This is a genomic window from Telluria sp. Soil_C_11, assembly GCF_057657395.1.
This window is the reverse complement of the sequence record NZ_JBDGIN010000001.1, coordinates 561,140-617,876: the sequence shown is the minus strand read 5'-3', so window position 1 is coordinate 617,876 and position 56,737 is coordinate 561,140. Positions and strand designations below refer to the sequence as shown.

The window sequence follows — 56,737 nt, the reverse complement described above, 5'->3', positions numbered from 1 at the left end:
ACCGCGCGCTGCAGGAATTGCTGGGCGCGGAACGCGTGCATCCGGGCGAGATGCTGGCGCTGGATCCAACCGCGGCCCCGCCGCTGCCGCCCGCCGACGACGAGGCGCCCGACCTGGCGGCCTGCCGCGCGCGCTTCGAGAAGGCGCTGCTGCCGTTCCTGAAGAGCGGCAGCCTGGAGGCCGCCGGCGAACTGCGCGAGGCCCTGGCGCCGATCGCGCGCGCCCAGCGCGACGCTCGTTCCCACGCTTTCTGGCTGGCGATGCAGACCGTCGCCGACCTGGCCGCGCAGGACCTGCTGGCCGGCGACATCTATCTCAAGCAGCTGCTTGGCCAGATCAACCTGCAGCTGCGGCGCCTGGTCCAGGGCCACACCAGCCTGCCCGACACGATGCTGCGCGACGCCCTGTTCTTCGTCGCCCAGGCCGGCCAGGCGAACCCCGGGGCGCTGCCCGCCGATGCGCGTTTGCTGCGCGACGCCTACGGTCTCGAAGGCCAGGTGCCGCGCGACTACCTGGAGCGCCGTTACGGCCGCATCGACCGCGAAGCGCTGAAGGACGCGAAGGAAGCGCTGGCCAGGACCAAGGAAGGCTGGGACCGCATCGCCAGCCAGGGAGCGCCGGAACAGGAAGCCGGCTTCGATGCCTCGCTGGCCAGGCTGGCCGGCGCCAGCGAAAAGCTGGGTGCGCCCCAGCTGGCGCGGCTGCTGCGCGAACTGGGCGAGGCCGCGCGCCATGCCGTGGCCGCCGGACGCAGCGACCGGTTCAGCATGGAGATGGCGGCGGCGATGCTGTTCGTCGAGCATGGACTCGACCAGGTGCGCCAGCTGCCCGAGGATTTCGGCCAGCAAGCCGAAGCCGTGGGCCAGCGCCTGCTGGCACTGGCCCGCGGCGAGACCCCGCCCGAGGCCCCGCTCTGGCAGGGCGAGCTGGCGCGCGAGCTGCAGCAGGGCCAGACCGTGGCCGTGCTGGCGGGCGAGATCCGCACCGGCCTGCGCCAGGTCGAGAAGCTGATCGAGGAATACCACGAGAACCCGGCGCATGCCGAAGCGGGCAAGGCTGCGCTGGAACAGGCCGATCCGCTGCTGCACCAGCTGCAGGGCGCGCTCGCCATCCTCGACCAGGACCAGGCCACGCGCGCCTGCGCGTACGTGCGCGAACGCGTGCGCGAACTGGCTGCCGGCGCAGTGGACGACAGTGCCCGCGCCCCGGCGCTGGAAAACCTGGCCCGGAACATCGGCGCGCTCGGCTTCTTCATCGACGCGCTGGCGCAGAACCCCGAGACCGCGCGCCGGCGCTTCCGCTTCGACGCCGGCGCGCGCCTGTTCCGCGAGCTGCCGTTCGATGCGCCGCTGGAGCAGGACACGCCGCCGGTGGCGGACGCGCCGCAGCCCCAGGCCGAGGCGCCTGCCGCCGCGCCGGCAGCCGGCGACGAGTCGGCGATCGAAGCCGAGCTGCTGGAAATCTTCATTGCCGAAGCCCAGGAAGTGCTGGCGGTGGTGGCCGACACGCTGCCGGCCGCGCACGCCAATCCGGACAGCCAGGAAACCCTGACCCGCCTGCGCCGTTCCTTCCACACGCTGAAAGGCAGCGGCCGCATGGTCGGCCTGGAACAGTTCGCGCACGCCGCCGCCGCCATCGAAAAGGCGATGAACCAGTGGCTGGCCGAGGCGCGCGCCGCCACGCCCGAGCTGCTGGCGCTGCTGGACCGCGCGCATGCCGACCTGTCGGCCTGGGTGGCCGAGCTGGCCGCGGGCCGCAGCCCGGCGCGCACCGGCGACGCGCTGGCCGCCGCCGCGGCGCGGGTGCAGGAGGGCGGGGCGTTCACGATCGAGGGCGACGAACCGGCCGCCGCCGCGCCCGCCGTCGAAGCCGAACCGGAAGCCGCGCCGCAAGCTGAACCTGTGGCGCCGCCGGAACCCGTCGATGCCGGAACGGCAGCCGATGCCGATGCCGATACGGCCGCCCCGGGCGCTGCCGATGCGCCCGCCGAGGCAGCGCTGCCGCCCAACGTGGTCGCCTTCCCGCTGGCCGAAGAGAACATCAAGCGCATCGGCGGGCTCGAGATCCCGCTGCCGCTGTATAACATCTACCTGGGCGAGACCGAGGAACTGGTGGCCGCGCTGGCGCGTGACTTCGCCGGGTGGCGCGAGGAACCGCTGCGCGCGGTGACGGCGCAAGCCCTGAAGGCCGCGCATACGCTGGGCGGCACCTCGGCCACGGTCGGCTTCCATGCGCTGCGCGAGATCGCCTTCGCGCTGGAGGAAGCGCTGCAGGTAGCGATTCCGCCGCTGAGCGAGGACCAGCAGCAGCTGCTCGACGAGACCGTGGAGCGCGTGCGCATCATGCGCCAGGTGTTCTCGCTGGGCGAGCTGGCCCCGGAGCAGCCGGAACTGCTGGCGCGCCTGCACGCGCTGCGCGACGAACTGGGCCGCAAGAAGGCCGACAGCGTGTTCGACGGCGCCGACGAAGAGCTGGCGCAGCGCCTGGACGCGCTGTTCGCCGCCACCTACGACAGCATCCTGGCCGACCCGCCGCTGCCGGCCGCTTCGCTGCCGCCGGGGCTGGAGTCCGGACAGGCAGGCGAGCTGCCCGCGCCCGGCCTGCGGATGGCCGGGCCGCAGCCGGTCGACCCGGCCGTGGCCGCCGTCGACGACCTGTTCGACACCTATTTCGACGACCCGTTCGCGGCGCCGAGCCTGGAGCAGGCCGCGGCGCCGGAAGCGGCGCCTGAGCCGGCGCCGGCGCTGGAAGCCGAACCCAGACCCGTCATCGCCGAGGAATCGGCCGCCGCGGAACGCGAGGAATTCCCCGACGCCGGTCTCGAGGCCGAGATTGCGCCGGAACCGGTGCTGGCCGCCGAGCCGGTCTTCACCGACGAGCTGGACCCGGACCTGCTGCCGGTCTTCATGGAAGAAGCGGCCGACCTGCTGCCGCAGATTGGCAAGGACTTGCGCCAATGGCAGCAGGACCCGGCCGCGAACGCCGTCGCGCACGGGCTGCTGCGCGCCCTGCATACGGTGAAGGGCAGCGCCCGCATGGCCGGCGCGATGCGCCTGGGCCAGCACACGCATGCGCTGGAAACCCAGATCGAGAACATGCTGCACGCCGGCACCACCAGCCCGGCGGCCTTCGACGAACTGCTGGCCAACTATGACCAGGCGCTGCTGCTGTTCGAGCAGCTGCAGCAGCCGGACGGCCGGACCGCAACCGCGCCGGCCGCGGCAGCGCCAGCGCCGGCCGAGGCGCCGCGGCAGGACCGGCGCCAGCAGGACATGCGCGCGCCGCTGGTGCGGGTACGCGCCGACATCCTCGACCGCCTGGTCAACCAGGCCGGCGAAGTGTCGATCACGCGCTCGAAGCTGGAAAACCAGGTCGGCTCGCTGAAGTCGGCGCTGGCCGACTTTTCCGACAACCTGGGGCGCCTGCGCCGCCAGCTGCGCGAGGTCGAGATGCAGGCCGAGTCGCAGATCGCATCCAGCCTGTCGATCGCCGGCGAGCGCGAGTTCGACCCGCTCGAATTCGACCGCTTCACGCGCCTGCAGGAACTGACCCGCATGATGGCCGAGAGCGTGAACGACGTCGGGTCCTTCCACGAAGGCCTGAGCCGCACGGTGGAAGCCGCCGTCGACGAGCTGGGCGCGCAGTCGCGCCTGACGCGCGAGCTGCAGCGCGACCTGATGCGGGTGCGGATGGTGCCTTTTGCGAGTTTGTCCGAGCGCCTGTTCCGGGTCGCGCGCCAGACCGCGAAGGAGACCGACAAGCGGGTCAACCTGGATATCCGCGGCGGCGCGGTCGAGATCGACCGCAGCGTGCTGGAACGCATGGCGGCGCCGTTCGAACACCTGCTGCGCAACGCCATCGTGCACGGCATCGAAACGCGCGCACGCCGCCTCGACGCCGGCAAGGCGGAGACCGGCGAGCTGCTGGTGCAGGTCGGCCAGCAGGGCAACGAAGTGCAGATCCGCTTCGCCGACGACGGCGCCGGCCTGGACCTGGCGCGCATCCGCGCCAAGGGCGAGTCGGCCGGCCTGCTGGATGCCGCCGAACAGGCCTCCGACCACGACGTCGCGGAGCTGATCTTCGAACCGGGCTTCTCGACCGCGGATGCGCTGACCGAACTGGCCGGCCGCGGAGTCGGCATGGACGTGGTGCGCTCCGAGGCGCGCGCGCTGGGCGGGCGCGTCGAGGTGGCCAGCGAGCCGGGCAAGGGCGCCGCCTTCACCATCCACCTGCCGCTGACCCTGGCCGTGAACCAGGTGGTGCTGGTGGCCAGCGGTCCCAAAACCTATGCGCTGCCGGCCAACCTGGTCGGGCTGGTGGCGCAGGTGCGCGAGGCCGAGCTGGCCGGCGCGCACGCGGCCGGCGCCATCCAGCTGCAGGGCGAGACCGTGCCGCTGCGCTACCTGCCCGAACTGCTCAACGAGCCGGGCGGCGCCTCGGTCCAGCGTTCCGCGCCGGTGCTGGTGCTGGGCAGCGGCGCCGGCCGGCTGGCGCTGCAGGTCGACGAGGTGCTGGGCAACCGCGAGGTCGTGGTCAAGAACGTCGGCCCCCAGCTGGCGCGCATGCCGGGCATCGCCGGCGCCACCGTGCTGGGCTCGGGCGAGATCGTGCTGATCCTGAACCCGCTGCTGCTGCCCGACCATGGCCAGGCGTTTGCGCACGCGCAGCCGGAGACGCCGGCCCAGCCGGCGCACCGCGCCACCGTCATGGTGGTCGACGATTCGCTGACCGTGCGCCGCGTGACCCAGCGCCTGCTGGAGCGCGAAGGCTACCGCGTGCTGCTGGCCAAGGACGGCGTCGAGGCGCTCGAGCAGATCCAGGCGCCGGAAACGCGTCCGGACCTGATGCTGGTCGATATCGAGATGCCGCGCATGGACGGCTTCGACCTGACCCGCAACGTGCGCGGCAACGAGGCCACCCGCGGCATCCCGATCATCATGATCACCTCGCGCACGGCGGACAAGCACCGCAACTATGCGCTCGGCCTGGGCGTGGACGCCTACTTCGGCAAGCCGTTCCAGGAAGACGTGCTGCTGGCGGCGATCGAAGGGCTGCTGGCCTAGCCCGGGTCGCTCTTCAGCACGCCGAAGCGCGCCAGCGTGCGCTCGCGCGCCTGCTCGTGGTCGACGATGGGGAGCGGGTAGTCGCGCCCCAGCACCAGCCCGGCGCGCTCCAGCACGGCCGGTTTCGCCAGCCAGGGCGCATGGATCGCCGCGCCTTCGAGCCCGGCCAGCGCCGGCAGCCAGCGGCGGATGAAGGCGCCGTCCGGATCGAATCGTTTCGACTGCGTGACCGGATTGAAGATGCGGAACCAGGGCTGGGCGTCGCAGCCGGTCGAGGCCGCCCACTGCCAGCCGCCGTTGTTGGACGACAGCTCGTAGTCGTTCAGCCGCTGCGCGAAATAACGCTCGCCGCGCAGCCATGAGATGCCCAGGTCCTTGGTCAGGAAGCTGGCCGTCACCATGCGCAGGCGGTTGTGCATGAAGCCGGTGCGGTTCAGTTGCGCCATCGCCGCGTCCACCAGCGGATAGCCGGTCCGGCCCTCGCACCAGGCCGCGAACGCCTGGTCCGCACTGGCGCCTTCTTCCCAGCACACCCTGTCGAACGCCGCCTTGAAGGCGTGCGTCGCCACGCGCGGGTGGCGCTGCAGGATCATCATGTAGAACTCGCGCCAGATCAGTTCCGACAGCCAGGTGCGGGCGCCGTCGCCGCTGCGCCCGACCAGCAGGCGCACCAGGCTGCGGATCGACAGCGTGCCGAAGCGCAGATGCACCGACAGCCGCGAGGTGCTGTCGAGGGCCGGAAAGTCGCGTTCCGCATGGTAGCCGTCGATGCGCTCCAGGAAGGCTTCCAGCATCTGCCGGGCGCCCGTCATGCCGGCCGGGACGATGGGATCCGGATGCGGAACGAAGCCGAGCGCTTCCAGCGTCGGCAGGGCATGCTCCTCAGCTGCGGGCGCCAGCGCGCCGGCCCAGGGCGCGGTCTCGAACGCTTCCAGGGCTTCCGGGTGCGCGGCGAGGCGTTTCAGCCACGCGTTCTTGTAGGGCGTGAACACGGAGAAGGGCCCGCCGGCCTGGGTCAGCACCTCGTCCCGTTCGAAGATCACCTGGTCCTTGAAGGTCTGCAGGCTGCGGCCGGCCTCGCGCAGGCGCTGCTGGACCTCGCGGTCGCGCGCGATGGCGCCGGGTTCATAGTCGTGGTTGGCGAACACCGATTCCGCCTCCAGTTCGGCCGCCAGGCGCACGATCTCGTCTGCGGCGCGCCCATGGCGCACGATCAGGTAAGCTCCCCATGCACGCAGACGGGCGTCGAGTTCCACCAGGCTGGCATGGATGAACTGGACGCGGCGGTCGTCGCGCGGCAGGCCGGCCAGGATGTCGGTGTCGAACACGAACACACAGGCGACCCGGCCGGACGAGCGCAGCGCATGGTGCAATGCAGCGTGGTCGTCGATCCGCAAATCGCGCCGGAACCAGACCAAGGAATTTCTTAACGTCATCTTTTGTGTGCGGAGTCAATGTAACCAAGAATTTTACTGTCTACCATTCTTCGACCAGGCCTCCCGACAGCGTGCCTTCATGGCCGCGTAAGGAAAACGGTGTAAACTAGCGAAAAGCCCAAGCTTATCGTTTGGTCCACCGGCGGTCAGAGAGAGTGAGCCAACAGAGAGTATGAGTATGAAGAAAAGTAAGGTCGGCAAGCCTCTAACCATGCCCGGGATGCCCCACGAGACGCCCGCGAGCCTGATGCAGCCAAGCCCGGTCCAGTCCCAGCTGAACCTGGCCAACCATTTCCTGATCGCCATGCCGTCGATGAATGATCCCATCTTCGGCGGTACGGTCGTGTATATCTGCGAACACAACGACAAGGGTGTCCTCGGCGTCGTCATCAACAAGCCGACCGACATGACCATGGACGTGCTGTTCGACCGCATCGACCTGAAGGTGACCGACAGCCTGCGTCCCAGCGTGGTCGACGAACCCATCATGTTCGGCGGCCCGGTGCAGGACGACCGCGGCTTCGTGCTGCATTCCCCGGGCGGCCGTTACTCGTCCTCGCTCAGCGTCACCGACGATGTCGCCTTCACCACCTCGATCGACGTGCTGGAAGCCGTCGCCAACGGCACCGGCCCGCAGCGCATGCTGGTCTCGATCGGCTATGCCGGCTGGAGCCCTGGCCAGCTGGAAGAGGAAATCGCCCGCAACGGCTGGCTCACCGTGGGCGCCGACGCCCGTGTGCTGTTCGACCTGCCGATCGAGGAGCGCTATAACGCCGCCATCAAGCTGCTGGGGATCGATCCGCTGATGCTAGCCACCGAAGCCGGCCATGCCTGAAAGGCCTTTTTGAATAGGTAATGGTAGAGATCATTTTCGGATTCGATTTCGGCGTGAAGCGCATCGGCATCGCGATGGGCAACACGCTGACCGGGCAGGCACAGCCGCTTTCCGTCATCAAGGCCATCGACAACGCGACCCGCTTCAAGGTCATCGGTGAGCTCATCGAACAATGGCGCCCGGCGCGCCTGGTGGTCGGCGAGCCGCGCCACCCGGACGGCGCCGAGCACGAGATGACCCTGCGCGCGCGCCGCTTCGCCAACCAGTTGACCGGCCGCTTCAACCTCCCCGTCGAGCTGGTCGACGAGCGCTACTCGTCCGCCGTGATCCCCGCCAGGCGCGGCGAGGTCATCGACGCCAAGGCCGCCGCCATCATTTTGCAACAATACTTTGACGACCATGCCAACTCCTAATGACCACGCGGTTTACGACGCCGAGGCCTTGTACCGCACCCTGCTCGAGCAGGTCCGCACCGGGCTTGCCGGCGTGCCCGATGCCGCCATCGTCGGCATCCACTCGGGCGGCGCCTGGCTGGCCGAGCGGCTCGCCGCCGACCTCGGCCTGCAAGGCCGCCTGGGCTTCATCGACGTTTCCTTCTACCGCGACGACTACGCGAAGAAGGGCCTGCACCCGGACGTGAAGCCGACCCGCATCGACTTCAACGCCGACGGCGCCACCATCCTGCTGGTCGACGACGTGCTGTACACGGGCCGCACGGTGCGCGCGGCGATCAACGTGCTGTTCGACTACGGCCGCCCTGAGCGCATCATGCTGGCGGCGCTGCTAGAGCGCGACGGCCGCGAACTGCCGGTCGCCGCCGATTTTGCCGGCGCCCATGCCGACCTCCAGCCGGGACAATCGCTTTCCCTGAGCCGCGACGACGCTGGCCAACTCTCGCTCACGATCGAAGACGACAATGCATAACCCGCAACTCAACAAGAATGGCGAGCTGCAGCACCTTCTCACCATCGAAGGCCTGCCCAAGTCCATCATCAACCACATCCTCGACACCGCCTCGAGCTTCGTGAGCATCTCGGACCGCGAAGTGAAGAAGGTGCCGCTCATGCGCGGCAAGAGCGTGTTCAACCTGTTCTTCGAGAACTCGACGCGCACCCGCACCACCTTCGAGATCGCCTCGAAGCGCCTGTCGGCCGACGTGATCAACCTGAACATCGCGGCGTCCTCGACCTCGAAGGGCGAGTCCCTGCTCGACACGATCGACAACCTGGCGGCCATGCACGCCGACATGTTCGTGGTGCGCCATTCGCAGTCGGGCGCGCCCTACCTGATCGCCAAGCACCTGAACGACACGAAGCAGAACCACGTGCACGTGGTGAACGCCGGCGACGGGCGCCATGCGCACCCGACCCAGGGCCTGCTCGACATGTACACCATCCGTCACTATAAAAAGGACTTCACCAACCTTCGGGTGGCGATCGTCGGCGACATCCTGCACAGCCGCGTGGCGCGTTCGGACATCCACGCGCTGACCACGCTGGGCGTGCCCGAAGTGCGCGCGATCGGCCCGCACACCCTGCTGCCGGGCGGCCTGGAACAGATGGGCGTGCGCGTGTTCACCAGCATGGACGAGGGCCTGAAGGACGTCGACGTGATCATCATGCTGCGCCTGCAGAACGAACGCATGTCGGGCGCGCTGCTGCCCTCGGCCGGCGAGTACTTCAAGAGCTACGGCCTGACGCCGGAACGGCTGGCGCTGGCCAGGCCGGACGCGATCGTGATGCACCCGGGCCCGATCAACCGCGGCGTCGAGATCGATTCAAAGGTGGCGGACGGCGCGCAGGCGGTGATCCTGCCGCAGGTTACCTTCGGCATCGCCACGCGGATGGCGGTGATGAGCATTCTGGCAGGGACGCACGCATGATGAATTTGCATATCAAGAACGGCCGGGTGATCGACCCGGCAAACGGCATCGACGCCGTGCAGGACCTGTACATCGCCGACGGCAAGATCGCCGCCGTGGGCAGCGCGCCGGCCGGCTTCAGCGCCGGGCGCACCATCGACGCTGCCGGCCTGGTGGTGGCGCCGGGCCTGGTCGACCTCTCGGCGCGCCTGCGCGAGCCGGGCTACGAATACAAGGCCACGCTGGAATCGGAGATGCAGGCGGCGGTGCAGGGCGGCGTGACGACCCTGGTGTGCCCGCCGGATACCGACCCGGTGCTCGACGAGCCGGGCCTGGTCGAGATGCTCAAGCACCGCGCCCGCATCCTGAACCAGGCCAATGTGCATCCGCTCGGCGCGCTCACCGTCGGCCTGAAGGGCCAGGCCCTGACCGAAATGGCCGAGCTGACCGAGGCCGGCTGCATCGGCTTCGCCCAGGCCGAAGCGCCGATCACGGACACCACCGTGCTGCTGCGCGCCCTGCAGTATGCGAAGACCTTCGGCTACACCGTCTGGCTGCGGCCGCAGGACCCCTACATCGGTTTCGGCGGCGTCGCCCATGCCGGTCCGCTGGCTTCGCGCCTGGGCCTGTCGGGCGTGCCGGTGATGTCCGAGACCATCGCCCTGCACACCATCTTCGAGCTGATGCGCGCGTCGGGCGCGCGCGTGCACCTGTGCCGCATTTCCTCGGCCGCCGCGCTGGAGCTGATCCGTTCAGCGAAGCAGGAAGGCCTGCCGGTCACCTGCGACGTCGGCGTGCATCACCTGCACATGACCGATGCCGACATCGGCTTCTTCGACCCGAACGCGCGCCTGACGCCGCCGCTGCGCAGCCAGCGCGACCGCGAAGCGATCCGCGCCGCGCTGCTCGACGGCACCATCGACGCCGTGTGTTCGGACCACACCCCGGTCGACGACGACGAAAAGCTGCTGCCTTTCGCCGAAGCCTCGCCCGGCGCCACCGGCCTGGAGCTGCTGCTGTCGCTGATGCTGAAGTGGGCCGAAGACCAGCGCGGCAGCGATGCGCTGGCGCAGGCGATCCGCAAGATCACGGCCGATCCGGCGCGCATGGCGGGCCTGCCGGCGGGCACCCTGTCGGTCGGCGCGAATGCCGACGTGGTCGTGTTCGATCCGCAGGCGCGCTGGCAGGTCGTCCCGGCCGCGCTGGCCAGCCAGGGCAAGCACACGCCGTTCCTCGGCTACGAGCTGTCCGGACAGGTGAAGGCGACCATCGTCGCCGGCCACCTGGCCTGGGAGCGTTGAGCTCCCGGCAGTGAATATCCGGCTTGCGGGGCGCCTCGCGCGCCTCGTCCTCCACCTGCTGCAGGGCCTGGCGACCTGCGCGCTGGTCTTTCCGTGGGCCGGCGCCGCCCTGCGCGAGCGCCTGGTGCGGCGCTGGTCGGCGCGCCTGCTGCGGATCTGCCGGGTCGAGGTCGCGCGCGATGCCGGCGCCGGCCACGCGCCGCTGCAGCACGCGCTGATCGTGTCGAACCATATCTCCTGGCTCGACATCTTCGTCATCAATGCCCTGCATCCTTGCCGCTTCGTGGCCAAGGCCGAGATCCGCGCCTGGCCGGTGCTCGGCTGGCTGGTCGCGCAGGCCGGCACCGTGTTCATCGCGCGCGGCAACCGGCGCGACCTGCGCCACATCTTCAAGGGTCTGGTGGATGCCCTGGCCCAGCGCCAGCGCGTGGCCTTCTTTCCGGAGGGGACCACGGCCACCCAGGGCAGCCTGCTGCCTTTCCACGCCAACCTGTTCGAGGCGGCGATCGACGCGAAGGTCCCGGTGCAGCCGTATGCCCTGTCCTATGTCGACGGCGCGGGCGGCTGGCACCCGGCGGTCGACTACACCGGCGAGACCACCTTCGTGGACAGCATCTTCCGCATCCTCGGCGGCGAGCGCGTGATCGCCCGCCTGGCTTGCCTGGCGCCGATCGATACGCATGGTGCGCACCGGCGCGAGCTGGCGCGGGCGGCGCATGATGCGATTGCCGGGGCGCTTGGCGTGGCTGTGCGCGATCCGGCGCAGTAACGACGTTCGGAAGCTGACGACGGCTATTTTTTACCGCTGTGCGGACGATATTCCGGACAGTCGACCTGCAGCAGCGTCCGGTCGTCCAGGCACACCGCAGTCAGCTTGCCGCCCCACACGCAGCCGCTGTCCAGGCCCACCAGGTTGGGACGCAGCACCAGGCCCATGGCCGACCAGTGTCCGAACACCACGGTGACGCCGGCGGTGCGGCGGCCCGGCACATCGAACCAGGGCAGCAGGCTCGACCCCTCGGGACCCTTGTCGCTTTCCTTGTGCATGAAGTCCATGCGCCCGTCCGGCCAGCACAGGCGCATGCGGGTGAGGGCGTTGACGATGCAGCGCAGGCGCTCGATGCCGGTCAGGGAGTCGTCCCAGCGGTCCGGCTCGTTGCCGTACATTTGGGCCAGGAACTCGACCCAGCCGTCGCCGCGCAGCACCGCCTCGACCTCGGCCGCCAGCTGCATGGTCTGTTCGGCGCTCCACTGCGGCGGCACGCCGGCGTGCACCAGCAGGTGGGCGTCGACGAACATCGCCAGCGGACGCCGGCGCAGCCAGGCGATCAGTTCCTCGCAGTCGGGGGCTTCCAGGATCTCGTCCAGGGTGTCCGAACGGCTCGCCTTCTGGACACCGGCCGCCACCGCCAGCAAATGCAGGTCGTGGTTGCCGAGCAGGGCTTCGACATGCCCGCCGCTGCTTTCGGACAGCGCCTTCATGCGCCGCAGCGCGGCCAGCGATTCCGGTCCGCGGTTGATCAGGTCGCCGACGAACAGGATGCGCGCGTCCTTCATCGCCTGCGCATCGGCGGCAATACGTTCCAGCAGCAGGCCGGCTTCATGGGCGCACCCCTGCAGGTCGCCAATCACATAGGTTTTCATCATATGGCGATACTAATGTATTTGGACGAATTCATGCAGGGGCCCGCTTGTTCATTTCTAAATGTAAAAGCCGACACGCTGCGGGGCCAGGCCGGGGAAAATGCCGATCTTCGTCAATCGTAACAAGTCATGCGCGCGTAAACTCCTGGGTTCCGGGGCAGGTCGTTAATCCAGTACAATGGCATTTTGCCGCAGCGTGCATGAAATAATCGGCTGCCGGTGCATATATCGCCGGCTTGCATACGGATCGCCTCGTCGGCTATTGCGTCTGAAGAATAATAAATGTTTTCATTCCTTGTGAGCTTTGTCTCCTCTGCATTGCTGACCCTGCTGGTCATCAAGCATTCGAAATTGCACGGACCTGCGCTCGACAACAATTTCGGCGGTGTTCAGAAGGTGCATTTGCACGACGTGGCGCGGATCGGCGGGCTGCCGATTTTCCTGGCGGTCGCCATCAGCGCGGGAATTTCGGTATGGCGCGAGCCGTCCCTCGGTTATTGGCTGCTGGCGCTGCTGGTGTGCTCGTCGATCGCCTTTGTCGGCGGAATCCTCGAAGACTATACGGGCAAAGTGCGGCCGTCGCGGCGCCTGGTATTAACCATGGTTGCGGCCCTGCTCGGATATCTGGTGCTGGGCGCGAAAATCGCGCGGCTGGATATGCCGTTCATGAGCTGGAACCTGCTGTCGCCGTGGATCGTGCTGCCGTTGACGGTGCTGGCGGTGGCCGGGATCGCGAATGCGGTGAATATCATCGATGGTTTCAATGGACTGGCCAGCGTGGTCACGATTTTCATGCTGGTATCGCTGGCCTATGTCGCCTGGCAGGTTGGCGACATGTTCGTGCTGGTGTCGGCGCTGACCGTGGCCGGCGCGACCGCCGGCTTCCTCATCTGGAATTACCCGGTCGGGCTGATTTTCCTCGGCGACGGCGGCGCTTACTTCATCGGTTTCATGCTCGGCGAACTGGCTCTGCTGCTGGTGATGCGCAATCCCGCCGTATCGACCTGGTATCCCGCATTACTGTTGATTTATCCGGCTTTCGAAACCCTGTTTTCTGCTTATCGGCGCATGTTTGTGCGCGGAAAATCTCCGGCTATGCCCGATGGTATTCACCTGCATAGCCTGATTTTCCGGCGCATCGTGCAATGGACGGTAGGCCGCAAGGAGGCGCGCGCGCTGATGAAACGGAATGCGCGCACTTCGCCCTACCTGTGGCTGTTTTCTCTCACCGCAGTGATTCCGGCAACCGTGTTCTGGCGATATACGGGACCCCTGATTTTCTTCTGTTTGTTGTTCATTATCAGTTACGTCTGGTTGTACGCGCGTATTGTTCGATTCAAGTCCCCGCGCTGGCTGATTTTGCACAAAAAGGACTAACGGATTATTGCAGATGGTGTATATTGCGACAATTGGTGAGATTTCGATAAAATCTGTTTCAACTTAACACTTAAAAGGAACGATGATGGATCTGTCTAATATGTCCTTGGGCGATTTGCGTAACCTGCAGGAGCAGATCAAGCAGGAGATGAAACAGCGCGAACAGCAGGAAGTGCAAAAAGCCCGCGAACAGATCATGGCGATCGCGCAAAGCGTGGGCGTTCCCCTGAAAGACCTGATCGCTGCCGGCAGCCGCGGCGCCAAGGCCGGCACCAAATCGGGTTCGGTCGCCGTCCGTTATCGTAATCCCGACGATGAATCCCAGCAGTGGACCGGCCGTGGCCGCCAGCCGAAATGGGTGAAGGAATGGGTCGAAGGCGGTAAATCGCTGGACAAGCTGCGCGTCTGAAGACGCCCCGCGCTCGCCGCCGCCTGATCCGCGGCGGCGGATTCCCGCATCGATTCCTCGTTGCCGATCGTTCCCCGCTTTTCCATTTTCCGCATTTCCTCTCCCCGGCCATCCAGCCAACCGAACCGCGCCCTCCGCACGGCAGAGCGCATCGTTCCCAAGCTCCCGCGCTTGCCATTACAATGTCAGCTTCACAAGCTCAAGGTAAACGCAATGGTCCCTCTTTCGAAAACGATCTTCAAGGCATATGACATCCGCGGCGTGCTCGGCAGTACGCTCGACGCAGGCATCGCGAAAAAGATCGGCCAGGCTTTCGGCGCCGCGGCGCTGGCGAAGGGGGAACGCAAGGTCGTGATCGGCCGTGACGGCCGCCTGTCCGGCCCCGAGCTGGCGGCTGCGCTCGCCGAGGGCCTGCGCGAAGCGGGCGTGGACGTGATCGACCTCGGCATGGTCGCGACGCCGATGGTGTATTTCGCCACCAACGTGCTGGACGCGCATAGCGGCATCATGGTCACCGGCAGCCATAACCCGCCCGACTACAACGGCTTCAAGATGGTGCTGGCCGGCGAAGCGATCTACGGCGACGCCATCCAGGCCCTGTACCAGGGGATCGAGAGCGGCAGCTTCACACCTGCGGCACGGCAGGGCGGCTACAGCACCCACGATATCCGCGACGCCTACATCCAGCGCATCGTCGGCGACGTCAAGATCGCCCGCCCGATCAGGATCGCGGTCGATGCCGGCAACGGCGTGGCCGGCGCCTTCGTCGGCCAACTGTACCGCGCCATGGGCTGCGAAGTCACCGAGCTGTTCTGCGAAGTCGACGGCCACTTCCCGAACCACCATCCGGATCCGGCGCACCCTGAAAACCTGCAGGACCTGATCGCGGCCGTGCGCAACGGCGACGCCGAGATCGGCCTGGCCTTCGACGGCGACGGCGACCGCCTCGGCGTCGTGACCAAGGATGGCCAGATCATCTTCCCGGACCGCCAGATGATGCTGTTCGCGGCCGACGTCCTGTCGCGCAACCCGGGCGCCGAGATCCTGTACGACGTCAAGTGCACGCGCCACCTCGGTCCCTGGATCGAACAGCACGGCGGCCGCCCGCTGATGTGGAAGACCGGCCACTCGCTGGTCAAGGCCAAGCTGAAGGAAACCGGCGCCCCGCTGGGCGGCGAGATGAGCGGCCACATCTTCTGGAAGGACCGCTGGTTCGGCTTCGACGACGGCCTGTACACCGGCGCGCGCCTGCTCGAGATCCTGACCAGGAGCGCGGATCCCTCAAGCGTGCTGAACGCGCTGCCGATCGCCAGCAGCACCCCGGAACTGCACCTGCACCTGCAGGAAGGCGAAAACTTCGCGCTGATCGACAAGCTGCGCACCGACGCCGAGTTCCCGGGCGCCGAACGCGTGGTCGACATCGACGGCCTGCGCGTCGAGTACGCCGACGGCTTCGGCCTGGCGCGCGGCTCGAACACCACCCCGGTGGTGGTGCTGCGCTTCGAAGGCGAGACGCCCGAAGCCCTGGCGCGCATCCAGAAGGAATTTGCGCGCGTGATCCTGGCCGCCAAGCCCGACGCCCACCTGCCATTCTGATGAAGATCCTGCTGGTGCGGGTGTCGTCCCTTGGCGACGTCCTGCACAACCTGCCGATGGTGGCCGACATCCTGCGCCACCATCCCGATGCCCAGATCGACTGGGTGGTGGAAGAGGGCTACGTCAGCCTGGTGCGCCTGAACCCGCACGTGCGCAAGGTGATCCCGTTCGCGCTGCGGCGCTGGAAAAAAGGCTTCAAGGACAAGGCCGTGCGTGCCGAAGTGCGCGCCTTCTTCCGCGACCTGCGCGCCGAAGAATACGACTATGTGTTCGACACCCAGGGCCTGATCAAGACCGGCCTCGTGATGGCCGCCGCGCGCGTGCGCAAGGGCGGCCAGAAGATCGGCATGGCGAACGGCACCGAGGATTCCGGCTACGAAGGCGCTTCGCGCATCTTCCACAGCCGCAGCATCCCGGTCGAGCCGCGCACCCATGCGGTGCAGCGCGGCCGCGCCGTCGCCGCCGCGGCGCTCGGCTATGCGCTCGACACGCCGCCCGACTTCGGCCTGCCGGCGCCCGACCCGGCCAAGCGCCCGGCCTGGATGCCGGACGGCGACTACGCCGTGTTCTTCCACGGCACCGCGCGCGACGCCAAGAAGTGGGAGGCCAGGCACTGGATTGCGCTCGGCCATGCGCTGGCGCCGCTGCGCATCCTGCTGCCCTGGGGCTCGCCCACGGAAAAGGAAGAAGCGGAACGCCTGGCCGCCGCGCTGCCGAATGCCACCGTGCTGCCGAAGCTGTCGATGATGGATGCGGTCGAACTGGCCCGCCACGCGGCGCTGGCGGTCGGCGTCGATACCGGCCTGACCCACATCGCCGCCGCCTTCGTGCGGCCCACGGTCGAGATCTACTGCGATTCGCCGCGCTGGAAGACCGAAGGCAACTGGTCGCCGCGCATCGTCAATCTCGGCGATACCGGCAATCCGCCTTCCGTGAACGAGGTCGTGGCCGCCGCGCGCAGCCTGCTGGAGAAGACCTGATGCGGCTGTTCTACTCCCTGATGTGGTGGCTGGCGCTGCCGCTGGTGCTGTGCCGCCTGTGGTGGCGCGGGCGCCAGGAGCCGGGCTACCGCGCGCATCTGGGAGAGCGGCTGGGCTTCTATGGCCGCAAGCCGGGCCCGGACCGGCAACTGCGCCGCACGATCATGGTCCATGCGGTCTCGGTCGGCGAGACCCGCGCCGCCGAGCCGCTGGTCGAAGCCCTGCTGCGCGCCTGGCCCGACTGCCGCATCCTGCTGACCCACATGACGCCGACCGGCCGCGCCACCGGCAAGGCGCTGTTCTCCAGACATGGCGAACGCGTCGTCCAGTCCTTCCTGCCCTACGATACCGGCTTCATGGTCGGGCGCTTCCTGCGCCATTTCGAACCCGCGATCTGCATCCTGATGGAGACCGAGGTGTGGCCGAACCTGATCGCCGGCTGCGCTACGCACGGCGTGCCGGTGGCGCTGGTGAACGCGCGCCTGTCCGAGCGCTCGCTGCGGCGCGGGAAGCGGCTGGGCGGCCTGATGATGGAAGCGGCGCGCGGCATCACCGTGGCCGCGGCCCAGACCGAGGCGGATGCCGCGCGCATCGCGTCGCTGGGTGCGCCGCATGTCGCCGTCACCGGCAACATCAAGTTCGACGTGGTCCCGCCCGAGACGGCGCTGCAGACCGGCGCGATGCTGCGCGCGCGTTTCGCACGGCGTCCAGTGCTGCTGTGCGCATCGACCCGCGAGGGCGAGGAAGCGCTCATCCTCGATGCCTGGCGCGCGCTGGCGGACAAGCCGCCCGGCATGCTGCTGGTGCTGGTGCCGCGCCATCCGCAGCGCTTCGACGAGGTCGCGCGCATGGTCGAGGAACGCGGCTTGAGCATGGCGCGCAGGTCCGCCTTGCCCGAACCGGGCAACCGCGAGGTGGACAGCGAGGTCCTGCTGGGCGATTCGATGGGCGAGCTGTTCGCCTACTATGCGGCCTGCGACTGCGCCTTCATCGGCGGCAGCCTGCTGCCGCTGGGCGGCCAGAACCTGATCGAAGCCTGCGCCGTCGGCAAGCCGGTGCTGGTCGGCGAACATACCTTCAACTTCCTGCAAGCGACCGAGGAAGCCGTCGAGGCCGGCGCAGCCCTGCGCGTGCCGGATGCCGGCGCGCTGCTGGCCGAGGCAGCGCGGCTGCTGGGCGACGCTGCCGCGCGCGCGCGCATGAGCGAACAGGCAATGGCCTTCGCTGGACGCCATCGCGGCGCGACCGTGCGCACTGTTGAACTCTTGCGACAATTTATTCGTTAACTTTTGTTACCATTCCCTGTAGCTTGATAACGAAAGGGGATGCACATGTTGTGGTCTAATCGTGCGCGAGCGGGCGGCAACGTGGATGGCGGCGCCGCGCTCATGGACGCGCCTGAATTAACGGATCTGGGAGCCGATGCGATGCCGCCGGCGCCGATTCCGGTCGTGCATCCTCCGGCAGCGCTGTACAGCCTCCATTTCTGGGTCCGTTATTCGCTCGCCGAATACATCCGCTTCATGTGGGAGCACGGCGGCTACCTGATCCGCCGCCGCCATATCCACTGGCCGATGGGCCTCTACCTGCGCATCAAGAGCACCCTGGCGGCGGCCTTGCACTTCGTCCTGCTGCGCCGCGGGCGCCGCACCTACGAATTCACGATCGACCAGCACGGCATCGTGCGCACCAGCGACACCGGCGTGACGCTGATCGGCTGGGACGACGTGGCGCGCATCCGCACCTACACGAATGGGTTCATGATGGTGCTCAAGCGCGGCACCCTGCCGATCCCGTTCCGCTGCCTGAGCGCGAAAGAGGTCGATGCGATGAAGGGAATCGCCGCGGCGCGCGCGGCGGGGGAATTGCAGCTGCGCGGTTCGGTTTAATCGGGGAACAACACCGGCATCTCGATCGAACGCTTCCTGAGCGCCGCCCTGGCGCCGTCGTAGTCCGGGAAGACTTCGCCCACCACGTCCCAGAAGGCAGGGCTGTGGTTCATCTCGCGCAGGTGGGCCAGTTCGTGCACCACCACGTAATCCAGCAGCGCCAGCGGGTAGTGGATCAGCTTCCAGTTCAGGCGGATGTTGCCGGCCACCGTGCACGAGCCCCAGCGCGTGCCGGCCGAGGACAGCGCGAACGCGTTGTAGCTCACCCCCACGCGCGGCGCGTACAGGTCCAGGCGTTCGCGGAACATGCGCCTGGCTTCGTCCTGGAACCACAGCTTGACCCTCTCGCGGATCTGCCACTCTTCCAGGCCGGGCGTCACGCCCAGGCGCAGTTCGCGCGCCTCCGCATCGAATGTGCAGTGGCTGCGCGCGGCGTCCTGCAGGCGCAGCACGATCTCGCCGCCCAGGTAGGGCAGGCGCGTGCCGTCCACCCATTCCACCGGCGCGCGCTGCTCGCGCATCGTGCGCCGCTCGGCGCGTTCGAACAGCTTGGCCAGGATCCAGCCCTGCTTGGCGCGGATGGCGCGCTCGATGTCGTCCATCGGCGCGCGCCGCGGCGAGGTCACGTGCAGGCCGTCGTCGCTGATCATGAAACCATGGGAGCGCCGCGCCGAGCGGCGCAGCACATAGTGGACGGTGTGCGAACCGAGCTGGATCTTGCGCAGCGGAGGATCGTTCGGGCCGACCGGCGGCACCGGCAGGGTCCGGGTCGGCGTGGGCGGCGCCTTGAACAGCGGGGCCGGCGGCTTCGGCGGCGCAGGCGAAGCGACGGGTTTGAGCGCCGCGAACAGTTCTTGCGCGAACAGCTCGAGCTGTGTCGCGTCGATCTTGGGGGAGGTCATGGTGGGCTGCAGCGATGGTACTCTGGATGGTGCTTTGGTCTGCGCGCCCAACTCGTTCAGGTACCTCAGTAGGCGTGGGGCGAAATGACGCGCATTTCCGATTCTATCCAATTTTCGACCTCTTGCATCAGACTGTCGGGAGTGTGGTTTTCCGGCGATATCGGCTTGCCAATCGAGACGGTGATCAGGCCCGGGCGCTTGATGAACGAGTTCTTGGGCCAGCACTCGCCCGAATTATGCGCGATCGGGACCACCGCGGCGCCGGTCGCCATCGCCAGGCGCGTGCCGCCGCTCTTGTACTGGCCTTTCTGTCCGACCGGGATGCGGGTCCCTTCGGGGAACATGATGATCCACTGGCCGTCGGCCAGGCGGCGCTTGCCGTGCCTGACCACGTCGGCGAAGGCGCGCTTGCCGCGCTTGCGGTCGATCGGGATCATGCGCAGCAGCGCCATGGCCCAGCCGAAGAAGGGGATGTACAGGATTTCCTTCTTGAAGACGAAGACCAGCGGCCGCTTCATGTTCGGCAGCAGGAAGATGGTCTCCCAGGCCGACTGGTGCTTCGACAGCAGCACCACCGGAGCATCCGGCAGGTTCTCGTAGCCGCGGACCTGGTAGCGGATGCCGCAGATGACCTTCGCGCACCAGATGATGAAGACGTTCCAGCGCGAGGTGATCCAGAAGCGCGTGTTGTACGGGAAGGGCGCGGCGAGGAAGCAGACGCAGGCCCAGACGACGGTGGCGACCACCATCACGATCGTGAACAACAGGGAACGCAGGAACAGGGTGGCAGTACGCAAGAACGGTCTCCGGGACGTGGATCGGACAGTGGTGCGGGCTTGATGCTTCGCTAAGATCAGCCTAGCTTAGCAGATCAACCGGCAGGCGGACTAGAGGCTGGTTGCTTGAGGAAGGCAGTCACCATCGCCGCCAGGTCCGGAAAGACCTGGGTCCCGGGCGGCAGGCCGCCGGTGGCGAATGTCTTCTCGCCCTTGCCGGTCAGGACCAGGTAGGGCGCGCAGCCGCTGATGAAGCCGGCCTGCAGGTCGCGCAGCGAATCGCCGACCGTCGGCACGCCCTTCAGGCTGAGCTTGAAGCGCTTGGCGATTTCCTCGTACATGCCGGCCTTCGGCTTGCGGCAGTCGCAGTTGTCGATTGCCGCGTGCGGGCAGAAGAAGATGGCGTCGATGTCGGCGCCGACCTGTTGCGCCGCCGCGTGCATCTTCTGGTGGATCGCGTTCAGCGTGGTGATGTCGAACAGCTCGCGCGCGATGCCCGACTGGTTCGACGCCACCACCACGCGGTAGCCGGCCTGGTTCAGGCGCGCGATCGCCTCGAGCGATCCCGGGATCGGGATCCACTCGGCGGGGGACTTGATGAACTCGGGGGAGTCATGGTTGATGACGCCGTCCCGGTCGAGGATCACGAGCTTCATGGGATAGGCCTAACCTTATGCTGCCAGCTTCGAAATGTCGGCCACGCGGTTCATCATGCGGTGCAGGATGGCGAGCAGGGCCAGGCGGTTGTTGCGCAGCCTGACGTCGTCGGCCATCACCATCACGTCGTTGAAGAAGGCGTCGACGTCGTCGCGCAGCTGGGCCAGGGTCTTGAGCGTGCCGGTGAAGTCGCCGCGCTCGAAGGCGCTGTCGACTTCAGGCTGCACGCGCAGCACGCTGGCGTACAGCGTCTTCTCTGCCTCGTCCTGCAGCACGGCCGGGTCCACGGAGCCGGCCTGGGCCAGCGCTTCCTCGTTCTTCTTGAGGATGTTCGAGATGCGCTTGTTGGCGGCGGCCAGCGAGGCGCTTTCCGGCAACGCGGCGAAGGACTGCACGGCTTCCAGGCGCTGCACCACGTCGTCGACGCGGTCCGGGTTCTGGGCCAGCACCGCTTCCACCTCGTTCGGCGAGAAGCCGCGGTCGCGCAGCATGCCGCGCAGGCGGTCCAGCATGAATGCCGTCACTTCCGCGCGCGGGTCCTTGAAGCTCTCCATGTAGTCGAACACGCCGGCGGCGTCGCCCAGCAGTTCGGACAGGGCCAGCGGCAGGCGCTTTTCGACCAGCATGCGCATCACGCCCAGCGCATGGCGGCGCAGCGCGAACGGGTCTTTCTCGCCGGTCGGCTGCAGGCCGATCGACCAGATGCCGACCAGGGTTTCCAGCTTGTCCGCCAGCGCCACCACCAGGCCGGTGTTGGTCGAGGGCAGGGCGTCGCCGGAGAAGCGCGGCTGGTAGTGTTCGGATGCGGCCAGCGCCACTTCCTCGTTCTCGCCGTCGTTGCGGGCATAGTAGGTGCCCATGATGCCCTGCAGTTCCGGGAACTCGCCGACCATGTCGGTCAGCAGGTCGGCCTTGGCCAGTTGGGCGCCGCGTTCGGCCAGCAGCACGTCGTAGCCGAGGCGGCGGGCGATGGCGCCGGCCAGGCGGGTCACGCGCTGGGTGCGTTCCAGCTGGGTGCCGAGCTTGTTGTGGTAGACCACGTTGGCCAGCAGCGGCAGGCGCGCTTCCAGCGACTTCTTCTTGTCCTGCTCGAAGAAGAACTTGGCGTCCGACAGGCGCGGGCGCACCACGCGCTCGTTGCCGCCGACGATGGCGCTCGGGTCATCGGTCTGCAGGTTCGAGACGATCAGGAAGCGCGAGCGCAGGCGGCCAGCAGCATCGGTCAGCGCGAAGTACTTCTGGTTGGTCTGCATGGTCAGGATCAGGCATTCCTGCGGCACCGACAGGAACACTTCCTCGAACTGGCACTCGTACACCACCGGCCATTCGACCAGGGCGGCGACTTCGTCCAGCAGCGATTCCGGCATCAGGACCTGGTCGGCGCCGGCCTTGGCCAGCAGCTGGCTGCGGATCGCTTCCTTGCGCTCTTCGGAACTGGCGACGACCTTGCCCTGTTCCTTCAGCACGGCGGCGTACTGGTCGGGGTGGAGGATGTCGATGGATTGGCCGTCCGACAGGAAGCGGTGGCCCAGCGTGCTGCGACCGCTCGACAGGCCCAGCAGCGACAGCGGCACGACGGCCTCGCCGTGCAGGGCCAGCAGGGAGTGCACCGGGCGCACGAACTGGACGGTCTCGCCGTCCGGGCGCTGGTAGCTCATGAGCTTCGGGATCGGCAGCTTGGCGACGGCTTCCTCCAGCACCGGCTGCAGGCCGTCGGCGAGCAGCGAGCCCGGCGCGGTATGGCTGTAGAAGAAGCTCTCGGCCTTGCCGTCCGGGGCGCGTTCGAGGTCGCCGATCTTCAAATCGGGGAAGCCCAGCGCGGCCAGCTTCTTGGCCAGCGGCGCGGTCGGGTTGCCGTCCTTGTCCAGGGCCACCGCAACCGGCAGCACCTTTTCGCGGATCGCCTTGTCCGGCGAGGTCGGGCGCACGTTCGTGATCGACACCGCCAGGCGGCGCGGGGTGGAGTAAGCGGTGACGACGCTGTCGGCTTCGAGGAAGTCGCGCGCCTTCAGGCCATTGGCGATGCCGTTCGCAAAAGCGGCGCCCAGTTTGACGAGGGCTTTCGGCGGCAGCTCTTCAGTCTGCAGTTCGACAAGTAAAGTCTGGTTCATGATCGTTCTATTCTTCTGTTCTGGGCTCAGCCGACTTTGACGTCTTCGGCATTCACGTCTGCGCTCTTGGGCAGCATCGGGAAGCCGAGCTTCTCGCGCGAATCGTGATAGGCCTGGGCGACCATGCGCGACAGCGTGCGCACGCGGCCGATGTAGGCGGCGCGCTCGGTGACGGAGATGGCGCCGCGCGCGTCCAGCAGGTTGAAGCTGTGCGACGCCTTCATGATCTGCTCGTAGGCCGGCAGGGTCAGCTCCAGCTCGATCAGGCGCTTGGCTTCGGACTCGTGGTTATTGAAGGCCTGGAACAGCAGTTCGGTGTTCGAATGCTCGAAGTTGTAGGTCGACTGCTCGACCTCGTTCTGGTGGAACACGTCGCCGTAGCTGAGCGTCTTCTTCACGCCGTTCTCTTCCCACTCGGTCCAGACCAGGTCGTACACGTTCTCGACACCCTGCAGGTACATCGCCAGGCGCTCGATGCCGTAGGTGATCTCGCCCAGCACCGGCTTGCAATCCAGGCCGCCGACCTGCTGGAAGTAGGTGAACTGCGTCACCTCCATGCCGTTCAGCCAGACTTCCCAGCCCAGGCCCCAGGCGCCCAGGGTCGGGCTTTCCCAGTCATCCTCGACGAAGCGGACGTCGTTCTTCTTCAGGTCCAGGCCCAGGGCTTCCAGCGAGCCGAGGTAGAGGTCGAGGATGTTTTCCGGGGCCGGCTTGAGCACCACCTGGTACTGGTAATAGTGCTGCAGGCGGTTCGGGTTCTCGCCGTAGCGGCCGTCCTTCGGGCGGCGGGAGGGCTGGACGTAGGCGGCGCGCCACGGCTCGGGGCCGATCGCGCGCAGGAAGGTGCCGGTGTGGAAGGTGCCCGCGCCGACTTCCATGTCGTACGGCTGGAGCAGGGCGCAACCTTGCTTGTCCCAGTAGGTTTGCAAGGTCAGGATGATTTGTTGGAAAGTGAGCATCTTGTAGGCTTCGGGCACGCGGGCCGCGAACACGGTGAGTTTGCTAAAAGGCCAATTTTAGCGGGTTTTGACGGCTGACCCGAAATCGAATTGCGATTCAAGCGGGGCCCGGCTTATTTATCTTCGGCTGAAGCACGTTTGCGCAACGTCCCGCTCAGCCAGGCCCCGCCCAGCATCAGCGCGGCGAGCAGCAGGAAAGCCAGGTTGCCGAAGCGGATATACGGCGTGCTGCCGGCCATGCCCTGCACCTTCGCCGCCAGCACGTCCTGGCGGTAGTAGGGGATGACCTGCTGGACCTGGCCGCGGCCGTCGATGATGGCGGTGGCGCCGTTGTTGGTCGCGCGCAGCATTGGCCGGCCCGTCTCGAGCGAGCGCATGCGCGAGATCTGCAGGTGCTGCGGAATCGCCACCGACTCGCCGTACCAGGCCAGGTTCGACACGTTCAGCAGCAGCGTGGCCGGGTGCGGGGCGTCGCGCAGCTGCTGTGCGATCTCCTCGCCGAACACGTCCTCGTAGCAGACGTTGGGCAGCACCAGCTGGTCCTTCACCGGAAACGGCGCCTGCACCGCCGCGCCGCGGGTGAAGTCGCCCAGCGGGATGTTCATCAGGTTGGTGAACCAGCGGAAGCCGGCCGGGATGAATTCGCCGAACGGCACCAGGTGATGCTTGTCGTAGCGGTAGGACTGGCCCTGCGGGCCGATGCCGGCGACGCTGTTGGCATAGGACTCGGGGCCGTCGGCCAGCGGAATGCCGAACAGGTAGGTGCTGCCGGTGCGCCTGGCGTACTCGTCGAAGCCGGCCAGGTACCCGGGCGGCAGCTGTTGCGGGAACACGGGAATCGCAGTCTCCGGCGCGGCGATCAGGTCGGCCGGCGCGGCGGTCATCATGTCGCGATAGCGCGCCAGGATCTCGCCCAGGTAGCTCGATGCAAACTTCTCGTCCTGGCGGATGTTCCCCTGCAGCAGGCGCACGCTGATCGGCTGGCCGACGGGATGGGTCCATGCGATCTGCGACAGGCCCCAGCCGGCCGCCAGCACGGCGGCCGCCAGGCCGAGCGCCGGCAGCTTGCGGCGCTGGGTCAGCATCACCAGGCTGGAGGCGCACAGGGCCACCAGCACGCCGATGCCGTACACGCCGAGGATGGGCGCGAAGCCGCCAAGGGGCGCGGTGTTGTGCGCATAGCCGGAAGCGGCCCAGGGAAAACCGGTAAAGACCCAGCCGCGCATCCATTCCGACACGCCCCACAGGGCCGGGAATACCAGCAGCAGGAAGGCGGGAACCGGCAGCGACCAGCGTTTCCTCAGCCAGGTGGCGGCTCCGGCCGCGAAGGCGGCGAACAGGCCCATGTACAGGCCGAGCAGGACGATCGCGGCGGCCGACAGCGGCGCGGCCAGCCCGCCAAACCGGGTCAGGGCGATGGTCAGCCAGTGCATGCCGGCCACCGACCAGCCGAAGCCGAAGGCCCAGCCAAGCCAGACCGCGCGGCGGGTCGAGCTGCCCATCCCGACCTGGTAGAAGAAATACGCCAGGCAGATGAACTGCAGCGGCCACCAGCCGAAGGGTTCGAAGGAGAACAGGCTCAAGGCCCCGACGATGGCGGCAAGGGCCAGGCCGGGCAGGGAGGGACGGGTGCCGCGCAGCGCCGGGTCCGGCGCGACGGCCGGGCGGGTACGGCGGCGCAGAATCAATCGAGGTTCCTATTCATTGGCTCATTTGTCGTTCCCGGCATTGCCGGAAACGACTTCCCGCGGAGGCGGGGGCGACGGGGTTTCAATCGTGCTCGTCGTCGCCGTCGCGCGACGGCAGTTTTTCGACCAGCAGCACGTGGATCTGGCGCGCGTCGGCGCGCAGCACTTCGAAGCGCAGGTTGTCGAGGTCGAACACCTCGCCCTTGTGCGGCATGCGGCCCAGGTGGCTCGCCACCAGGCCGCCGATGGTGTCGACGTCGTCCTCGGGCAGGTCGACCCCGATCTCTTCGTTGAACTGCTCGATCTCGGTAAGCGCCTTGACGCGCCAGCGCGGGCCGAACTGGCCTTCCTTGATCGACAGGACGTTGTCCTCTTCCTCGTCGAAGTCGTATTCGTCCTCGATGTCGCCGACGATCTGCTCGAGCACGTCCTCGATGGTGATCAGGCCGGCCACGCCGCTGTACTCGTCGACCACGATGGCCATGTGGTTATGGTTGGCGCGGAAGTCGCGCAGCAGCACGTTCAGGCGCTTCGATTCGGGAATGAAGATGGCCGGGCGCAGCATGTCGCGCACGTCGAAGGATTCCTCGGCGTAGTAGCGCAGCAGGTCCTTCGCCAGCAGGATTCCGACCACCTTGTCGCGTTCGCCCTCGATGGCGGGAAAGCGCGAGTGCGCCGTTTCCAGCACGATCGGCAGCCATTCCTCGATCGGCTTGGTGATGTCGACGACGTCCATCTGCGAACGCGGGACCATGATGTCGCGCACCGACAGGTCGGAAACCTGGAACACGCCCTCGATCATGGAGAGGGCATCGGCGTCGATGAGGTTGCGTTCGTGGGCGTCGTGCAGCACTTCGAGCAGCTCGGCGCGATTTTCGGGCTCGGGGGAGATCAGGGCGGTCAGCCGTTCGAATAGGGACCGGTGGGTTTTGGCGTCCGTGCGGACGTCAGCAGGGTGCTCGGGCATAGTTGGCGTGAAGCCGTTGTTGCGATGGGCATTAGGATACACCAAAAGCCGCCATGCCTGTTTTTTATGCAGCCCGCCTGGCGGAACGGATGTGTGCGCCGTCCCTGCCCGCGCTTGCCATATAGTTGTTCATTCGCTACTGAAGGAGATCGCTCCATGCCCGCCCTGAACATCAACGGCACCACGACCAATCTCGACGTCGCCGACGACATGCCCCTGCTGTGGGCCATCCGCGACGTGCTCGGCCTGACCGGCACCAAGTTCGGCTGCGGCGTCGCCCTGTGCGGCGCCTGCACCGTCCACCTGGACGGCCAGCCGATCCGCTCCTGCATCACCCCGGTGTCGGCGGCGGCGGGCAAGAAGATCACGACCATCGAGGCGATCGGCAACGACCCGGTCGGCGCCAGGGTGCAGGAGGCGTGGCGCCAGGTCGACGTGGTGCAGTGCGGGTATTGCCAGTCGGGCCAGATCATGTCGGCCACCGCGCTGCTGCAGGCGAACCCGAAGCCGAGCGACGCCGACATCGACGGCGCCATGGCCGGCAACATTTGCCGCTGCGGCACGTATGGCCGGATCCGCAAGGCCATCAAGATCGCCGCCGCGTGATGGGAGCCTCGCAAACCTACTGCGCGTCGCATGAGCGGCCTGCGATGCTCCGCTACGGCGGACCGGCCGTACCGGATGTACGGCTGCGCTTCTCGGCCACTCCTGCTTCCGCTCGCTACGGTTTTCGAGGCTCCTGAGACTGATAAGGATGATCCAAATGAAAAAAGAAGACAAAAAATTGGTATCGGATTCGCGCCGAGGCTTCATGAAGGCCGGCGCGGCGGCCGGCGGGAGCCTGCTGTTCGGCTTCTCGCTGTTCGGCTGCCAGCGCGTGGGCGACGGCAAGGAAGGGCAGAACGACCGCAAGGAGCCGCCGCCGGAGAAGGCGGTCGGCCAGGCCGCCACCGCAGCGTCCGAGCCGGCGGGCCTGGCCCACGACGCCTTCATCCGCATCGACCGCGACGGCATCGTCACGCTCATCGTCCACAAGGTCGAGATGGGGCAGGGCACCTTCACTTCGATGCCGATGCTGCTGGCGGAAGAATTGGGCGCCGACCTGGGCAAGGTGAAGCTGGAGCAGGCGCCGGCCGACAACAGCCTGTACGCCGACCCGCTGCTGGGCGGCCAGGTGACGGGCGGCTCGACCTCGGTGCGCGGCGCCTGGAAACCGCTGCGCGAGGCCGGCGCCAAGGTGCGTACGGTGCTGGTGCAGGCCGCAGCCCAGACCTGGAAGGTCGACGAGAAGGAGCTGAAGGTGGTCGGCGGCACCGTGCGCCACGACGCCTCGAACCGCTCGGCCCATTTCGGCCAACTGGTCGATGCCGCCTCGAAGCTGCAGTTCCCGAAGACCGTGACGCTGAAGGACGCCGCCAATTTCACCCTGATCGGCAAGTCGATGAAGCGCCTGGATTCGCCGGCCAAGGTCAACGGCCAGGCGCTGTTCGGCATCGACGCCCGCCTGCCGAACATGGGCATCGCGGCGGTGATGGCGTCGCCGGTCACGGGCGGCAAGGTGACGGCGGTGGACGAACAGAAGGCAATGGCGGTCAAGGGCGTGCGCCAGGTGCTGCGCATCGAAGGCGCGGTGGCGGTGGTGGCCGACAACTTCTGGACCGCCAGACAGGGCCTGGCGGCGGCCGCGCCGCAATTCGACGACGGTCCGAACGCCAACGTCAGCACGGCGACCATCGTGGCCGACATGGCCAAGGCCTCGGAGGGCACGGGGGCCGTCGCCACCAGCAAGGGCGACGCCCTGAAGGCGCTGGCCCAGGAAGGCGGGCGCCGCATCGACGCCGTCTACGAGATGCCTTTCCTCGCGCACGCGACCATGGAGCCGATGAACTGCACGGTCGACCTGCGCGGCGACGGCTGCGACCTGTGGGTCGGCACCCAGGTGCCGGCGCTGGCGCAGGGCGCGGCGGCCAGACTCACCGGCCTGCCGGTCGAGAAGGTGAAGGTGCACAACCATTACCTGGGCGGCGGCTTCGGACGCCGGCTGGAAGTCGACAACGTGATCCAGGCGGTGGCCTTCGCCAGGCTGGCCAAGGGGCCGCTGAAGGTCATCTGGACGCGCGAGGAAGACATCCAGCACGACATGTACCGCCCCTATTATTATGACCGCCTGTCGGCGAAGCTCGACAACAAGGGCATGCCGACCGCCTGGTTCCACCGCGTGACCGGTTCCTCGATCATGTCGCGCTTCGCCCCGCCGATGGTCAAGAACGGCGTCGATCCGGATGCGGTGGAGGGCGCGGCCGACCTGCAGTACACGATCCCGGAGATGCGCGTCGAGTACGTGCGCCACGAGCCGCCGGGCGTGCCCACGGCGTTCTGGCGCGGCGTCGGCCCGACCCACAACATCTTCGTGGTCGAGAGTTTCATCGACGAGCTGGCGTATGCGGGAAAGACCGACCCGGTGGCGTTCCGGCGCGCGCTGCTGCAGAAGTCGCCGCGCACGCTGGCGGTACTGAACCTGGCGGCCGAGAAGGCGGGCTGGGGAAGGCCGCTGAAGCCGGTGGCGGGCCGCAAGGTCGGCCGCGGCGTGTCGGCGCAGTTCGCCTTCGGCAGCTACATGTCACAGGTGGCGGAAGTATCGGTGGGGCCGGACGGCGACGTGCGCGTGCACCGCGTGGTGTGCGCGGTCGACTGCGGCCAGAACATCAACCCGGACACCATCGTCGCGCAGATGGAGGGCGGCATCGTGTTCGGCGCCAGCGCCGCTTTATGGGACCAGATCACCATTGAAAAGGGCCGGGTGCAGCAGACCAACTTCGGCGATTACCGCGTGATGCGCATGAACGAGGCGCCGACGGTCGAGGTGTACATCGTCAACAGCCACGACGAGCCGGGCGGGATCGGCGAGCCGGGGACGTCGGGAATTGCGCCGGCGATCGCCAACGCGGTGTTTGCGGCTACGGGGAAGCGGGTGCGGAAGCTGCCGATCGGGGAGCAGCTGAAGAAGGCCTGATACGGCCTGCGGCCTGAAAACCGTCGTCCCCGCGCAGGCGGGGACCCAGGTTTTTACGATAAGCCGGCAGACTTGGATCCCCGCCTTCGCGGGGACGACGTTGTTTTGCGGCGGGGTTAATCTTCCGCGTACGGATCCGGATACTCCAGCGCCTCCATGATGTCGCGCTCGAGCTGTTCCATCTCTTCGGCTTCCTCGTCGTTCTCGTGGTCGAAGCCCTGCGCGTGCAGTACGCCGTGCACCACCAGGTGGGCGACGTGTTCCTCTACCGTCTTCTTCTGTTCCTCGGCCTCGCGCTGCAGCACGTCGGTGCAGAGCACGATGTCGGCGCAGGTAGGCTCGTCGTCGGCCAGTTCGGCGCCTTCGTTGTAGGCGAAGGTCAGCACGTTGGTGGCGTAGTCCTTGCCGCGGTAGTCTCGGTTGAGCTGCTGGCCTTCCGCGGCGTCGACGAAGCGGATCGCCAGTTCGGCCGGGCCGAGCAGGGAAGCCTGGACCCAGCGTTCGATCATCGCGGGGGTGATCGAGGCTTCCAGGCGGGTGTCGGGATACTGGACGTCCAGTTCGAGCTTATGCTTTTTTTCTTGCATTTCGGGTCACGGGTTTGGCCACGCCGGGCAGGGCGCCGAGCTCCTGCATCGAGGCGGACTTGTCATAGGCATCCACGATGCGCGCCACCAGCGGATGGCGCACCACGTCGGCGCTGGAGAACTGGGTGAAGGCGATGCCGCGTACATCCTTCAGTACGTGCATCGCGTCGACCAGGCCGCTGCGCTGGGTCTTGTGCAGGTCGACCTGGGTAACGTCGCCGGTGACCACGGCCTTGCTGCCGAAGCCGATCCGGGTGAGGAACATCTTCATCTGCTCGACCGTCGTGTTCTGGGCTTCGTCCAGGATCACGAAGGCGTGGTTCAGCGTGCGCCCGCGCATGAAGGCCAGCGGGGCGATCTCGATGACCTGCTTTTCGAACAGCTTCTGCGTGCGGTCGAAGCCGAGCAGGTCGTACAGCGCGTCGTACAGCGGGCGCAGGTAAGGGTCGACCTTCTGCGCGAAGTCGCCCGGCAGGAAGCCGAGGCGCTCGCCGGCTTCCACGGCCGGGCGGGTCAGGATGATGCGCTTGACGGCGTCGCGTTCCAGCGCATCGACGGCGCAGGCCACCGCGAGGTAGGTCTTGCCGGTGCCGGCCGGGCCGATGCCGAAACTGATGTCGTGCTCCAGCACCGCCTTCAGGTACTGGATCTGGTGCGGGGTGCGGCCGCGCAGGTCGCTGCGGCGGGTCTTCAGCATCGGGCTGACCAGTTCGCCCTCGTCCTCGCCGCCGTCGAGCTCTTCGCTGAGCGCTTCGCCCGGTTCCTTCCTGGCCTCGGGCGCGGCGGGTGCCTCGGCGGCGGCCGGCTTCAGGCCGGCGCGCTGTTCCACCAGGGCCAGCTGCACTTCCTCGATCGGCACGACCTTGTTGGCCACCGCGTAGAAGCGCTCGAGCAGCTCGACCGCACGGGAGGCAGCGGTGCCGCTGACGATGAACTTCTCGCCGCGCCGGAAGATGGTGACGTCGAGCGCGGCCGAGATCTGGCGCAGGTTCTCGTCGAGCGGGCCGCAGAGGTGGGCGAGCCGCGTGTTATCGAGCGGCTCGGGAATGAAGTACGAAGGCTGGGTGGGTGTGGTTTTCAACTGGCTTTGGCAATCGTATCAATGCTGGCGACCAGGTCGCCGCGCAGGGTGTAATCCAGGCTCTCGGTGATGCGCACGTCGACCAGTTGGCCGATCAGCGTTTCGCCAAGCTCGCCCGGGGCGAAGTTCACGACACGGTTGTTCTCGGTGCGGCCGGCGAGTTCGCCCTGGCCTTTCTTGGCCGGGCCTTCGACCAGGATGCGCTGCACGGTGCCGACCATGCCGGCGCTGGTCTTGCGGGTGTTCAGGTCGATCAGGGCCTGCAGGCGCTGCAGGCGCGCCAGCTTGACCTCGTGCGGGGTGTCGTCCTCGAGGTTGGCGGCCGGGGTGCCGGGGCGCTTGCTGAAGATGAAGCTGAAGCTGTTGTCGAAGCCGACGTCTTCCACCAGCTTCATCATCGCTTCGAAATCGGCGTCGGTCTCGCCCGGGAAGCCGACGATGAAGTCGGACGAGATCGCGATATCCGGGCGCACCGCCTTGATGCGGCGGATGATGGACTTGTATTCGAGGCCGGTGTAGCCGCGCTTCATGGCCTGCAGGATGCGGTCGGAGCCATGCTGCACCGGCAGGTAGAGGTGGTTCACCAGTTGCGGGATCTTCGCATAGGCGTCGATCAGGCGCTGGGTGAATTCCTTCGGGTGGCTGGTGACGAAGCGCAGGCGTTCGATGCCGGGGATCGCGGCCACGTATTCGAGCAGCAGCGCGAAGTCCGCGATGTCGCCGCTGTCCGTCGCGCCGCGGTAGGCATTCACGTTCTGGCCCAGCAGCATGATCTCCTTCACGCCCTGGGCGGCCAGGCCGGCGACTTCGGTCAGCACGTCCTCGAAGCGGCGCGAGACTTCCTCGCCGCGGGTGTAGGGCACCACGCAGTAGCTGCAGTACTTGCTGCAGCCTTCCATGATCGAGACGTAGGCGACCGGGCCTTCGACCTTGGCGGGCGGCAGGTGGTCGAATTTCTCGATTTCCGGGAAGCTGATGTCGACCTGGGCCGCGCCGGATGCACGGCGGGCCTGGATCATCTGCGGCAGGCGGTGCAGGGTCTGCGGGCCGAACACCACGTCGACGTGGGGGGCGCGCTTGACGATCGCTGCGCCTTCCTGGGAGGCGACGCAGCCGCCGACGCCGATCACGAGGTCGGGCTTGCCGCGCTTGAGCTCCTTCAGGCGGCCCAGGTCCGAAAATACTTTTTCCTGCGCCTTTTCACGCACGGAGCAGGTGTTGAAGAGGATGACGTCGGCATCTTCCGGGGTGTCGGTGCGTACGAGTCCTTCGGACGCGCCGAGCACGTCCGCCATCTTGTCCGAGTCGTACTCGTTCATTTGGCAACCGAAGGTCTTGATGAATACTTTTTTCTGCATGGCTGATGCTTTGACAAGTGAAGTCCAGTTTACCGTAAATCGGAAACACACCCGGAAATGGGCGTGTGCGCATCGTTTCGGTACTGCTGGGAATAATTAATTTCCAACTTAAAATATTTGATACAGTTGGTTACATTGTTAAATATTGAAATCGCATTGCTAGCTGTTATGTTTAGCCTGTGGGAACGAAAATTTTATTTCTTCTTGTAAATCAAAGAGTTCCCGCAGGACAGCAATTGCAAATTAAGTTAAAGAAAACTCTTGCGTGCGCCACAATCTGTCACCATGTGCTGAAATGACTGTATGACAAGCTTTCCAAACGATAGCTTAATTTCGATCAACGACTTTCGTGCTCAGGTCGAGTGTGATCCCGACATATGAGTTTGATAATTTGTTCGAAAAACAAGTGCGTGAGGGAAGCGGGTTAGAGAGCGCACGGGGTCCGGTGACGTTGCCGACACGCAGTAGCTTGATCGTTCGGTAACGGAACCGGGAACTTATGTTGACGAAACGAAGTCTTTAACAAAGTTCGTAAGAGAACTATTTTAACCACTCACGAGGTAATCATGGCACATCACGCTCTGTCTTCACAGGAAAGCTACAACCCGAACCACTTGCTGGACATCCTGCTCGGCAAGATGCAGCTGAAGAACGACGCAGCGCTGTCGCGCATGCTGGAAGTCGCTCCGCCGGTGATCAGCAAGATCCGTCACCATCGCCTGCCGGTCGGCGCGTCGCTGCTGATCCGTATGCACGAGGTGACCGGCATGAGCATTCGCGACCTGCGCGACCTGATGGGCGACCGCCGCACCAAATATCGCCTGTCGGATGCACAAGGCCGCCCGAAGCCTGAAGAAAAAGCTGCAAAAGAGGCTGCCGCACAGGCCGCTCAGCAGCAACAATCCCAGCCGCAAGAGCAAAGCGACGCTTCCAAGTCCGGCAACTATGCGCACTGATGCCGTGGGCATGGCAGCGGTCCCGTCATGCCTCCGGCCAGACCCGGCAGCGGGTTCGCACCCGCTGCCGTCACTTTATTAGGCCGTCCTGAGCCTGAGGGGGTGAAAGCCCTCACGCCATCAGGATGGCCGACATTTCTTCCAGCTGCTGTTCCGTCTCGCGGAACAGGTCCAGGTAAGCTTCTTCATTCAGGCCCATCGCGCTCCAGGCCACACTGGACAGCGCCGGCGCCAGCTCATCCTCCTCGCCCGCCAGGTCGAGCGCGTGGACGACCGCGTTGGCGACATGGACGATGGCGGCAAGAAAACCCGCGCCTGCGGTCTCGGGGGCGTGGTGCCAGGCGATCGCCTGGCGCATCGTGTCCGAAAAATTCCAATGCTCGGCCAGGGCCACCCCGGCGTCCACATGGTCGACGCCCAGCACGGCGCGCTCGGCATCCAGCCACTCGCCATCGTGGGTAGCCCGCCAGGCCAGCACCTCGCCGTAAGCCTGCGGATGACCGCTCACCAGCACCAGCCGGCCTATGTCGTGCAGCAATCCTGCCGTGAAGGCGACATCCTGGTTGAAACGCAGGCGCCGCGCCAGCGAACGGGAGCAGGCCGCGGTCGCGATCGAGTGGCGCCAGAAAGCCTTGTCGTTGAAGCCCGGGCAGCGGCCGTTCGGGAAGCATCCGGTGACCGCCGCCGCCGTGATCAGGTTGCGTGTGGTCTGGAAGCCGAGGAAGGTGATGGCTTGCTGGATCGTCGCCACCTTGACCTGCAGGCCGAAAGACGCCGAGTTCGCCAGGCGCAGGGTCTTGGCCGTCAGCGCCTGGTCGTAGGAGACTTTTTTCGCCAGCACCGATATGTCGATGTTCTCCTGCTCGATGTTGCTGAGCAGTTCCATGACGACCGCGGGCAGGGAAGGCAAGTCCTGTACATCCTGGGCCAATTGTTCCGGCGACAGCTTGCTCATCGCTGCACCTCGCGTCCCAGGCGGAAATCCTCGATGTACTGGCGCAGGATGCCGATGGCCCAGTCGTCGTCGCCGCCGCGCCCGTGCTTGCGGAATACCCGGTCCAGCCGTCCCTGGACGCGGGCCGGATCGATCGCGCTTGCGGGCCGGCCGGCGGCCAGGATGGGCAGCATGTCGACGCCGTGGCGCGCCAGCGAAGCCAGCATGCCTTCGCTCAGCACCACGCCCTGCGCCAGCAGCATATTGCCTTTCTCGTCGCGTAACACCTCGCCCAGCACCATGCCCGGGCGGGCCTCGGCCAGGGGTGTCATCTGATAAGCCCCGCTCATCGTTGCCTCTTGCTTTTTGTTAATGGAATTATATTACCACCCAGTCCGGGTCAAAGATGAGTCCAAAAGGCAAGACCTTGGAAACTGTTGTATTCTCGGCGGGCATTTTTTCTGATAGGACCCACCATGAAACTGTATTTCAGCCCCGGCGCCTGCTCGCTGTCTCCCCACATCGCACTGCTCGAGGCAGGCCTGGATTTCACACTGGAGCGCGTCGACGTGCGCGCCAAGCAGACCGCCAGCGGCCGTGATTTCCTCACGATCAATCCGAAGGGCTATGTACCCGCACTGGAGATGAATGACGGCGCCGTGCTCACCGAAGGCCCGGCCATCGTCCAGTTCATCGCCGACCTGGCCCCGGACCGCCAGCTGGCCCCGGCCAACGGCACCCTGGAGCGCTATCGCCTGGTCGAATGGCTGAACTTCATCTCGACCGAGCTGCACAAGAGCTTCAGCCCGCTGTTCCGTCCGACCTCGACCGAAGACATGAAGGAGGCGGCGCGCGCCCACCTGACGAACCGCCTGAACTGGCTGGCCGGCCAGCTGGAAGGCCGCGACTACCTGATGGGTTCGCAGTTCACGGTGGCCGACGCCTACCTGTTCACGGTGCTGGGCTGGGCCAATTTCGTCCAGTTCGACCTGGCGCAATGGCCGGTGTTTGCCGCCTACACGCAGCGCGTCGCCGCTCGTCCGGCAGTGCAGCAGGCGCTCCGGGCCGAAGGCTTGCTCAAGTAAGGACCCGGGGCAGGTTTTAAGGCCGGCATAAGTGTGTTACGCCATCCCCGGCGCCGCCAAGGTACCATGCGCGCGATGACAGATAAACGCTACGTCGCCCTGTTGAGGGGCGTAAATGTTGGGCGCGCAAAACGTATCGCCATGGCCGACCTCCGCAAGCTGGTCGGCGACCTGGGCTATACCGGGGTGCGCAGTGTTCTTAACAGTGGGAACCTGGTCTTCAGCGGCCCGGTGCGGCCGCAGGACGAGGTGGCCGGCGAAATCGAGGAAGCCCTGGTGCTGAAACTGGGCGTGGCGGCGCGGGTGCTGGTGCTCGACGCCGAAGAGCTCGCCGCCATCGTCGCCGGCAACCCCTTGCTCGGCCAGGCAGGCGACCATTCGCGCCTGCTGGCCTTCATCCTGTCCAGCCCCCATGCCCATCCGCAGGCGCGCGAAGCGCTCGAGACGCTGTGCGGCCAGGACTGGCATCCCGGCGCCGCCGCGCTCGGCGGGCGCGCCGCTTACGTGTGGTGTCCGGACGGCATCCTCGACAGTGCCGCGGCGGCCGCGCTCGGCAAGCAGCTGGGCGATACGACCACGTCGCGCAACTGGGCCACTTTGCTCAAGCTGCACGCCCTGTGCACCACAGCGGCATGAACAAAGCCTTGTGAACGGGGATCCCATCCCCATATACGAAACTTGGGTACGATGTTCACGTACCTTTCAAACGACAACGGCGCCCCTGGCGCCGTCGACTCTCCGTCCTTACGATCAGATCACTTCTCGAACTTGTCGCTGCTGTCGCGGCTTGCCCGGTAGCCGATCAGGACCAGGCCCACCAGCATCATGGCAAACACTTCCGGTTCCGGCAGTTCGGACATGGAAGGCGAGGGTGGCGCTACTACGTCGGTACGCGTGACCGCCGACACATCGGCAAGGCGATGGGCGCGGATGGCTTGGCTTGTGTCGAGGTCGATGACAGCGGCCTGGGCGGCGCTGCCGAAGAGCAGGCTGAGTGTTGCGGCAAGAACGTATCGTTTCACGGTCATTCCTTCTAGATGTCTGGCGACAATGCCGGCATGACCCGGCAATACCACTTTCGACCACGCATCCGGGTATGAATCCAGCATAACAAAAATGCAGTTTTAATTGCGCGCGTTACGTCTTGTTACCTATTTCTTTAAAACCATAAAAATTAAATATTTTTTAATTAATGAAATTGAAAACATTATCTTTGGAATACTTGCCTGATTTAAAAATAATCGATAAAAATGTGCATTTTTCATCGCTAACTTATTGAAAACACAAAGAAAATCGATGTCAATTTGATTATCTCTGTTGTGTTCCAAAGTTTTTTAAGCGCACGGTATACACCTGCCTTTTCTTTGGGGGTATAGTCTCCATATCCCTATTGCCCTCGGGCATCAAAACAATAGCAGACGCATACGTTTGCATCCCATGCGGTCCCATGCACCGCCGCCTTTCGCGTCCACTCGGCACTTCGGAAGGTACGCAGTATCAACGTCGTGAAGCACCTTCAGATTAAAGAGTACTGATATATGCCCAATTTTGCTCGACTTCAAATTGCCTTCAAGAATGTTTACGTCCGTATCGCGACTGCCGTGCTGCTCGGCATGCTGGTGGGATGGGGCATTTACAAGGCTGACGTCCCGCAGGACCCATCCCCGGTCGTCCATTCGCAGAACATCTCCGAGATCACCGAGCTGGCCGCGCAGAAGGACCGCCTCGACTATCTGCTGGTGGCCCATCCGCTGTCGGATGCGCCGCGCTATATCTACAAGTTCAAGGGCGCGCCGCAGCTGCACGTCGTGAAGGTGCCGAGCACTTCCCACCTGTCGCTCGAGCGTGAAGTCCTGCTGAAGAATGCGATCCCGTACTCGATCGCCAAGGACGACTACCTGGCGTCGCACAAGGCCGTGCTGCAGGACGAGAACGAAGGCTTCGGCTCCGACGTCCTGTCTTTCCTGAAGCGCCACGCGCTCGACCTGACCGTGCTGCTGGTGATCCTGTACGCGATGAAGTTCGGCATCCCGGGCATGAACTCGGCCGGCGCCCAGCTGATCTCGCCGGACAAGCTGAAAGGTTCGATGGACGACCTGATCGGCATGGAAGACATCAAGCAGGAAGTCCTCCACCTGGAAGACATGATCCGCAACCGCGAGCTGTACAAAGAGCACAACATCGACAAGCCCTTCAACGTCATGCTGACCGGTCCTGCCGGTACCGGCAAGACCAAGCTGGTCGGCTACCTGGCCAAGCGCCTGGACATCCCGCTGATCCAGGCCTCGGGCTCGGCGCTGGAATCGGGCTATGTGGGCGGCGGTTCGAAGGCCCTGAACGCCCTCTACCGCAAGGCTTCGAGCAAGGGTCGCTGCATCATTTTCCTGGATGAAGCGCAGAGCCTGTTCATGCCGCGCGGCCGCAGCGAAAAGAAATGGGAAGACGACACCGCCAACACCCTGCTGGGCCTGCTGGACGGCGTGAAGAGCGACAAGGGCCAGGGCGTGATCTGGGTCGTCGCCTCGAACTTCGACGATGCCTCGACCGAGATGGACGAAGCGATGCTGCGCCGCTTCTCGGTGAAGATCAACTTCCGCCTGCCGAACAAGGCCGAGCGGCGCGAACTGCTGCGCAGCTTCCTGTCGCGCAAGAAGGAAGGCCTGGTCGACTGGAACGACCTCGACCTGGACCAGGTGGCCGAGATCACCCAGAACCTGAGCCCGGCGCTGCTGGAATCCGTGGTCGAGCGCGCATCGATGCTGTCGATCCAGGAAAAGGTCATCATCAACACCGACCTGCTGTTCCGTGCCTATGAGCGCGCGACCATCGGCCTGACCGACCGCGCCACCACCGCCGAGAAGCACAAGCAGCGCGAGCGGATCGCCGTGCACGAACTGGGTCACTTCTTCATGCAGATCGACCCCTTCCTGCGCGCCGGCATGAGCCTGGACGAAGTGAAGGAGAAATCGCACCTGCTGAAGATCAGCACCGAAGCGGTGTCGAAGATCGGCGCCCTGGGCTACGTGCTGCAGTCGGGCGACGACATGTCGCTGCGCACCCTGGAAGAGCTGGAGCGCGACGTGATCGGCCTGTACGGCGGCGTGGCGGCGGAAGAGCTGTTCTACGGCGCCCGCGGCATCTCGGTCGGCAGCCAGAACGACATCGAGAAGATCACCAAGATGCTGAACCTGATGGTCGGCCGCCTGTCGATGTATTCGCGCGCCAAGATCGACTACAGCCAGCTTGCCAACGACGCCTCGGGCGAGCACACCCTGCGCCAGGTCGAGGAGAAGTCGGATGAGCTGTACAGCTACACGCTGGACGCGATCCGCGACTACGAGAAGGTGATCGTCGCCCTCAAGGACACCCTGCTCGACCAGTACGTGCTGTCCAAGGATGCCGTGTTCGCCCTGCTGGAAGAGCACAAGGAAGCCTTGATGTCCGGCCTGAAGGCGGCGCGCCACGCCAGCCTGAAGCTGTGCATGGAGACCGGGGAAGCGGTCGCCTGATTCTGAAACCCGGGCGAATCTGATGAGCGAAGCGGCGGACAGCGATGTCCGCCGCTTTTTTTCATGGCTTGCCCGGCGCCGGCAGTTCGTCGCGGATCGCGCGCAGGCAGTGGTCGGTCTCGATCAGCCAATGGGCCGCCAACCGCATCGGGATGGCGTCGGCGCCGTCCTGCTCCGGCGCCGGCCGCGCGAGCGCGGGCAGGGCTTCCGGTGGCTGCTTGCGCCGGTCCGGCGAGGCCAGCAGCCCGGCCGTTGCCTCCAGCCGGGGCGCCAGCACCCCGGCCGCTTCGGCCAGCGCTGCCGACTGCGCCAGCTGCGGCGCGTGGTGCATCGGCAGGGCGCAGGCGTGCCGCACGCAATAGGCGACGCGCGCCAGCCGCGCCAGGTGCTGGCGGCGGTTTTCCTTCGACCCCGGATAGTCGCTGCCGGTGACGGGGCTGAGCGCCTGGCGCAAGGCCTGCAGCTTGCGGTCCAGCTCGCGCATCGGCGCATGCCATGACGTGGACCGCGGCGCGAGCCAAACCGCGCGCAGCAGCCCGGCCGCCGCGCGCAGCAGCTCGGCGCTCTTGCCGGCCGATTCGTCGCGGGTGTGCGCGGGCAGGACCAGGCGCGCAGCGAGGATGGCGCTGGCCGCGCCGATCGCGGTTTCTTCGAGCCGCAGCACCAGCAGGCCGGGGCTGTCCATTCCCATCAATTCGTACAGCATGGCCAGCATGGCGCTCAGCAGCACCGTGTAGGCGTTCTGCAGGCCGTGGAAGGCATAGAAGCCGGCCGCGATGAACACGAACAGCAGCGACAGTTCGATGCTCCGGTTGCCGTGCACCAGCTCGGCCGCCGCCACGCCCACGAACAGGCCGCCGACCGTGGCCAGGATCTGGCGCCAGGCGCCCGACAGCGTCTGCCCGACCGTCGCCGTGCGCGCGAACACCACGAAGGACGCAAACACCGCCCAGAACCAGTGGTCGGGCGACAGCGCGCGTCCGGCCAGCAGGGCGCCCAGCGCGGCCGCGCAAGCCTGCAGCGCGCGCCGTGTGGTCTCGTCCGGCCGGCTCTTCCCGTTCCCGGCGCCGGCCGGGGCGGGGTTCGGGGCAGGGGCCGGCTCGGGCTTGCGTTCATCGGACATGGCCGGCAAGGGCTGGCGCAGCGAAGGCAGGCCGGCCAGCGTCCCGATCGCCCGCTCCAGGCGCCAGCGCAGCGTCTCCGGCAGGGATTCCTCACCGGGCCGGTAGCGCGCGCTCCAGGCGCCGGCATCGATGGCCCGGCCGCTGCCGACACGGCGCGACAGCGTCCGCAGGCCGCCCGCAAGGTGCCGGCGCTCGCGCGCGCCGGCGCGGCCTGCCGCGCGCACGGCCGCGGCGACGGCTTCCGCCGCCAGTTCGCCATGCAGCACCTGCGCGCGCAGCCCGGCGGCGGCCTCGCCCTCGGGGGCCAGGGCGAAACCGGCCAGGCGCGATTCGAGCCCGAGCGACTGCGCGTTCAGGGCTGCCAGGCCGGCGTCGACCTGCTTGCCGCCCGCTTCGGCGCCGCGTTCGAGGCGGTGCGCCAGGTCGTGCAGCAGCACGGCGATGCGGGCGCGCCAGGCCCGCAGCTCGCTGCGCAGCATGCGGCCGGGATGTTCCGGCACCAGCCAGAAACGGATGACGAAGGCGATGGCGCAGCCGGCGAACACGAACAGCGGATCCCACTGCGCCTTCGAGGGCGGGACCTTCAGCAGCAGCGCGTAGAAGAAGGATTGATAGGCGATCGTGCCGAGACCGGCGGCGCGCGGACCGAAGCGGCGCGCTTCGAAGGCCGCGAAGATGACCAGCAGGAAGCAGCCGCCGCTCAGCCAGGGCTTCCCGCCCACCAGGCTGCCGAGCACCAGCATCGCGCTGGCGACCACCGGCACCCAGGCCATCGTCACCTGCTGCTGCCTGCGGCCGGCGTCCGGCAGGGCGACGGCGGCGATCATCGGCACCACGATGCCGCCCAGGGACAGCTCGTACTTCAGGCCCAGCAGGCGGGTCAGGAACAGGAATGCGCCGGCGGCGATGCCGGCGGTCAGCACCGCGCGCAGGCCGCCGCGCAGCCGCTCCAATGCGGGATCGGAGGCGAGCAGGCGGTCGATCAGGTAGGAGAAGCGGTGACGGTCATGGTGCATGTCGCGTCCAGTCCGGCCATCCCGGCAGTGGCTCAGCAGCTACTGTACAAGACGCCGGGAATCGGCCACGCACGCCTGGCGCTGCCGGCCCCGCGGTCAGTGGGCGGCGGGCGCTTCCGCCAGGCCTTGCAGCACGTGGCGCGTCATGCTGGCCGCCAGTTCGCGTTCGCCGATGAAGACGGTGCCGCCGGTCTCCTCGCGCAGCAGGCGCGCCTCTTCCTCGTTGTGGCTGCGCACCACGCAGTGGATGCTCGGGTTCAGCGCCTTCGCCGTCTCGACCATGGCGCGCACGTGGAAGGTGTCCGGCGTGGCGATCACCAGCATGGAGGCGCGCGCGATGTGGGCCTGGATCAGCACCGCCGGGTCGGCCGCGTTGCCGGCCACCGCCGGCTGGTCGCGCCGGCGCAGCTCTTCGACCATCTCGCGGTTCTGTTCCGCCACCACGTAGTGCACGCCCTGTTTGTCCAGTTCCTCGGCAATGCGCTTGCCCACGCGGCCATAGCCGACCAGCACCACTTGGCCGGTCAGGCGCTCGTGGGTCACCGTCATCGGCAGCTCGGCCAGCGGGTCGGTCGAGCGCTCCAGCCTGCGCGCCAGGTCGGACTTCGAACGCAGCCACTCCTGCAGCGGCGTGATGGCCTTGAACATCAGCGGGTTCACCGCGATCGAGATGATGGCGCCGGCCAGGATCAGGTTCTGGCCCAGGTCGGGCAGCAGGCCCAGCGACATGCCGAGCGCCGCCAGGATGAAGGAGAACTCGCCGATCTGCGCCAGGCTGGCCGAGACCGTGATCGCGGTGTTGAGCGGATAGCGCAGCGCCAGCACCAGGATGAAGGCGGCCAGCGATTTGCCGAACAGGACGATCGCGACCACCGCCAGCACCTCGAGCGGATGCTCGACCAGCACGCGCGGGTCGAACAGCATGCCGACCGAGACGAAGAACAGCACCGAGAACGCATCGCGCAGCGGCAGGGTCTCTTCGGCCGCGCGGTGGCTCAGCGCCGACTCGCGCAGCACCATGCCGGCGAAGAAGGCGCCCAGCGCGAACGAAACCCCGAACAGCAGCGAAGAACCGTAGGCGATGCCGACCGCAGCCGCGATCACGGCCAGGGTGAACAGCTCGCGCGACCCGGTCTTGGCCACGCGCCACAGGAACCAGGGGAACAGCTTGCGGCCCACCAGCAGCATGAAGGCGACGAAGGCGCCCACCGACAGCAGGGTCTTGCCGAGCGCGAGCCACAGCGAATCGCCGGCGCCATGGCCGCTGCCGTCCGCGTTTGCGCCATGCCCGCCCAGCGGACCGGCCAGCGCCGGCAGCAGCACCAGCACCAGCACCGTGACCAGGTCCTCGACCACCAGCCAGCCCACCGCGATGCGGCCGTTGAAGGAATCGAGCTGGCCGCGGTCTTCCAGCGCGCGCAGCAGCACCACCGTACTGGCCACCGACAGCGCCAGGCCGAACACCAGCCCCGCGCCCAGGCTCCAGCCCCACAACTGGCTCACCCCGATGCCCATCAGCGTGGCCACCGTGATCTGCAGGATCGCGCCGGGCAGGGCGATGCCTTTCACCTCCAGCAGATCGTCGAGCGAGAAGTGCAGGCCGACCCCGAACATCAGCAGCATCACGCCGATCTCGGCCAGCTGGGAGGCGAGCGCCACGTCGGCGACGAATCCGGGCGTGGCGGGGCCGATCAACACGCCGGCGGCAAGGTAGCCGACCAGCGCCGGCAGGCGCATGCGGACGGCGAGCATGCCGAACAGCAGGCCGAAGCCGAGGGCGGCGGCGATGGTGGTGATCAGGCTGATGTTGTGGTGCATTAGGACGTGGCCTCCTCGTAGGGTGGGCACACCGTGCCCACGCGTGACGGTCGCGACACGTTGACGTTGATGCCGCGTGTCGAAGAGGGTTTATTTTACGGCATCGTCGCCAGCGCCAGCAGCGCCTTGCGCAGCGAGGCCCGCACCGCATCGAACTGCGCGCGCCGCCGACGCTTGTCGAGCCGGAACAGCATTAGGCCCTCGATCTGGGCCACCATCAGGATCGCGCGCTGCATGGTTTCCTCGTCCGAAATGGCCGGGTTCAGGCCGCGGATCAGGTGGTAGACGGTCTTGCGCTCGCGTCCCAGCATCTTGTCCATCAGGGTCGAGGCGAAGGGGTTGCGCGAGGCCAGCGCCCAGATCTCGAAGAACAGGGCGTGGATGACCGGATCGGTGATCTCTTCCAGGAACATGTCGACCGTCGACAGGAAACGCTCGAGCTGCGAGCGCTCGCTCATGGCGGCGGCGATGCCGTCCATCCTGGCCTGGAAGCTGTCCATCGTGGTGAGCAGCAGGGCTTCCAGCAACTGGTCCTTGCTGCCGTAGTAATGCTGCACGTTCGACAGGCTCATGCCGGCCTCCTGGGCCACCCGGCGCATCGACAGCCCGGCATAGCCTTCGGCGGCGAGCAGGGCGCGCGCCGCCTGCAGGATATCCTGGGCCCGGCCCAGTCCCTTTTCGGTGGTGCCGGAGGCCTTGTTCCTGAGCGTGCTGTCGAGTGTCGTGTCCATCCGCCGATTATACTTTATCGACTAGTACAGTTGACCTATAATTGTCCGAAACCCGGTCACGTGACCGAAAAAACAGAAGGAGACTCCGATGGGCCAGAAAACATTCGTCACCGGCGTGGGCATGATCCCCTTCGCCAAGCCGGGCGCCAGCGCCCCGTACCATGAGATGGGGGCGCTGGCCGCCCGCGCCGCGCTGGACGACGCCGGCATCGCCTACGAAGACGTCGAGCAGGCCTACGTCGGCTACGTCTACGGCGACTCGACCTGCGGCCAGAAGGCGCTGTACGGGGTCGGCATGACCGGGATCCCGATCGTCAACGTCAACAACAACTGCTCGACCGGCTCCACCGCGCTGTACCTGGCGCGCCAGGCGGTGCAGAGCGGCGCCGCCGACTGCGTACTGGTGCTGGGCTTCGAACAGATGAGCCCCGGGGCGCTGGCCTCCGTGTTCACCGACCGCCCGGCGCCCTTCGACGATTTCGATGCCGTCACCGACCGCCTGGTGGGCAAGCCGGAGATCCCGCTGGCGCTGCGCTACTTCGGCGGCGCCGGCCTGGCGCACATGGAAAAATACGGCACCCCGCTGGAGGCGTTCGCCCGCATCCGCGCCAAGGCCAGCCGCCACGCCGTCAACAACCCGCTGGCCCTGTTCCGCAAGGAAGTCAGCGCGCAGGACGTGCTGGACGCGCCCGAGATCTGGCCCGGGGTGATGACGCGCCTGATGGCCTGTCCGCCGACCTGCGGCGCGGCCGCGGCGGTGCTGGTCTCGGAAAGCTTCGCGAAGAGGCACGGCCTGCGCGCCGACGTCCACATCGCGGCGCAGGCCATGACCACCGACCGTCCCGGCACCTTCGAGGCCGGCGACATGATGCGCCTGGTCGGCTATGACATGAGCCGGGAAGCCGCGCAAAAGGTCTACGCCCAGGCCGGCATCGGGCCGGAAGACCTCGACGTGGTCGAGCTGCACGACTGCTTCGCGCACAATGAACTGATCACCTACGAAGCCCTGGGCCTGTGCCCGGAAGGCGGCGCCGACAAATTCATCCGGGATGGCGACAACACCTATGGCGGCCAGGTGGTCACGAATCCGTCCGGCGGCCTGCTCTCGAAGGGCCACCCGCTGGGCGCGACCGGCCTGGCGCAATGCTTCGAGCTGACCCACCAGCTGCGCGGCAGCGCAGGCAGCCGCCAGGTCGAGGGCGCGAAGGTCGCGCTGCAGCACAACCTGGGCCTGGGCGGCGCCTGCGTCGTCACCATGTACCGCGCGTAAGGAGAGGGATATGGATTACGTCTCTCCCTGGATGGATGCCGAACTCGAAGGATTCCGCGACGCCGTGCGCCGCTTCGTCGACCACGAGGTCGTGCCGCACCAGCAGCGCTGGCGCGAGCAGCAGCACGTCGACCGTGAAGTCTGGCGGCAGGCCGGCGAGATGGGCCTGCTGCTGGCCGACATTCCCGAGGAATACGGCGGCTCCGGCGGCAGCTTCGCCCACCAGTGCGTGGTGTTCGAGGAGCTGTGCTACGCCGGCGACACCGCCTTCGGCCTGCACGTGCACGCCATCGTCGCCCATTACCTGCTGAACCAGGGCACCGAGGAGCAGAAGCGCGCGTATCTTCCGAAGCTTGCCAGCGGCGAGATGATCGCGGCGATCGCCATGTCCGAACCGGGCGCCGGCTCCGACCTGAAGGGCATCCGCACCACGGCCACCCGGAGCGGCGACGGCTATCTTTTGCGCGGCTCCAAGACCTTCATCTCGAACGGCTACATGGCCGACCTGATCCTGGTGGTGGCCAAGACCGACCCGGCCGCCGGGAGCAAGGGTATTTCGCTGCTGCTGGTCGAGACCCGCGACCAGTCTGGCGCGAACGTGGCGGGCTTCCGCGTCGGCCGCATCCTGGAGAAGGTGGGGCAGAAGGGCCAGGACACCTGCGAGCTGTTCTTCGACGACGTCCACGTGCCGCTGGCGAACGTGCTGGGCTTTGATCCAGGGCGCGGCTTCGCCCAGCTGATGACGGAACTGCCCTACGAGCGCACCATCGTCGGCGTGTGCGGCGTGGCCTCGATCGAGCGCGCGATCAGGCTCACGGTCGAGCATGCGAAGGAGCGCAAGGCCTTCGGCCAGGCCCTGATCGAGATGCAGAACACCCGCTTCGTGCTGGCCGAGGCCCGGACCGAGGCCTTCGTGGCGCGTGTATTCGTCGACCGCTGCATCGGGGACCTGATTGCCGGCCGCATGGACACCGTGCAGGCCTCGATGGCCAAGTACTGGATCACCGACCTGCAGTGCAAGATCGTCGACCAGTGCGTGCAGCTGTTCGGCGGCTACGGCTACATGCTGGAGTACCCGATCGCGCAGATGTATCTCGACGCCCGCGTGCAGCGCATCTATGGCGGCGCCAACGAGATCATGAAAGAGATCATTGCCCGTTCGCTGTGAGGAGACCGCCATGACCGGACCCCGTAGGGTGGGCCCCATGTGCCCACGCGTGACGTTTGAATAGAGGTAACCATGGCAGGACCGTTGGCAGGATTAAAGGTAATAGAAATGGTCGGCATCGGCCCATGCCCCTTCGCGGCGATGATGCTGGCCGACATGGGCGCGGACGTGATCCGCATCGACCGCAAGCCCGACCCGGATGCGCCGAATCCCTACCCGATGCTGGGCACGAAGTTCGACGTGATGGCGCGCGGACGGCGCTCGCTGGCGCTGGATTTGAAGGACCCGCGCGCGCGCCAGCTGGCGCTCGACCTGATCGCGAAGGCCGACGTGCTGGTCGAAGGCTTCCGTCCCGGCGTGATGGAACGGCTGGGCCTCGGCCCGGACGCCTGCCTGGACCGCAACCCGCGGCTGGTCTATGGCCGGGTGACCGGCTGGGGCCAGACCGGGCCGCTGGCGCAGGCGGCCGGGCACGACCTGAACTACGTGGCGCTGTCCGGCATGCTGCACGCGATGGGCCGCGCCGATGGCCCGCCGGCGCCGCCGCTGAACCTGGTCGGCGACTTCGGCGGCGGCGCCATGATGATGGCCTTCGGCGTGATGTGCGCGGCCTGGGAAGCGAAGAGCTCGGGCAAGGGCCAGGTGGTCGATGCCGCCATGACCGATGGCGCCGCGCTGCTGGGCGCAATGATGTACGGCCTGCGCGCCTTCGGTTCCTGGAGCGATGCACGGGAAGCCAACCTGCTCGACGGCGGCGCGCCGTTCTACGGCTGCTATGCCTGCGCCGACGGCAAGTTCATCTCGATCGGCGCCATCGAGCCGCAGTTCTATGCCCAGTTGCTGGAATTATGCGGGGTCGAGGATGCCCAGTTCCGCAAGCAGTGGCGCCAGGCCGACTGGCCCGAGCTGAAGCGTAAGTTCGCCAGCCTGTTCGCGACGCGCACGCGCGACGACTGGTGCGCCCTGCTGGAAGGAACCGACGTCTGCTTCGCTCCCGTGCTCGACATGGCGGAGGCGCCGCGCCACCCGCACAATGCGGCGCGCGCCACCTTCGTCGAGCGCGACGGCGTGACCCAGCCGGCGCCGGCGCCGCGCTTCTCGCGCACCGAAGCCGGAATCGGCCGGCCGGCGTCCAGCCCCGGCCAGGACGGCGCCGCCGTGCTGGAAGACTGGGGCTGGAACGCGGCCGGCGTGGAAGCCCTGCGGCGCGCCGGCGTCGTCTAGGCTGGGCTAACATGGCGCGGTGATGCCAGCCAGGACCAACAAGGACGAGAAACAAGCCGAACTGCGCCAGTCGAAGCGGCTGGCGCTGTCCTTCTTCGCCGGCGCGGCCGTGCTGTTCGTGGTCTCGCTGTTCCTGCCGCCGACCTGGTGGACCGGCCTGCTGAAAGCCTTCGCCGAAGCCGCGATGGTGGGCGCGCTGGCCGACTGGTTCGCGGTGGCGGCGCTGTTCCGGCGCATCCCGATCCCCTTCGTCTCGCGCCACACCGAGATCATCCCCGCCAACAAGCACCGCATCGCCGACAACCTGGCCGCCTTCGTGCACGAGAAATTCCTCGACACCGATTCGATCGTGCGCCTGATCCAGCGCCACGACCCGGCGCAGAAGGTGGCCGACTGGCTGGTCCGGCCGGAAAACACGGAACGCCTGGGGCGCTACCTGGTGAAGACGGCCGGCTGGGCGCTCGACTTCATCGAGGATGCGGCCGTGCAGAACTTCGTGCGGCGCGCCGTGCACGGCATGATCCAGGGCGTCGATTTGTCCAGGACCGCCGGCACGATCCTGGAAAGCGTGACGCGCGACGGCCGCCACCAGGAACTGCTGGACGAAGGCATCGTCCAGTTGGCCAGGCTGCTCGCCAACGAGGAAACCCAGGCCTTCATCGCCCAGGGCATCGTCGACTGGCTGCGCGAGGAATACGCTTTCATGGAAAAGATGCTGCCGTCGGAGCTCATCGGGCGCAAAGGGGCGGACCTCACGGTCAGGCTGGCGGCCGGCATCCTGAAGCGCGTCAGCGAAGACCCGCAGCACCCGCTGCGCCAGCGCTTCGACACCTTCACCGCCGACTTCATCGCGCGCCTGCAGGACGACCCGGCCTTTGCGGAAAAGGGCGAGGACATCAAGCGCTACCTGATCGGCGACGCCACCCTGAACGGCTACCTCGGCGCGCTGTGGAGCGACCTGAAAGCCTGGATCAAGGCCGACCTGGACAAGGAAGACTCGGTCCTGCGGCGACGCCTGGAGGCGACCGGCGCCTGGGTCGGGCGCATGCTGGCCGAGGATCCGCTATTACGCGCCTCGCTCAACGACAACCTGGAGCTGGCGGCGCGCGGCGCGGCGCCCGAGTTCGCGGGCTTCCTGACGCGCCACATCGCCGACACCGTGAAAAACTGGGACAGCCGCGAGATGTCGGAGCAGATCGAGCTCAACATCGGCAAGGACCTGCAGTACATCCGCATCAACGGCACCGTGGTCGGCGGCCTGATCGGGGTCGTGCTGTACCTGCTGTCGACGCTTCCTTTTATTTAATCGCGGTCGCTGTCGCCGGGGATCTCTTCCGGATAGCCACCGATCGCGCGCGCGGCCTGCATGCCGCCCATCACCGCCGCCTCGACGCAGCCGGAATCGAGCCCGGTGCGCAGCCAGTCGCCGGCCAGGAACAGGTTCGGCAAGCCGGTGCCGATGCTGGCCAGGCGCCGCGCGCTGCTGCCGGCCACCGACAGCACATAGCGTTCCGACGGGTCGACGTTTGCGCGCCAGTACTGGCGGTCCATGCGCGCCGGGCCGTCCGCGCCGAGCGGATCGACCAGCCACTGCCAGGGAAAGCCGCTGCCGGCTTCCTTCCACAGCGCGCCGATGCGCTGGCCCAGCAGTCCGGTGGCGTTGGCCTTCGCCTGCGCGGCCGCGCGCGCGGGGAAGCCGGTGTCGGAGCGGGGCGGCAGTCCGGACAGCGCCATCGCCCCGCAGAAGTACTGTACGCTGGCCGGCAGGGACGCCTGCGGCCAGTCCTCGCCGGGCAGTACCTGGCTCATTGCGGCCCAGGTGTCGTAAGGCTGGCTGAAGGCGGTCAGGATCGGCTCTTCGCCGGCCGGCAGGGTAGACCAGCCGAGCGCCTGCGTGTCGCGGTTCAGCCAGACCTGGCAGGCCTGGGTGACGACGCTGCGCAGCGCGGCGGCGCTCGAGGCCAGCGGCGGGCTGGCGGCCAGCAGGCCGGGCGCCACCAGCGGCAGCATGCTGACCGGAAGGCCCAGCACCACATGGTCGAAGTCGCGCCCGCGCAGCAGCATGCGTTCCGGCAGTGCCTGCCCGAAGGCTTGGCGGTACAGCGCCGGCCAGTCGCTCCACCACGATTCCAGGTCGACCGCGTGATCGCGCAGCAGGGCCGCCTGCGCCGGCGCGAGCTGGTTGTAGTCGGGCGCGGCCGGCCAGCACGGCAAGCCCTTGACCGTCACCAGCGGGCGATAGTCGCCGCCGGGGACATCGGCCTGCACCGCCAGGCGCACCGCGCTGACGCCGTCGCCGTCCGCAGCGATGTCCTCGACGCGGTGGAAGAAGGCGAAGCGCACGCCGCGCCGCGCCAGCACCTCGTACAGCGGCGCGAACACGGCGTCGCCCATGCCGGCCTGCATCCGGTACATCACGGCGCCGCGGTAGGCGAAAGACATCCGGAACATCCAGCGCAGGGCGGTGCCGGCCTCCAGGTTGGGGCGGTCCGGATCGCCGTCCTCGAAGGCGAACAGCAGGGCGTACATGGCGCGCACCGGCGCCGAGTCCACGCACAGCGCGCGGTCGCCGCCATGGCGCAGCAGCCAGTCGCGCAGGTCTTCGCCGTTGACGGCGTCGAAGCCGCGCGTGAACACGCCGTCGACCAGCATCCCGCGCAGCACGGTGGCGCCGATGGCCAGCCCGGTCAGCAGGCGGCGCATGCGGTCGTCGTCGATGAGGTTGAGCGACAGCGCCCACAGGTCGCGGTCGGCACGGCGCAGCGTCGTCAGCAGGCGGGCATGGTCGGCGCCCGTGTGCAGCTGCGCGTCGGGCGGCAGGGCGCAGGCCTGCGCGTAAAGCGCGCCGAAGGGATCGTCGGCGATGCCGGCGGGCGCCTGCGCGCGCAGTTCGCTGTGCCAGCGGCGCAGCCAGGCGATCGCTTCCAGCGCCATCCGCCACGGCGCGACCGGATCGCTGCCGGTGCCGGGTTCGCCGGGACGGCGCGGCAGCACCAGGTTCCACGGCCGCCATGCGGCGCCGGCCTGCTCGGCCAGCACCACGTAGTCATGCGGCCGGAATGCCTGGTCCCAGGCCGCCAGCGGCGCGCCCGGCGCGCGGCCGAGTTCCTCGTAGACGGCGCGGATCAGCGCGAACGCGTTCGCATAGAAGCCGAACCAGATGTGCAGGCCGTGCTCCTCGATGCGCTGTCCCAGGCCGGCGTTGCGCCCGCTCGCGCCCTTGCCGCCGAGGCACCAGCCCTGCTGGTAGACTGTGATCTCGAAGCGCTCGCGCCATCCGGGCCGGGCGCTCAGGTAGAACGCCGCCGCCAGCGAACCGGCGCCGCCGCCGAGAATGGCGATTTTCTGCAGCTGGGCCATCGTCACCTCCATGCATGGTCGAACACGGTCCAGTGTAGGAGCGCCGGACGCGATCCGTGTTCGCCTGGATCAGGTGTAAGATGGGCCGAAGAGCTGTCCGATCCGTTTCGATCCGTTGCGATCCGTTTGCCGAAGGGGGGATGTATGACACAAGCATCGCATGCCGTGCTGGCCGGCGCACCCGAAGCGGCGCTCTTGCCGGGACGCGACCTGTTCGAGGTCGCCCGTTACCTGGTGCCGATGGACGCCAGCCTGGCGCAGGGCTGCCTGGTCGCCGCCGGGATCCCGGCGGTGCTGGCCGACGCCCACCTGATGCAGGCCCACATGCTGCTGGCGCCGGCGCTGGGCGGGGTGCGCGTCCTGGTGCCGCAGGAGCACCTGCAGGAAGCGCAACAGGTGCTGGAGGCCTTCCAGCGCGGCGAGTTCGCGCTGGGGGAGGACGCCGACGTCGGCGGCGAATGAATCAAGCCGACAGCTTCTGCATCTCCGCGTACAGGTCCGCCTTGCCTTCGAAGCCGATGCCCGGCAGGTCCGGCATCGTGACGTAGCCGTTTTCCACCTTCACGCCGTCCGGGAAGCCGCCGAAGGGCTGGAACAGGTCCGGGTAGGACTCGTTGCCGCCCAGGCCCAGGCCTGCCACGATGTTCAGCGACATCTGGTGGCCGCCGTGCGGAATGCAGCGGCTGCGCGACCAGCCGTGCTGGTGCAGCATGTCGAGCGTGCGCAGGTATTCCACCAGGCCGTACGACAGGGCGCAGTCGAACTGCAGCCAGTCGCGGTCCGGGCGCATGCCGCCGTAGCGGATCAGGTTGCGCGCGTCCTGCATCGAGAACAGGTTCTCGCCGGTCGCCATCGGCTTGTCGTAGTAGTTGCGGAGTAGCGCCTGCAGCTCGAAGTCGAGCGGGTCGCCGGCTTCCTCGTACCAGAACAGGTCGTACTGCGACAGCGCCTTCGCGTACTGGATCGCGGTGTCGAGGTCGAAGCGGCCGTTGGCATCCACCGCCAGCTTCTGGCCATCCTTCAGCACCGACAGGATCGAATCGATGCGGCGCAGGTCTTCGTCCAGCGAGGCGCCGCCGATCTTCTTCTTGACCACCGTGTAGCCGCGGTCGATGTAGCTGCGCATCTCGTCCTTCAGCTTTTCATGGTCCTGGCCCGGATGGTAGTAGCCGCCGGCCGCGTACACGAACACCTTGCGGTCCGGCTGGCCGTTGCCGTAGCGCTCGGCCAGCAGCTGGAACAGGGGCTTGCCCTCGATCTTGGCGACGGCGTCCCACACCGCCATGTCGATGGTGCCGATCGCCACCGAACGCTCGCCGTGGCCGCCCGGCTTTTCGTTGGTGAACATCGCGTCCCAGATCTTGTGCGGATCGAGGTTGTCGCCCTTGTCGTTGACCAGGGTGCCTGGATCGGCTTCCAGGATGCGCGGGATGAAGCGCTCGCGCATCAGCTTGCCCTGGCCGTAGCGGCCGTTCGAATTGAAGCCGTAGCCGACCACCGGCTTGCCGTCGCGGATCACGTCGGTGATCACCGCCACCAGGCTCAGCGTCATCTTGCTGAAATCGATGTAGGCGTTGCGGATGGAAGAGCTGATGGGGAGGGTCTGTTCGCGGATCTCGACGATTCTCATGGTAGGTGCCTGCTCGGTGCTGTGTGATGGAGTACCTAGCTTAGTCCCCATCGGCCGGCCTATAATTTCCCAGGCCTGAATTGATTATTAACCTGAGGTGAATAGAGGATGATGCCCGACCACACCGCCGACATGGAATTCTTCACGCTGGTGGCGCGCCACGGCAGCCTGGCCGCGGCCGCGCGCGCGCTCGACCTCACGCCTCCGGCGGCGACCAAGCGCCTGGCCCAGCTCGAGGCGCGGCTCGGCGTGCGGCTGGTGAACCGCACCACGCGCCGCATCAGCCTGACCAGCGAAGGCGAAACCTATCTGGCGCACGCGGGCCGCATCCTGGCGGCGATCCGCGAGATGGAGGATGCGGTGTCGAGCGGCCGCGCGGCGCCCAAGGGCCTGCTGCGCGTGAACGCGACCCTCGGCTTCGGCCGCACCACGATCGCGCCGATCGTCTCCGAATTCGCCAGGCGCTATCCGCAGGTCGAGGTGCAGATGGAAGTGACCGACCGCCCGGTCGACCTGGTCGAAAGCGGCTACGACCTGGCGATCCGCTTCGGCACCCTGCCGGACAAGCGCCTGAACGCGCGCCGCGTGATGACCAACCGGCGCTTCCTGTGCGCCTCGCCCCTGTATTTGCAGCGGCACGGCACGCCATCCAGCCTGGCCGACCTGGCGCGCCACCTGTGCATCGTGCACCGGCAGAACGACGAAGCGCATGGCGTCTGGCGCTTCTATCCAGGCGAGGGGGAAGAGCACAGCGAGGTGGTGAAGGTGCATGGCGCGCTGTCGAGCAACGACGGCGACATCGTGCTGGGCTGGGCGCTGGACGGGCACGGCATCCTGGTGCGCTCGGAATGGGACCTGGCGCGTTATGTGGAAAGCGGCCGCCTGAAGATCGTGCTGCCGCAGTACCGGCTGCCGTCGGCGGACCTGTTCGTGTACTACCTGAACCGGCGCAACCAGGCGGCGCGCACCAGGGCCTTCATCGACTTCCTGGTCGAGCACTTCCGCCAGCCGGCGGAAGCGGTTTAGCTTTCGATCGAGATGTCGTCGACCTTGCCGGCCTGGCTGAAGTGGACGCTGATGACGTAGTCGGTCACGCCGCCGGGCAGGGTGAAGTCGAAGAACTCCAGCTCGTCGTCCTCGCCCCAGTGCTCGCGCAGCACGAGGATGTCGGGCACGGCGGACGGATCGGGCCGGGCCGTGCCCATGTGCCGCTGCCAGTAGCCGCCGTCGAGCTCTTCCAGGTGGAAGGCGACGAACATGGCCACCGCGGAGTCCTCGTTCTCCATGTCGAAATCGGCCTTGATGGCCTGGCGCGCGGCGCTTTCGCGGCGGGCCGGTTCCTTGTCGTTGTCGCTCATCGGTGTGGCTCTTGAATGGTTTTGCGCAAGGCTATCATTTCTTGGCATACTCGGCAGCATGCGGTCCTCCGCCGCCAACACAACGACAACGAGACTTCCAAGTGCATACCACCCGTCGCATCTCCTCCGCCATCGCGCTGCTGGCGGCTTCGCTGGGCGCCTTCGCCGCGCCCGTATCTGGACCCACTGCGGACCGCACCGTCGAAACCCTCCAGAAAATCGCCGACGCCGCCGGGCCGCCGGGCTTCGAGGAACCGGTGCGCGCCGTGCTGGTCGGGATGATGAAGCCGCTCGCCAGCTCGCTCAGCTACGACGGCATGGGCTCGATCATCGCCACCCAGGGTTCGGGCGGGCCGAAGATCATGGTCGACGCCCACATGGACGAACTGGGCGGCATGGTCCGCCGCATCACGCCGAACGGCCTGCTGACCATGCAGATGCTGGGCGGCTGGCTCGACCAGGCGCTGCCGGACAAGCGCTGGGTCATCATCGGCAGCAAGGGACCGGTGAAGGCGGTGACGGGCATCCGCGACATCCACGTCGTGCCGGCCGACGAGCGCACGCGCGTGTTCGCGCGCGACGGACTGTTCCTCGACGTCGGCGCGCGCACCGAGGCGGAGGTGCGCGAGATGGGCATCTCGCCGGGCGACCCGATCGTCCCCGACGCGCCCTTCGAAATCCTGAACGGCACCCAGAACTATCTCGGCAAGGGCTGGGACGACCGCGTCGGCTGCGCGGTGATCGTCGAAGCCATGCGCCGCCTGGCCAATGAGCCGCATCCGAACCAGATCGTGTGGGTGATCACGACCCAGGAAGAGATCGGCCTGCGCGGCGCCCACACGGCGGCGGATCTGGTGAAACCGGAGCTCGGCATCGCCATCGAGGGCGGCATCACCGGCGACGTCTTCCCGGGCAAGCCGGAAGAGACCCAGGTGAAGCTTGGGGCCGGGCCGGGGATCTTTTTGTACGACTCGTCGGCGCTGCCGAACCGGAAGCTGACCGCCTTCGTGAAGCAGACCGCGGCCGAGCGCAAGCTGCCGCTGCAGTTCGACCTGGTGCAGGGCTATGGCGACGATTCGGCGGAGATCCAGAGGAGCAACGGCGGCGTGCCGACCGTGAACCTGGTGGTGCCGGTGCGGTACACGCATGCGCACAACGGCATGTTGAACCGGCGCGATTTCGACCAGATGGTGGACCTGGTCGTGGCGATGCTGAAGAAGCTGGATGCGGCGGAGGTGCGGCGGATCCGCGATTTTGCGCCGGAGAGCCGATGAGCATCCGTTAGTTTTGGTGATAAATGTGCAATGCGGAAGGAATACAATCGACGGCACCTGAACAGTACGAGGCCGTCCATGCGATTCCTTCCCGTCACGCGCTATCTTGCCGCGGCCCTGTGGGCCGTCATGCTGGCTGCCTGCGGCGGCGGAGGTGGAGGCACATCGGCGCCGCCGGTGCAGGCCGCGCCGCCGCTTGCCTACCCGATCCCGGCCGGCCTGTGGGCGCCGGCATCCGGCGCCATGCCCGCAAGCGGCAACTATGTTTACGTGCAAAGCGATGCCGGCGACTACGTCGGCGACGGCCGCACGTACACCTACACGCGGGCCGATGCGCTGCTCAAGGTGTCGGCGGGCGGGCTGTCCATCAATGTCGGCGTGCAGGGCAACGAAGAGTGGAACGCCACCTTCCTGCTGCCCAGCGGCGCAGGCAATCTGCAGGCCGGCTACTTCGGCGGCCTGACGCGCGCGGCCTTCGCCGACAAGGCGGTCGGCGGCCTCGATTGGAGCGGCGAAGGACGCGGCTGCAATACGCTCACCGGCTGGATGGTGGTCGACAAGATCACGCTGGAAGCAGGCGCGCTCACGGCGCTCGACCTGCGCTTCGAACAGCATTGCAACGGGGGCGCGGCGGCCCTGCGCGGACGGGTGCACTGGACCAAGGCAGACGCCGATGTCGCCCTGGTTCCCGTCCCGGCCAGCATTCCGGCAGGCCTGTGGCAGCCCCCTGCGGGAAGCGTGCCCGGATCCGGCAGCTACTTTTATCTGGAGATCCCGACAGGCGATGGCAGCGGCATCGACCGCCCCTTTCTCTACACGCCGTCCAACGCCGGCGTTGCCGTCCGGGCGAATGGCGCGCAACTGAGCCTGAACATCACCGGCGCCGAGAACTGGGACGTCGACTTCCAGGGCATGCTGGGCATGACCCAGTTCGCGGTCGGCTACTATACGGGGCTCAAGCGCTACCCCTCCAATAATCCGGTGCTCGGCGGCTTGAACCTCTCGAACGACGGGTACGGCTGCAAGATGCTGGACGGCTGGTTCGCCGTCGACAAGGCCGTGTACAGCGCGGGCGTCCTGAGCGCCATCGACCTGCGCTTCGCACAGAATTGCGATGGCTTCCCCGCGCCGCTGCACGGCAAGCTGCACTGGGTCGCCGGCGACACCGCCAGCGTGCCCGGACCGCTGAATCCACCGCCCGCCGGACTGTGGAGGCCCACGGGCTTCGTCCCGCCGGCCGGGAACTACCTCTACCTGGTCAGCGATATCGGCGACTACATCGGCGGCGGCCGTACCGAACTGCTCACCCCCGCCAATACGACGATCAGCGTCGAGAGCCGCCATACCGCAGCGCTGTGGATCAGCGCGGGCGGCTGGACCGGCGACTTCGTCGGCATGAGCACGCTGTCCCAGCTGGCGCCAGGTTATTACGGGGGGATGCAGCGCTATCCCTTCAATAATCCCCTCAGGGGCGGAATGGATTGGTCCGGGCATGGGGCCGGCTGCAATATGCTCAACGGCTGGTTCGTGGTCGACAAGGTCAGCTATGCCCTCGGCGAGCTGACCGCGATCGACCTGCGTTTCGAACAGCATTGCGAGGGCGAGGAGGCGGCCCAGCGTGGGGTGATCCACTGGGTCAAGCCCTAGCGGCGAACGCGGGGCCGCAAACGCAAACGGCCTGGCTCGCGATGAGCCAGGCCGCTGACGGTATCGTGGTGGTGATAGGTGGACTTGAACCACCGACCCCAGCATTATGAGTGCTGTGCTCTAACCAGCTGAGCTATATCACC

General features: G+C 67.0%; 48 protein-coding genes and 1 tRNA gene (1 of these 49 only partly in view). 27 read left to right on the top strand and 22 right to left on the bottom strand.

Annotation, left to right across the window (positions count from 1 at the left end; translation table 11 throughout):
- Nucleotides 1-5,063: the 3' portion of an Hpt domain-containing protein gene (locus AC3A6M_RS02655; protein ID WP_487851179.1), read on the top strand. The gene continues 409 nt to the left of window position 1, outside the view; the window shows 5,063 of its 5,472 coding nt (coding positions 410-5,472); the start codon falls outside the window, past its left edge; it ends in the stop codon at nt 5,061-5,063.
- On the opposite strand, the gene AC3A6M_RS02650 is transcribed toward AC3A6M_RS02655, so the two are convergent.
- A complete protein-coding gene (locus AC3A6M_RS02650) occupies nt 5,060-6,499 on the bottom strand; it encodes a cryptochrome/photolyase family protein (protein ID WP_487851178.1) in 1,440 nt (479 codons plus the stop codon). The two genes, AC3A6M_RS02655 and AC3A6M_RS02650, sit on opposite strands and share 4 nt — an antisense overlap.
- A 178-nt stretch (nt 6,500-6,677) precedes the next feature.
- On the opposite strand from AC3A6M_RS02650, the gene AC3A6M_RS02645 reads away from it, so the two are divergent.
- The 6 genes from AC3A6M_RS02645 to AC3A6M_RS02620 are packed head-to-tail and all read left to right on the top strand — an operon-like array spanning nt 6,678 to nt 11,265.
- Complete coding sequence (locus AC3A6M_RS02645; protein ID WP_487851177.1) at nt 6,678-7,334, top strand: YqgE/AlgH family protein; 657 nt, start codon at nt 6,678-6,680, stop codon at nt 7,332-7,334.
- 20 nt (nt 7,335-7,354) lie between these two features.
- The gene (gene ruvX, locus AC3A6M_RS02640; RefSeq protein ID WP_487851176.1) at nt 7,355-7,747 is read left to right on the top strand and encodes a Holliday junction resolvase RuvX; all 393 of its coding nucleotides are present in this window, start codon (nt 7,355-7,357) and stop codon (nt 7,745-7,747) included.
- A complete protein-coding gene (pyrR, locus tag AC3A6M_RS02635) occupies nt 7,734-8,258 on the top strand; it encodes a bifunctional pyr operon transcriptional regulator/uracil phosphoribosyltransferase PyrR (RefSeq protein WP_487851175.1) in 525 nt (174 codons plus the stop codon). Before ruvX ends, pyrR begins: the two co-directional genes overlap by 14 nt.
- A complete protein-coding gene (locus AC3A6M_RS02630) occupies nt 8,251-9,216 on the top strand; it encodes an aspartate carbamoyltransferase catalytic subunit (protein ID WP_487851174.1) in 966 nt (321 codons plus the stop codon). The genes pyrR and AC3A6M_RS02630 overlap by 8 nt, the downstream gene beginning before the upstream one ends.
- On the top strand, nt 9,216-10,496 hold the full coding sequence (locus tag AC3A6M_RS02625) for a dihydroorotase (protein WP_487851225.1): 1,281 nt from the start codon (nt 9,216-9,218) through the stop codon (nt 10,494-10,496). Before AC3A6M_RS02630 ends, AC3A6M_RS02625 begins: the two co-directional genes overlap by 1 nt.
- 10 nt (nt 10,497-10,506) lie before the next feature.
- The gene (locus AC3A6M_RS02620) at nt 10,507-11,265 is read left to right on the top strand and encodes a lysophospholipid acyltransferase family protein (protein WP_487851173.1); all 759 of its coding nucleotides are present in this window, start codon (nt 10,507-10,509) and stop codon (nt 11,263-11,265) included.
- Between the two features lie 23 nt (nt 11,266-11,288).
- On the opposite strand, the gene AC3A6M_RS02615 is transcribed toward AC3A6M_RS02620, so the two are convergent.
- Nucleotides 11,289-12,140, bottom strand: a complete 852-nt coding sequence (locus tag AC3A6M_RS02615; protein WP_487851224.1) for a symmetrical bis(5'-nucleosyl)-tetraphosphatase — start codon at nt 12,138-12,140, stop codon at nt 11,289-11,291.
- A 282-nt stretch (nt 12,141-12,422) separates the two neighbouring features.
- On the opposite strand from AC3A6M_RS02615, the gene AC3A6M_RS02610 reads away from it, so the two are divergent.
- The 6 genes from AC3A6M_RS02610 to AC3A6M_RS02585 all read left to right on the top strand — a co-directional run bounded on the left by AC3A6M_RS02610 (nt 12,423) and on the right by AC3A6M_RS02585 (nt 18,391).
- Nucleotides 12,423-13,517: an MraY family glycosyltransferase gene (locus AC3A6M_RS02610; protein WP_487851172.1), complete on the top strand. Its 1,095-nt coding sequence runs from the start codon at nt 12,423-12,425 to the stop codon at nt 13,515-13,517.
- 85 nt (nt 13,518-13,602) lie between these two features.
- Nucleotides 13,603-13,926, top strand: coding sequence for an H-NS histone family protein (locus AC3A6M_RS02605; protein ID WP_487851171.1), 324 nt, complete (start codon nt 13,603-13,605; stop codon nt 13,924-13,926).
- Between the two features lie 213 nt (nt 13,927-14,139).
- Nucleotides 14,140-15,522 carry a phosphomannomutase/phosphoglucomutase gene (locus AC3A6M_RS02600; RefSeq protein ID WP_487851170.1) on the top strand — a complete coding sequence of 461 codons (1,383 nt, stop codon included), beginning with the start codon at nt 14,140-14,142 and terminating at the stop codon, nt 15,520-15,522.
- The gene (gene waaC / locus AC3A6M_RS02595) at nt 15,522-16,502 is read left to right on the top strand and encodes a lipopolysaccharide heptosyltransferase I (protein ID WP_487851169.1); all 981 of its coding nucleotides are present in this window, start codon (nt 15,522-15,524) and stop codon (nt 16,500-16,502) included. The genes AC3A6M_RS02600 and waaC overlap by 1 nt, the downstream gene beginning before the upstream one ends.
- The gene (gene waaA / locus AC3A6M_RS02590; RefSeq protein WP_487851168.1) at nt 16,502-17,788 is read left to right on the top strand and encodes a lipid IV(A) 3-deoxy-D-manno-octulosonic acid transferase; all 1,287 of its coding nucleotides are present in this window, start codon (nt 16,502-16,504) and stop codon (nt 17,786-17,788) included. The genes waaC and waaA overlap by 1 nt, the downstream gene beginning before the upstream one ends.
- Before the next feature lie 45 nt (nt 17,789-17,833).
- Nucleotides 17,834-18,391, top strand: coding sequence for a YcxB family protein (locus AC3A6M_RS02585; protein WP_487851167.1), 558 nt, complete (start codon nt 17,834-17,836; stop codon nt 18,389-18,391).
- Here AC3A6M_RS02585 and AC3A6M_RS02580 read toward each other — a convergent pair.
- From AC3A6M_RS02580 to AC3A6M_RS02550, 7 genes are all read right to left on the bottom strand, one after another.
- Nucleotides 18,388-19,293 carry a M48 family metallopeptidase gene (locus AC3A6M_RS02580; protein ID WP_487851166.1) on the bottom strand — a complete coding sequence of 302 codons (906 nt, stop codon included), beginning with the start codon at nt 19,291-19,293 and terminating at the stop codon, nt 18,388-18,390. The genes AC3A6M_RS02585 and AC3A6M_RS02580 overlap by 4 nt on opposite strands.
- A gap of 65 nt (nt 19,294-19,358) precedes the next feature.
- Complete coding sequence (locus AC3A6M_RS02575) at nt 19,359-20,090, bottom strand: lysophospholipid acyltransferase family protein (RefSeq protein ID WP_487851165.1); 732 nt, start codon at nt 20,088-20,090, stop codon at nt 19,359-19,361.
- Nucleotides 20,091-20,164: 74 nt separating this feature from the next.
- Nucleotides 20,165-20,725, bottom strand: a complete 561-nt coding sequence (gmhB, locus tag AC3A6M_RS02570; RefSeq protein ID WP_487851164.1) for a D-glycero-beta-D-manno-heptose 1,7-bisphosphate 7-phosphatase — start codon at nt 20,723-20,725, stop codon at nt 20,165-20,167.
- Between the two features lie 15 nt (nt 20,726-20,740).
- A complete protein-coding gene (glyS, locus tag AC3A6M_RS02565) occupies nt 20,741-22,837 on the bottom strand; it encodes a glycine--tRNA ligase subunit beta (RefSeq protein WP_487851163.1) in 2,097 nt (698 codons plus the stop codon).
- Nucleotides 22,838-22,863: 26 nt separating this feature from the next.
- Nucleotides 22,864-23,796 (bottom strand): glycine--tRNA ligase subunit alpha, encoded by a 933-nt coding sequence (glyQ, locus tag AC3A6M_RS02560; protein ID WP_487851223.1) that lies wholly within the window; start codon nt 23,794-23,796, stop codon nt 22,864-22,866.
- Nucleotides 23,797-23,909: 113 nt separating this feature from the next.
- A complete protein-coding gene (gene lnt, locus AC3A6M_RS02555) occupies nt 23,910-25,481 on the bottom strand; it encodes an apolipoprotein N-acyltransferase (protein WP_487851222.1) in 1,572 nt (523 codons plus the stop codon).
- Nucleotides 25,482-25,566: 85 nt separating this feature from the next.
- The gene (locus AC3A6M_RS02550) at nt 25,567-26,451 is read right to left on the bottom strand and encodes a CorC family transporter (RefSeq protein ID WP_487851221.1); all 885 of its coding nucleotides are present in this window, start codon (nt 26,449-26,451) and stop codon (nt 25,567-25,569) included.
- 156 nt (nt 26,452-26,607) lie between these two features.
- Between AC3A6M_RS02550 and AC3A6M_RS02545 the strand changes: the two genes are divergently transcribed.
- Together AC3A6M_RS02545 and AC3A6M_RS02540 are read left to right on the top strand one after the other, a co-directional pair.
- The gene (locus tag AC3A6M_RS02545; RefSeq protein ID WP_487851162.1) at nt 26,608-27,057 is read left to right on the top strand and encodes a (2Fe-2S)-binding protein; all 450 of its coding nucleotides are present in this window, start codon (nt 26,608-26,610) and stop codon (nt 27,055-27,057) included.
- A 157-nt stretch (nt 27,058-27,214) separates the two neighbouring features.
- The gene (locus AC3A6M_RS02540) at nt 27,215-29,464 is read left to right on the top strand and encodes a xanthine dehydrogenase family protein molybdopterin-binding subunit (RefSeq protein WP_487851161.1); all 2,250 of its coding nucleotides are present in this window, start codon (nt 27,215-27,217) and stop codon (nt 29,462-29,464) included.
- Nucleotides 29,465-29,580: 116 nt separating this feature from the next.
- On the opposite strand, the gene ybeY is transcribed toward AC3A6M_RS02540, so the two are convergent.
- From ybeY to miaB, 3 genes are read right to left on the bottom strand one after another with little or no spacing between them, the layout of a single operon-like run.
- The gene (gene ybeY, locus AC3A6M_RS02535; RefSeq protein ID WP_487851160.1) at nt 29,581-30,051 is read right to left on the bottom strand and encodes an rRNA maturation RNase YbeY; all 471 of its coding nucleotides are present in this window, start codon (nt 30,049-30,051) and stop codon (nt 29,581-29,583) included.
- Nucleotides 30,032-31,132, bottom strand: coding sequence for a PhoH family protein (locus AC3A6M_RS02530; RefSeq protein WP_487851159.1), 1,101 nt, complete (start codon nt 31,130-31,132; stop codon nt 30,032-30,034). The genes ybeY and AC3A6M_RS02530 overlap by 20 nt, the downstream gene beginning before the upstream one ends.
- Complete coding sequence (miaB, locus tag AC3A6M_RS02525) at nt 31,129-32,490, bottom strand: tRNA (N6-isopentenyl adenosine(37)-C2)-methylthiotransferase MiaB (protein WP_487851158.1); 1,362 nt, start codon at nt 32,488-32,490, stop codon at nt 31,129-31,131. The genes AC3A6M_RS02530 and miaB overlap by 4 nt, the downstream gene beginning before the upstream one ends.
- A gap of 566 nt (nt 32,491-33,056) precedes the next feature.
- On the opposite strand from miaB, the gene AC3A6M_RS02520 reads away from it, so the two are divergent.
- Nucleotides 33,057-33,446: a hypothetical protein gene (locus AC3A6M_RS02520; protein WP_487851157.1), complete on the top strand. Its 390-nt coding sequence runs from the start codon at nt 33,057-33,059 to the stop codon at nt 33,444-33,446.
- Between the two features lie 112 nt (nt 33,447-33,558).
- Here the strand turns inward: AC3A6M_RS02520 and AC3A6M_RS02515 are convergent, their stop codons facing one another.
- Together AC3A6M_RS02515 and AC3A6M_RS02510 are read right to left on the bottom strand one after the other, a co-directional pair.
- On the bottom strand, nt 33,559-34,401 hold the full coding sequence (locus AC3A6M_RS02515) for an HDOD domain-containing protein (RefSeq protein WP_487851156.1): 843 nt from the start codon (nt 34,399-34,401) through the stop codon (nt 33,559-33,561).
- A complete protein-coding gene (locus AC3A6M_RS02510; protein WP_487851155.1) occupies nt 34,398-34,730 on the bottom strand; it encodes a hypothetical protein in 333 nt (110 codons plus the stop codon). Before AC3A6M_RS02510 ends, AC3A6M_RS02515 begins: the two co-directional genes overlap by 4 nt.
- 126 nt (nt 34,731-34,856) lie before the next feature.
- Between AC3A6M_RS02510 and gstA the strand changes: the two genes are divergently transcribed.
- Entirely contained in the window at nt 34,857-35,465 is a 609-nt protein-coding gene (gene gstA, locus AC3A6M_RS02505) for a glutathione transferase GstA (protein WP_487851154.1), read from the top strand.
- A gap of 66 nt (nt 35,466-35,531) precedes the next feature.
- Nucleotides 35,532-36,101 carry a DUF1697 domain-containing protein gene (locus AC3A6M_RS02500; RefSeq protein ID WP_487851153.1) on the top strand — a complete coding sequence of 190 codons (570 nt, stop codon included), beginning with the start codon at nt 35,532-35,534 and terminating at the stop codon, nt 36,099-36,101.
- 119 nt (nt 36,102-36,220) lie between these two features.
- Here AC3A6M_RS02500 and AC3A6M_RS02495 read toward each other — a convergent pair whose 3' ends face one another.
- Nucleotides 36,221-36,487: a hypothetical protein gene (locus tag AC3A6M_RS02495; RefSeq protein ID WP_487851152.1), complete on the bottom strand. Its 267-nt coding sequence runs from the start codon at nt 36,485-36,487 to the stop codon at nt 36,221-36,223.
- Between the two features lie 516 nt (nt 36,488-37,003).
- Between AC3A6M_RS02495 and AC3A6M_RS02490 the strand changes: the two genes are divergently transcribed.
- Entirely contained in the window at nt 37,004-38,974 is a 1,971-nt protein-coding gene (locus tag AC3A6M_RS02490) for an AAA family ATPase (RefSeq protein ID WP_487851151.1), read from the top strand.
- Between the two features lie 61 nt (nt 38,975-39,035).
- Here the strand turns inward: AC3A6M_RS02490 and AC3A6M_RS02485 are convergent, their stop codons facing one another.
- The 3 genes from AC3A6M_RS02485 to AC3A6M_RS02475 all read right to left on the bottom strand — a co-directional run bounded on the left by AC3A6M_RS02485 (nt 39,036) and on the right by AC3A6M_RS02475 (nt 43,663).
- A complete protein-coding gene (locus AC3A6M_RS02485; RefSeq protein WP_487851150.1) occupies nt 39,036-41,114 on the bottom strand; it encodes an FUSC family protein in 2,079 nt (692 codons plus the stop codon).
- Between the two features lie 96 nt (nt 41,115-41,210).
- Nucleotides 41,211-42,932 (bottom strand): cation:proton antiporter domain-containing protein, encoded by a 1,722-nt coding sequence (locus AC3A6M_RS02480; RefSeq protein ID WP_487851149.1) that lies wholly within the window; start codon nt 42,930-42,932, stop codon nt 41,211-41,213.
- Between the two features lie 95 nt (nt 42,933-43,027).
- Nucleotides 43,028-43,663 carry a TetR/AcrR family transcriptional regulator gene (locus tag AC3A6M_RS02475; RefSeq protein WP_487851148.1) on the bottom strand — a complete coding sequence of 212 codons (636 nt, stop codon included), beginning with the start codon at nt 43,661-43,663 and terminating at the stop codon, nt 43,028-43,030.
- A gap of 88 nt (nt 43,664-43,751) precedes the next feature.
- Here AC3A6M_RS02475 and AC3A6M_RS02470 point away from each other — a divergent pair, with 88 nt between their 5' ends.
- The 4 genes from AC3A6M_RS02470 (at nt 43,752) to AC3A6M_RS02455 (ending at nt 48,631) form a co-directional block, all read left to right on the top strand.
- A complete protein-coding gene (locus AC3A6M_RS02470; RefSeq protein ID WP_487851147.1) occupies nt 43,752-44,933 on the top strand; it encodes a lipid-transfer protein in 1,182 nt (393 codons plus the stop codon).
- A 10-nt stretch (nt 44,934-44,943) separates the two neighbouring features.
- Nucleotides 44,944-46,101, top strand: coding sequence for an acyl-CoA dehydrogenase family protein (locus tag AC3A6M_RS02465; RefSeq protein WP_487851146.1), 1,158 nt, complete (start codon nt 44,944-44,946; stop codon nt 46,099-46,101).
- 72 nt (nt 46,102-46,173) lie between these two features.
- Complete coding sequence (locus AC3A6M_RS02460) at nt 46,174-47,325, top strand: CaiB/BaiF CoA transferase family protein (RefSeq protein ID WP_487851145.1); 1,152 nt, start codon at nt 46,174-46,176, stop codon at nt 47,323-47,325.
- Between the two features lie 22 nt (nt 47,326-47,347).
- Entirely contained in the window at nt 47,348-48,631 is a 1,284-nt protein-coding gene (locus AC3A6M_RS02455) for a DUF445 domain-containing protein (RefSeq protein ID WP_487851144.1), read from the top strand.
- Here AC3A6M_RS02455 and AC3A6M_RS02450 read toward each other — a convergent pair.
- Nucleotides 48,628-50,685 carry an NAD(P)-binding protein gene (locus AC3A6M_RS02450; RefSeq protein WP_487851143.1) on the bottom strand — a complete coding sequence of 686 codons (2,058 nt, stop codon included), beginning with the start codon at nt 50,683-50,685 and terminating at the stop codon, nt 48,628-48,630. The two genes, AC3A6M_RS02455 and AC3A6M_RS02450, sit on opposite strands and share 4 nt — an antisense overlap.
- A 144-nt stretch (nt 50,686-50,829) precedes the next feature.
- Between AC3A6M_RS02450 and AC3A6M_RS02445 the strand changes: the two genes are divergently transcribed.
- Nucleotides 50,830-51,147, top strand: coding sequence for a putative signal transducing protein (locus AC3A6M_RS02445; protein WP_487851142.1), 318 nt, complete (start codon nt 50,830-50,832; stop codon nt 51,145-51,147).
- Nucleotide 51,148: 1 nt separating this feature from the next.
- Here the strand turns inward: AC3A6M_RS02445 and AC3A6M_RS02440 are convergent, their stop codons facing one another.
- Nucleotides 51,149-52,315: a mandelate racemase/muconate lactonizing enzyme family protein gene (locus AC3A6M_RS02440; RefSeq protein ID WP_487851141.1), complete on the bottom strand. Its 1,167-nt coding sequence runs from the start codon at nt 52,313-52,315 to the stop codon at nt 51,149-51,151.
- A 108-nt stretch (nt 52,316-52,423) separates the two neighbouring features.
- Between AC3A6M_RS02440 and AC3A6M_RS02435 the strand changes: the two genes are divergently transcribed.
- Nucleotides 52,424-53,341, top strand: coding sequence for a LysR family transcriptional regulator (locus AC3A6M_RS02435; RefSeq protein ID WP_487851140.1), 918 nt, complete (start codon nt 52,424-52,426; stop codon nt 53,339-53,341).
- Here the strand turns inward: AC3A6M_RS02435 and AC3A6M_RS02430 are convergent.
- A complete protein-coding gene (locus tag AC3A6M_RS02430) occupies nt 53,338-53,673 on the bottom strand; it encodes a DUF2004 domain-containing protein (RefSeq protein ID WP_487851139.1) in 336 nt (111 codons plus the stop codon). The two genes, AC3A6M_RS02435 and AC3A6M_RS02430, sit on opposite strands and share 4 nt — an antisense overlap.
- A gap of 101 nt (nt 53,674-53,774) precedes the next feature.
- Between AC3A6M_RS02430 and AC3A6M_RS02425 the strand changes: the two genes are divergently transcribed.
- Both AC3A6M_RS02425 and AC3A6M_RS02420 read left to right on the top strand, forming a co-directional pair.
- A complete protein-coding gene (locus AC3A6M_RS02425) occupies nt 53,775-54,947 on the top strand; it encodes a M42 family metallopeptidase (RefSeq protein WP_487851138.1) in 1,173 nt (390 codons plus the stop codon).
- A gap of 78 nt (nt 54,948-55,025) precedes the next feature.
- Nucleotides 55,026-56,594, top strand: a complete 1,569-nt coding sequence (locus tag AC3A6M_RS02420) for a hypothetical protein (RefSeq protein WP_487851137.1) — start codon at nt 55,026-55,028, stop codon at nt 56,592-56,594.
- Between the two features lie 66 nt (nt 56,595-56,660).
- On the opposite strand, the gene AC3A6M_RS02415 is transcribed toward AC3A6M_RS02420, so the two are convergent.
- Nucleotides 56,661-56,737: transfer RNA gene (locus tag AC3A6M_RS02415), tRNA-Met, on the bottom strand.

Bases quoted from the DNA above. Each gene is read 5' to 3' on its own strand.
- AC3A6M_RS02580 (WP_487851166.1), bottom strand. From the start codon at position 19,293: ATGACCTCCCCCAAGATCGACGCGACACAGCTCGAGCTGTTCGCGCAA.
- AC3A6M_RS02430 (WP_487851139.1), bottom strand. From the start codon at position 53,673: ATGAGCGACAACGACAAGGAACCGGCCCGCCGCGAAAGCGCCGCGCGC.
- AC3A6M_RS02540 (WP_487851161.1), top strand. From the start codon at position 27,215: ATGAAAAAAGAAGACAAAAAATTGGTATCGGATTCGCGCCGAGGCTTC.
- AC3A6M_RS02440 (WP_487851141.1), bottom strand. From the start codon at position 52,315: ATGAGAATCGTCGAGATCCGCGAACAGACCCTCCCCATCAGCTCTTCC.
- AC3A6M_RS02455 (WP_487851144.1), top strand. From the start codon at position 47,348: ATGCCAGCCAGGACCAACAAGGACGAGAAACAAGCCGAACTGCGCCAG.
- AC3A6M_RS02615 (WP_487851224.1), bottom strand. From the start codon at position 12,140: ATGAAAACCTATGTGATTGGCGACCTGCAGGGGTGCGCCCATGAAGCC.
- AC3A6M_RS02490 (WP_487851151.1), top strand. From the start codon at position 37,004: ATGCCCAATTTTGCTCGACTTCAAATTGCCTTCAAGAATGTTTACGTC.
- gmhB (WP_487851164.1), bottom strand. From the start codon at position 20,725: ATGAAGCTCGTGATCCTCGACCGGGACGGCGTCATCAACCATGACTCC.
- AC3A6M_RS02435 (WP_487851140.1), top strand. From the start codon at position 52,424: ATGATGCCCGACCACACCGCCGACATGGAATTCTTCACGCTGGTGGCG.
- waaC (WP_487851169.1), top strand. From the start codon at position 15,522: ATGAAGATCCTGCTGGTGCGGGTGTCGTCCCTTGGCGACGTCCTGCAC.
- AC3A6M_RS02545 (WP_487851162.1), top strand. From the start codon at position 26,608: ATGCCCGCCCTGAACATCAACGGCACCACGACCAATCTCGACGTCGCC.
- pyrR (WP_487851175.1), top strand. From the start codon at position 7,734: ATGCCAACTCCTAATGACCACGCGGTTTACGACGCCGAGGCCTTGTAC.
- AC3A6M_RS02485 (WP_487851150.1), bottom strand. From the start codon at position 41,114: ATGCACCATGACCGTCACCGCTTCTCCTACCTGATCGACCGCCTGCTC.
- ybeY (WP_487851160.1), bottom strand. From the start codon at position 30,051: ATGCAAGAAAAAAAGCATAAGCTCGAACTGGACGTCCAGTATCCCGAC.
- AC3A6M_RS02610 (WP_487851172.1), top strand. From the start codon at position 12,423: ATGTTTTCATTCCTTGTGAGCTTTGTCTCCTCTGCATTGCTGACCCTG.
- ruvX (WP_487851176.1), top strand. From the start codon at position 7,355: ATGGTAGAGATCATTTTCGGATTCGATTTCGGCGTGAAGCGCATCGGC.
- AC3A6M_RS02625 (WP_487851225.1), top strand. From the start codon at position 9,216: ATGAATTTGCATATCAAGAACGGCCGGGTGATCGACCCGGCAAACGGC.
- AC3A6M_RS02510 (WP_487851155.1), bottom strand. From the start codon at position 34,730: ATGAGCGGGGCTTATCAGATGACACCCCTGGCCGAGGCCCGCCCGGGC.
- AC3A6M_RS02605 (WP_487851171.1), top strand. From the start codon at position 13,603: ATGGATCTGTCTAATATGTCCTTGGGCGATTTGCGTAACCTGCAGGAG.
- AC3A6M_RS02420 (WP_487851137.1), top strand. From the start codon at position 55,026: ATGCGATTCCTTCCCGTCACGCGCTATCTTGCCGCGGCCCTGTGGGCC.
- gstA (WP_487851154.1), top strand. From the start codon at position 34,857: ATGAAACTGTATTTCAGCCCCGGCGCCTGCTCGCTGTCTCCCCACATC.
- AC3A6M_RS02630 (WP_487851174.1), top strand. From the start codon at position 8,251: ATGCATAACCCGCAACTCAACAAGAATGGCGAGCTGCAGCACCTTCTC.
- AC3A6M_RS02600 (WP_487851170.1), top strand. From the start codon at position 14,140: ATGGTCCCTCTTTCGAAAACGATCTTCAAGGCATATGACATCCGCGGC.
- AC3A6M_RS02585 (WP_487851167.1), top strand. From the start codon at position 17,834: ATGTTGTGGTCTAATCGTGCGCGAGCGGGCGGCAACGTGGATGGCGGC.
- AC3A6M_RS02550 (WP_487851221.1), bottom strand. From the start codon at position 26,451: ATGCCCGAGCACCCTGCTGACGTCCGCACGGACGCCAAAACCCACCGG.
- AC3A6M_RS02515 (WP_487851156.1), bottom strand. From the start codon at position 34,401: ATGAGCAAGCTGTCGCCGGAACAATTGGCCCAGGATGTACAGGACTTG.
- miaB (WP_487851158.1), bottom strand. From the start codon at position 32,490: ATGCAGAAAAAAGTATTCATCAAGACCTTCGGTTGCCAAATGAACGAG.
- glyQ (WP_487851223.1), bottom strand. From the start codon at position 23,796: ATGCTCACTTTCCAACAAATCATCCTGACCTTGCAAACCTACTGGGAC.
- glyS (WP_487851163.1), bottom strand. From the start codon at position 22,837: ATGAACCAGACTTTACTTGTCGAACTGCAGACTGAAGAGCTGCCGCCG.
- AC3A6M_RS02645 (WP_487851177.1), top strand. From the start codon at position 6,678: ATGAAGAAAAGTAAGGTCGGCAAGCCTCTAACCATGCCCGGGATGCCC.
- waaA (WP_487851168.1), top strand. From the start codon at position 16,502: ATGCGGCTGTTCTACTCCCTGATGTGGTGGCTGGCGCTGCCGCTGGTG.
- AC3A6M_RS02460 (WP_487851145.1), top strand. From the start codon at position 46,174: ATGGCAGGACCGTTGGCAGGATTAAAGGTAATAGAAATGGTCGGCATC.
- AC3A6M_RS02475 (WP_487851148.1), bottom strand. From the start codon at position 43,663: ATGGACACGACACTCGACAGCACGCTCAGGAACAAGGCCTCCGGCACC.
- AC3A6M_RS02650 (WP_487851178.1), bottom strand. From the start codon at position 6,499: ATGACGTTAAGAAATTCCTTGGTCTGGTTCCGGCGCGATTTGCGGATC.
- AC3A6M_RS02445 (WP_487851142.1), top strand. From the start codon at position 50,830: ATGACACAAGCATCGCATGCCGTGCTGGCCGGCGCACCCGAAGCGGCG.
- AC3A6M_RS02450 (WP_487851143.1), bottom strand. From the start codon at position 50,685: ATGGCCCAGCTGCAGAAAATCGCCATTCTCGGCGGCGGCGCCGGTTCG.
- AC3A6M_RS02500 (WP_487851153.1), top strand. From the start codon at position 35,532: ATGCGCGCGATGACAGATAAACGCTACGTCGCCCTGTTGAGGGGCGTA.
- AC3A6M_RS02470 (WP_487851147.1), top strand. From the start codon at position 43,752: ATGGGCCAGAAAACATTCGTCACCGGCGTGGGCATGATCCCCTTCGCC.
- AC3A6M_RS02465 (WP_487851146.1), top strand. From the start codon at position 44,944: ATGGATTACGTCTCTCCCTGGATGGATGCCGAACTCGAAGGATTCCGC.
- AC3A6M_RS02480 (WP_487851149.1), bottom strand. From the start codon at position 42,932: ATGCACCACAACATCAGCCTGATCACCACCATCGCCGCCGCCCTCGGC.
- AC3A6M_RS02520 (WP_487851157.1), top strand. From the start codon at position 33,057: ATGGCACATCACGCTCTGTCTTCACAGGAAAGCTACAACCCGAACCAC.